This is a genomic window from Kistimonas scapharcae (assembly GCF_039540975.1).
GTDB lineage: Bacteria > Pseudomonadota > Gammaproteobacteria > Pseudomonadales > Endozoicomonadaceae > Kistimonas > Kistimonas scapharcae.
Genome location: NZ_BAABFL010000133.1, coordinates 1 through 42,692 on the forward strand (window position 1 = coordinate 1; position 42,692 = coordinate 42,692).

Consider the following 42,692-nt stretch of genomic DNA (forward strand, 5'->3'; position numbering starts at 1 on the left):
ATTCCGAGACTGGCAAATATTATCGAATACGCCTCATGCTGGCTGCCATGTGGTCTGCACAGGAGTTTTTGAGTACTTACGCCTCTGGCTATGCTTTACTTAATTACGATAACAATCTCCAGTAAGACCTCGTATCAGGGACGATAACGTATGGAATTCAAACAGATGCTCAAGATTCTGGCGAGCAAGGACGGCTCAGATCTGTATCTTTCCACTTATGCGCCGCCCTGTGCGAAATTCCAGGGCACCTTGAAGCCCCTGGCCAAGGAGCCGTTTCAATCCGGTGATATTGAAGCGATTGCCAACGACATTATGGATGAAGAGCAGCGCCAGGAGTTTGAGCGCGAGCTGGAAATGAACCTGGCGATATCCATCCCTAACTGTGGCCGATTCCGGATCAATATTTTCAAGCAACGCAATGAAATCTCCATCGTCGCCCGGAACATCAAAACCGATATCCCGAAATTCGACGACCTCAGGCTGCCCGAAGTCCTGAAAGACGTCATTATGACCAAGCGCGGGCTGATCCTGTTCGTTGGTGGTACAGGCTCGGGGAAATCGACCTCCCTTGCGGCGCTGATTGATTACCGGAACAGCAACTCCGGTGGCCATATCATCACCATTGAAGACCCGGTTGAATTTGTACACAAGCATAAGAAAAGCATCATCAACCAGCGCGAAGTGGGCGTGGATACCCGCAGCTTCCATGCCGCCCTCAAGAATACCCTGCGCCAGGCGCCGGATGTCATCCTGATCGGTGAAATCCGGGACCAGGAAACCATGGAATACGCCATGGCCTTTGCAGAAACGGGACACCTGGCAATCTCCACGCTACATGCCAACAACGCCAGCCAGGCACTGGACCGAATCATCAACTTCTTCCCGGAAGAGCGACGCAAACAGCTGCTGGGGGATCTCGGCAACAATCTCCGGGCTTTCATTTCCCAACGGCTGATTCCTACAGTAGATAAAAAACGCTGTGCAGCAATTGAGATCCTGCTCGGCACCCATACGATCAAGGAGCTGATTCAGAAAGGTGACCTGGCCTCCATCAAGGATGTCATGCTCAAATCCGAAGAGTTAGGCATGCAAACCTTTGACAGTGCACTTTTCAAACTCACCACAGAGGGAAAAATCACCGAAGAAGAAGCATTAAAAAATGCCGATTTTCCTAACAATCTCCGTCTGAAACTCAAACTGCATCACGAAAACGGCAGCAGTTCAAGCAGCGGCAGCCTGGATCTCAGCGTAGAGCCCATTAAAACAGAAGAGGACGAAAAGGAAGAGGAAGAACTCGCAGAACTTGAGGCATTGAAAAAACACAATCAGGCAGATGGTAAAAAGCCTGATTCTGAAAACTAACCTCGAACGGTGGCAGATAAGCCAACGATGCTCCTGCCAGCACCTGTTAAGTAAATTGACAATCAGCCCCCCCTAAGTCCGCATAGCGGAACTACAGCCACAAATACCAATCTATAAATCCACATGAACCACTGTAGTAAACGCTGCTATAGCGCTGAGGTATATTTTTATGGCCGCTCCCTCAACATCAACAAGTCATACCCATTACCAGACATTACCTTTGGGAGAAACAGCACACCCCACCCCATCAATCGGAAGGCGTATGTGGCGCGCTCTGTCATCTGCAATAATTTCATGCTGTCCAGAGCTCGCTGCGTACTTCAGCCGTAATACAAGTATCAAAGAGAGACGCATTCAGCATGAACGGTCAATGCAACAGGCTGATACTCCCACTGACCAACAAGCTTTAGAAGAAGAACGAAAGGTGTTTTGTGACTTCATCGACACTAGTATCCAATCAGATTCGGGGGAACAGCAAGATTTAGAGAGTGTACTGTTAATCTATCTTACCGGCAGATTACACGCTGCCGAACAAGATGGAAAAAACATCATTTTCAAAATACAACTCATTTGTATGATGGCGCAGGAGCTCCTTACAAACAAAAATATAAAACAGCCTCAGCCGCTACTTAATCTCCTCCGACTTAAATACAACGTATTTTTACTTGAACTACAGGGAATGAGCATTGACATTAGCGACAGAATTGAAAATTCAGGCATTATCCCCTGCCAAAAAGTACAAGAACTTCAAATGTCGTTTGAACATAGCATGAGATATTTCATCATGGATAATCCTGACAGTCATGATTCAATTGAATTCAACGAAAACTGTTCTATTCCGCTTTCCTGCATTCGTCATCTAAAAAGAAATATTATGAACAACAGCTATTATTTATATGATAGTAGAAATCCAGAATACACACACTTACTTCCATCATCACACACAATTGATGAAAGAAAAAATGCCATACCTGTTTTCTTTCTTCAATTTTCCTCACTACTAAACCAAAATAGAGATCTGACTTCTTTAATTTGCCAATATATTACTGAAGACATGGGTTTTTCATTAACATCAATACTTAGCAGTTTGTTACGTGTTTTATTAGGACCACAAATCCAGTTATGTGAGAGCACAATATCAATTAACACCGTCATAACCAGGGAACAGCCTGTTTCGTTGGATTCTGATGATTTTGTAGTAACGATGAAGTGTCTTGCTCATCCTGTCCTTGACAGCATTTATACCGATGCGTTCGGGAATCATGAAAATCTGAGTCAAATTCGTGAGGAATGGTCACAGACACAAATATGGGCAGAGGCATCACTTTCCTTCAGCTCCACAACACCAGATACCGTGCAGTTTGCACCATTAGAAATCCATCTGACTCTCCCCCGGTGAGGACAGAAGCATTTCCCCAGTTTGAGTCACTATCGCTAAGAGTGGCTACAAAAACCAGCAAAGAATGAGGACTAATGCATGCTTTCAAAGCCTATGCACATCAGTGAGAGCCCCTCTTATCCTACGGCTTCCGGGTATCATCAAAATGATTCTGACTCTGACCCGGAAGACGACAGTTACTCTATGCAGTTGCTACCCGCAAACTCTCTCGCCGACAGAATTTTTAGTGTTATTTGCTGTAGACGAGTACAACAGGTTACCCCGGAAACAATCCCTCTTCTGACAGAAGTCACAGAAACGTCAGTAACCCACGATGGTGACGATACTCTTCCATTCGTACTAGGTAATGATGACGATACGCTTCCGTTCGTACTAGGTAATTTTGAAAAATTTGCAACTCAACAAGAACTTTTTGCTTATGAAATTAAAAACTTATCACAACATATAGCGGGCACCTTAGCAGCTATAACAACGGACAGATATTTTTTGGAGTCTATATTTTCATATAGCAGCGATTTGCTCACCAAATACAACGGCCATATACTCAGCATGAGGCTATGCCTTATTGATGCACTTACCAGAAAACTTTATGAAATATACACTAACCCTGAAGATTATTTGACTGTGCAATATAACGCATCTCCACAAACAAACCTCATTAAAGAATCAGCGCGTATCATTAGAGACAATCATTTTGAAGCAGTCAATGCCTTGCGAAAACCTGTTTTATGTAATACATGGAAAACAGGTATCAACTCATTGACCATTGAAATAACATCGACACATACTCCCACCTCAGCAACATGTGCTACAGAGTTAGCATGCATCCATGAAAAAACAAAAAAACAATTACGAGAGAGGGCATTAATAAATGTACAACATGGAAGAAACGAATTATTAAAAAAAATAGCGATTCAGTTAAAGAGCAACATGCAGAAATACGCATACTCAATCAGAAAACAACACGACCGCAATACCACCATTGGTGCAAGCTTAAACAGCACAAGAGAATTTTCTAACATTGACATCAGAAGATTTGTATCCCGTTTACAAGCACTTTCACGACAAAACTTGAAAGCAGTCGACTTTATCCTTTGTTACCTTCTTGCAGATACAACGTATCTCATTAATGAGGCATTAACAAAAACCCTACCTCATTATTTAGGTTTTACTGTCAACATTTCACCTGGACACCAACAGACCACTTTCACCATAATGGAATCGAGCAACGACTCAAAAACGGAAAGCATCCGCTCAGAAAATTCATCTATAAGAATAGCGGTTTCTTTATTTCATCCTGACAAAGACATCGCCATTACCCCGTTCCCACAGCCATTAAATATGAAACAAATTAATCCGTCTCCTGACAGTGTCTCCCTGCGTTGTGATCTGATTGTATTAATCAACCCTCGCAAACCAGACAAGCCAAAGTTCAGTGGACTTAAAGTTCTGATGACACTAAAACAAAGAAGGCTCCATTCATCGGAACCTTCTTTTGGATTAAAACACTAAAGCTCTGATGCGAACCATCAAGAATTCAATGCAGGCTGAGGCTCAGCCGCCTTCATAGCACCACGCACTTTCAGGTGAATTTGGGTTCCGACAAAGCCCGCCACGGTACCACCAATCACCGCTACCACCAGCGCACCGATCACGTTCATCGGGTCATTGAAGGCAAACGGTGCCAGCAGGCCGGGAATCGGCGCCGCAGTACCGGGGGCATTGTTGATGATGCCGAAGTACACCGCGCCAAGGCCAGCCAATGCACCACCAAAGAAGTTGCAGGAGTAGAACTTCAGGGCGTTCGCGGTGACAATCGGCGCCTGGGTCAGCGGCTCGAGCATGATGGCTGCGACGTTACCGTTATTCCCGAGGTTCAGACGCTTGAGCACAATACCGTTGGTGAAGCTGCCACCCACACAGGCAATGGCGGCAATACCCATCGGCAGGCCGGTCAGGCCGAGGATGGCGGTCAGCGCCATGGAGCTCAGCGGTGAGGTGCAGACGATCTTGATGATGCCGCCCAGCACGATACCCATTACATAAGGTGACTGCTTGGTGGCTTCACTGATGGCAAGACCCACAACCCCCAATGTTTCATTCACCACCGGTGCAGACCACGAGGCCACCAGGTAAGCGATCGGCGCGGTAATCAGCGCACCGGCAATCACGTTAACACCTTCGGGCAGCTTGTCTTCCAAGGTTTTGGCGACGAAGAAGCAGGCATAACCGGCAATGAAGCCCGGCAGAATACCCTGACCCGCCACGGCAACTCCCGCCACGGCACCCATCACGGGGCTGGCGCCCATCCCGATGATAACAAGCATGGCAGCAGCCGGACCGCCCATGGAACCGGCGGCAAGACCGGTTTCCTTCAGGAAGGCAATACCCATGAAGTCACCGGTGATATAGGAGTGAACAGCCTCGACAAGAAAACTGGCGACCGCAGCGTTAGCCAATCCCCCCATGGCAGCGCGGCCTCTCGGCATGTAGGCACTGAACAGCGAAAACAGCGACAGCGTGATGAGCAGTAACGTGACACCCTTTAAGAGTTCCATACTCAGACCCTTTTTTGTTGAAAAAATCGGTTCGTACGTTACGTCGCAAAACCTGTTATCCACTGTTCCTGCAAACTCCCCCGGATGACAGGGGATATCTTCCCGTTTTGCGACGGCTTACAAATTCGTCAAACGCCTTTCACTCCATCCGGGCCGACGGTCGGTCTGCCCTATTCTGTCCCTTTCAGCTATTTATACGTCTATTGTCGCTTTATTGAGAAGTATTCAGCTGTTCAGGTTTCGTTGCTTTCAGTGATACGGATGGCGTCGTGCCAGACTCAGGCCTGCTGCCTCTTCAGCAGTCCGGGCGACAGCAGACGACATCCTGTCGTCTGCTGTGAACAATAATGATCAGCTCCAGTCCAGCACCACTTTGCCGGACTTGCCGCTGGCCATCACTTCAAAGGCTTCCGCGTAGTTATCCACGTGGTAGCGGTGAGTGATGATCGGTTCCATGTTCAGACCGCTCTGGATCATGCTGGTCATCTTGTACCAGGTCTCGAACATTTCACGGCCATAGATGCCCTTGATGAACAGGCCCTTAAAGATGACGTTGTTCCAGTCGATCACGGTGTCTTTGCCGGGAATACCCAGCAGAGCAACCTTGCCGCCGTTTTCCATGTTGGCCAGCATCTGGTTGAAAGCGACGCCGTTGCCAGACATTTCCAGACCAACGTCAAAACCTTCCTTCATGCCCAGCTCTTTCATGACGTCTTCCAGGGCTTCTTTGGACACGTCAACCACACGGTTGGCTGCGCCCATTTCGCGGGCCAGTGCCAGACGGTAGTCGTTCACATCAGTGATCACGACGTGGCGTGCGCCTGCATGACGGGCAATGGAAGCGGCCATGATGCCGATAGGACCGGCGCCGGTGATCAGTACGTCTTCACCCACCATGTCGAAAGACAGTGCGGTGTGAACGGCGTTACCCAGCGGATCGAAGATCGCGGCCAGGTCATCGGAAATATCATCAGGCAACGGGTAAACGTTGGCTGCAGGAATCGCCAGGTATTCCGCGAAAGCGCCCATACGGTTAACGCCCACACCGACAGTGTTCGGGCAGAGGTGATCGCGGCCGGCACGGCAGTTACGGCAGTGACCGCAAACGATGTGACCTTCACCGGAGACACGGTCGCCGATCTTCAGGCCTTTGACTTCCTTGCCGATTTCAACAATCTCACCGGCGTATTCGTGACCGACAGTCATACCCACGGGGATGGTCTTCTGCGCCCATTCGTCCCAGTTGTAAATATGGATATCGGTACCGCAGATGGCGGTCTTCTTGATCTTGATCAGGACGTCATTGTGACCGATTTCAGGAATCGGCTGCTCGTCCATCCAGATGCCTTTTTCAGCCTTGAGTTTGGCCAGCGTTTTCATGTGTGTACCTTACAACAATTACCTTGTGGGTATTCTGGCGACCATTGTGCAGTATCCGTGGAAATACAGTCTTGACCGCACCCCCTTGACCCGGACTGCACTTTTGGTGTCAGTCCCCGGACGCCGGCTTTTTGGGCCGACGCCGGTCATTCTATCGATCAGATGACGCCCAGTTCGCGGCCCACCTTGGTGAAGGCTGCGATGAGACGGTCAATGTGCTCACGGTCGTGGGCAGCGGACATCTGGGTACGGATCCGGGCCTGCCCCTGTGGTACCACGGGGAAGCAGAAACCAATCACGTAGATACCTTCTTCCAGCATCTTCTCAGCAAACTTCTGAGCCAGTGATGCATCAAACAGCATGACAGGAATGATCGCGTGATCCTTACCCGCCAAGGTGAAGCCCAGCTTTTCCATTTCAGTGCGGAAGTACTGGCTGTTGTCACGCAGCTTCTGACGCAGCTCGGCACCGTCTTCCAGCATGTCCAGTACCTTGACGGACGCGTTGGCAATCGCCGGGCACAGGGTGTTGGAGAACAGGTATGGACGAGAGCGGTTACGCAGCATCTCGATCACTTCACGGCGTGCAGAGGTATAGCCGCCGGAAGCGCCACCCAGGGCTTTGCCCAGGGTACCGGTGATGATGTCGACACGGCCCATCACATCGCAGTACTCGTGGCTGCCACGGCCGTTTTCGCCGATGAAACCAACGGCGTGGGAATCATCAACCATCACCATGGCGTTGTACTTGTCCGCCAGGTCGCACACACCTTTCAGGTTGGCAATGATGCCGTCCATAGAGAAAACGCCGTCGGTGACGATCAGCTTGTAGCGGGCCCCCGCTTCTTCCGCTTCCTTAAGGCGCGCTTCCAGTTCCGCCATGTCGTTGTTGGCGTAACGGAAACGCTTGGCCTTGCACAGGCGCACGCCGTCGATGATGCTGGCGTGGTTCAGGGCGTCACTGATGATCGCATCTTCCGGGCCCAGCAGGGTTTCGAACAGGCCGCCGTTGGCGTCAAAGCAGGAGGAGTACAGGATGGTGTCTTCCATGCCCAGGAAGTCGGAAATCCGCTTTTCCAGGGTCTTGTGGATTTCCTGGGTACCGCAGATGAAGCGTACGGACGCCATGCCGTAGCCCCACTTGTCCAGGCCTTCCTGACCGGCCTTGATCAGTTCAGGCGCATTCGCCAGACCGAGGTAGTTGTTCGCACAGAAGTTCAGCACTTCAGCGCCGGAACTCACGGTGATGTCAGCCTGCTGCTGCGAGGTGATCACACGCTCGCTCTTGTACAGACCCTGTTCTTTCATGTCGTTGAGCTGGCCTTGCAGGTGCTCGTAGAAAAATGCCTTGTTCATTCGCGTTCAGCTTATTTCTTCAGGAGTAACACAGTGGCCTGCCGGGATCACCGGCAAGCCGCATCGAGGACTATTTTGCTGCTGCATGATGTGCTGCAGCTTCCTGTTCATGGAGCTCTTTCATCGCGGCCTGGTCCTTCGCGGTCAGCTTGTCGACGATCATGGAGATCGCGCCATCACCGGCCACGTTGGAGGCAGTACTGAAGGCATCGTTGGTGATACCGAGGGTATACATGATGCCGGACATTTCCGGGGTGAAGCCCATGAAACTCTTCAGGACAGGGACAGTGGCCGCGGGCGCACCACCGGGAACACCGGGGGCTGCGATCAGGATGATGCCGAGGAAGATGACCAGCGGCAGCATCATGGCCAAGGTCGGAACTGTACCATGGAACAAGAAAAATACCGCCATGGAACCGAACGTTTGTGTCACGGCAGAACCGGTCAGATGGATGGTGGAGCACAGCGGAATGGTGAAGCCGCGGACATCCTCTGACACACCGTTCGCTTCGGCACACTTCAGGGTTACCGGAATGGTCGCAGTAGACGACTGGGTACCCAGTGCAGTGAAGTAAGACGGCAACATATTCTTGATAGCGGTGATCGGGTTACGGCCGGTCAGACTGCCTGCTGTGAAGTACAGCACCAGCAGGTAAGCAATCTGCAGCATGATAATCACGCCGATGATGCTGGCGAAGTTGACCAGGTTCTGCAGGATATTCCCCTGAGCCGACATCTTCGCGAAGATGATACCGATGTGGTAAGGCAGCAGCGGCACAATGAAACCGCCCAGAATCTTGATAACAATCTGCTTACCGTCGTCCAGGAACTTCGGCAGAGTGTCGCTCTTGATAAAGGCTGCGGCCAGGCCGATGGAGAATGCCAGCGCAATGGCGGTAATGATGCCCATGATCGGCTCGAAGGTGAAACTGGCCGGCAGGAAGGAGCCCACATTGATGGCATTGGCTTCTGCGGCGGAACCGGGCGTGACGATAGACGGAATAATGCTGGCGCCCAGCAGGTAGGCGATCAGGGAAACGCCGAAGGCGGAACCGTAGGCCAGTGCCACGGTGATCAATAATGCCTTGGAGGCTTTCACGCCCAGGTCAGCAATAGAGGGTGCGACCAGACCGACAATTAAAAGGGGTACAAAGAAACCGACATAGCGGTTGAAAATATCACTGAAGGTGGCACCGACCCGCAGGCCATAAGCCAGTACTGTGCCAAGACTGCCGCCGTCGGTAGCGGTGACGACCTGCCCGAAAAGAATACCAATGATGATTGCAATGATGACCTTCAGGAGCAAGGGCATCTGTTTCTTACCGTTTGTCATAACGACTTTCCCCCGGATGTTTCGTTGTTACTAGCGCATCAAAGTGGAACGGGTAGAACGATGGATGATCCGGAAAATCGTCAGGGGGGGAACCGAGGCATTGGTTGGTTTAAAACGCATTATCAAGTCCCAGAATCTGTGAGGGTTTGTTTCTTATTGTTCATTCATGCCTAAAAAAATCCCCCGGCACCGAAGTACCGGGGATATGCCTTAGAAGACGGTTTGGTCTTCGATCTCAGTGGCCAGCGCGGTCAGCGCTTTTTCCACCAGACCTCTTCTCAGAACCTTCTCTTCAGCTGCATCCATCTTGGGGTTGCCCAGCGGATGAGGAATCGCAACAGCAGGAACGATACGGTTAGCACCTACAGTCTGGGAGATCGGCACAACAGTGGCGATGTGGACGACAGGCATAACTTTTTCGATTTCTTTGACGAGCGTTGCACCGCAACGCGTGCAGGTTCCTCAGGTGGAGGTCAGAATGGCGGCGGAAACCCCCGCATTCTTCAGGTGCATCGCGATTTCAGCGCCGAACGCTTTGGAGTTGGAAACGGAAGTACCGTTACCGACCGTGGTGTAGAAGGTGTCGTGCAGCTTGCCGATCTTGCCTTCTTTTTCCATGTCGCGCAGTACGTCGACAGGCAGAACACGGTTGGAATCCTTGTTACAGGCAACCGGATCGTAACCACCGTGAGCGGTTTCGTGGGTTGCTTCGCACAGGCATTCCAGGCCGGCAATGCTGTAGGCGCCGTACTTGGAGGCACTGGAGGATTCGATGTGGTCAGGGTTGCCTTTCGGTACCACACCACCGGAAGTCACCAGGGCGATAGTCGCAGTGCTCAGGTCCTTGACGGCTGGCTGAGGTGCAACGCGGTCGAATACAGGCATTTCGTATTCGGTCGTGAAGGGCTGGCCTTCGATCTTGGCGATCAGCATGTCAACCGCACGCTTGGCGCCACGCTCTTCCGCGAAGAAGTTAACGCGCAGGCCGCGAGGCATGTAGCCTTCTTCTTCCGGAGAACCCAGCTTGCCTTCTTTCTCGATGTAAGCAGTGATCAGCCTGGTCATCGCAGGGATGGCGTCGCGCATGCCGGCAGCGCTGTTGGTGGTCTGCACCATGTAGGAGAAGTTCCGGTACAGTTCGTAGCCGGGGTTCTCGTTGTACATACCGGTGATCGCCGGGATGCCCAGGCCGTTAGCCACTTCACCGACCTTGCCGCAGGCCATGCCGTAACGGCCAGCGTTGAACGCAGGACCGGCAACGATCATGTCAGGCTTGATGTCTTCGAGAATTTCGCGGATGCCCATGCAGGCAACGCCTTCGTTCTCGTTGAAGTAGGAATCGCCGCAGATGATGGTCTTGACGATTTCCGCTTTGCCGCCCAGGGCAGCATTCAGCGCGGTACCGGGGCCGACGGGGCCGTCGACCAGTTCCATGGGCAGGTTGGCTGCTTCTTCGCCGCCTTTCTGACCGAAGAACTGGTTGATGTAATGAACAATCTTGATAGTCATGATCTGTTCTCTTCCTGTAATCCTTAACCTGCCATGGCAGTCAGGTTGTGGTAACCCAACTCGTTGGTAGCACCGGTGATCACCTGGATCTCGGCAGTGATGGAGCCGTCAGCGTGCAGGCTGCCGTCCCAACCACCGGCGATCATGTCGGCATAGGTGTCGTGGCCGATCAGACGATCCATGGCCGGCAGGTGAATAACCTGGTTGGCGTTACCATTGGTGACCACAGCGTCGCCCTTCGGTGTGGAGTCAGCCAGAGACTGGCTCTCACCGTTCTGGCCGGCGTATTCGTCGGTCAGCAGGACAGTCTTGATGCCGGCTTCTTCCAGCTTGCGGCAGTTCATCACCAGGTCAGCATCGGGGTTACCGAAACCTTCTTCACTGACGATGACCGCGTCCAGACCCATCTGTACCGCCAGCTTGGCGACGTAGTTGGAGGAACGCTCTTTGTCAGCCAGGGTCACGTTTTCGTTGGTCACGATCGCGCCCATGAAGTTGTACTTGGTGCCGTGGTGCTCATACAGCTCGTGGATAACCGGGCTGTTCTGGTGCACGATGCTGGGGTTCTTGTCACAGGCGGATACGCAGTTTCCGCTCATGATCGCACCGTCCATCACTTCTGTGGGGTACAGCAGTGTGGGCAGGATGGTCTTGACGTCAACACCGTACAGGTAGGTGTCGTGCATCAGGCCCTGGCTCTGCAGCATGTAGATGTAGCCGACCTTGGGCAGGTTCGGATACTGGGCAGCCTGCTCCAGCAGCGGCTTGGTTTCGTAGGTGCGGGTTTCGTCCGCAGCCGCGGTCTTCGCCAGCTGGCCAACACGGTTGGCCGTTTCGATGCCGACCTTGCGCAGGATGGCTTCGTGGTCGTACTGGTTGCAGCTGTCGTCTACTTCACAGGTGATCACCAGGTTCATGGTCTTGGAGAACGGCGTGTACTCCGCGCCAGGACCGCTCATGTCGATGATACCTTCCTGGAAGCCAACCACCTTACCGGTAGTGACGATGGCCATGCCTTTCAGCACGTGGGTACGGCCTTCACCGACCATGGACTCTTCGCCCGGGTTACGGCCGGGGAACATGGAACCCTTGCCTTCTACCTTGACGCGAGGCTCGATGACATCTTTCACCGGCATGATGCGGGTCTTTTCGCCTGGCAGGGCGATGTCCAGCTTCACTTCAGTGATGCGATGGTCGAGTTCACGGATGAAACCAGTCAGTTCTTCCTGGTTGATCTGCACCCGTCCGGAGGAAAGAGCGGTGTTCTCACCGAACGCCAGCTCCTTCACATGGATATTGCCAATCTCTAGTTTCATTACACTCTCCTGAATAGCCTGTTGATCGGGCGCCGATGGCGCCTGATCGATCAAGCGATAAACCCGGATTCCTTCAACACCTGGCGTGCCTGCTCCATGTCCCCAGTCGCCACCATGACAACAGGACCGGTGCAACCCATACCGGTGCGTGCAAAGATCTGTTTGGCCCACAGGGCGTCGCGAGCGGTTTCGATATCAAGGATATCGATGCCGTTGATATCACCGTCAGTGATCTTCTCCGGCGGCGCAGTCACGGCTTCGGTCTTCTCTACCGCAGCCTTTGGCTTCAGGCCCTGGAGTATGTCTTCCAGACCGGCTTCTTTGGCGGCCTTTAGTTCACGACGGTAGACGTCCAGCAGGTCACCCTGGGCACTGTCAGCCATCAGGCGCATGGCGCCGGCGATGACCGGTGCACCGGAGGCGCGGGAGATGATGCCCACCAGGCGGCTGGCGTCTTCACCCAGGCCAGGACCGTAGCCGTAACCCAGAGCTTCGTAGCTGCCACCGGTGTTGAAGGAAGAGAACACCTTCATCATCAGGTTGCCGGTCAGGCTGTCTGCGACCATCACGTCGGGCGCGCCCTGCAGCAGGTCGTTGCCGCGCATCAGGACACCACCGTCCGCACGGGCGGATTCGGTGAAGTTCATGCGGTAGCCGTTGTCGATCAGCTGACGCAGTGCACGTTCCACCTGTGCCGCACCTTCCACATTCAGGATGCCCACGGTGGGTTCCTGGATGCCGGTGGCCTTGGCCAGTGCGATGCCGGCGATGGCGTTCTTCACCATGGCGATATTGCGGATGGTGTCACTGGTGCCGGTGGTGGTGGCCAGAATCATCTCGCGGCCAATCGCTGGAGTGATCACCTTACCAACCGTGCTGACGCCAAGCGGGAAGCTGTAGTGCAGGGTGACGCAGGCGTCGATCTTGCCTTCGTCCAGCAGCGCTTCCATCACCTGGTGGCATTCGTGCAGATCAGAGGCCGGATGCAGTTCGAAAGGCGCTTCGGCCACGTCACCGATCAGGACCGGTTCGATATCTGCATACGTACGTGCCGCCAGTGTGGCCGCGCGCACCAGTTCCTCGGAACCGTGCTCGCTGCCGACCAGGGTCAGGCCGATACGCTTTTTGCGTCCGAAGCTGCCGCTGACCAGGCCGTCGGCCATGTCACTGAAAGCACTGGCCAGGGCTTCATTAAGATTTGCCATGACCGTCTCCTTATTGCTCACCGGCTTTTTCCAGTAGACGCTCAGCGACGTCTTTCATGGCTTCAGCCACCAGCTTGCGGGCTTCGCCGCCATCAAAGCTGCTGCCAGCAGAGATTCCGGTGTTCTTTTCAATCAGGGTAGAGATACCGTCGAACTGGTTGGTCATACGGCCCAGGAACAGGCTGCCCTTGCCCACTAGCATGAAGCTGTTGATCTCACCGTTCATGATCGCGTCGCGACCGTGCCCCAGGTAAGGAACACCAGATGGGATGTGACCCTGAGTCAGCGCGTAACCGGGGATACCGTGCTTGCCAACAAAGTTCATCAGTTCGCTGCGATCCAGCTGACCTTCTTTAACGGCCAGGGCGGCGATCATCTTGTAGTTGGCTTCCGGTACGTTACCCGCGCCGGCAGGCTTGGTGATCTCGGCGTTCTGCATTTCGGTGGAGAACTTGTCCACATCCGGAATGGTACGACCGGCGCGCTTAAGCGGCGCAGAGATCAGGCTGGTCATAACGGCCTGCGGTGCAGAACCGGTACCGATGGTGTGACGACCGATGATGTCGGTGTTCAGAATTGGGCTGACACCGTCGTTTTCGCTGATGATGGTGGCGAAACCGGCCAGTGCGTCTTCCAGAACCGGCAGACCTTTCTTGACGTGGTCACGGCCGTTCATGGCCAGTTTGGCGACAGCACCGCCAGCAACCACCATGACGTTCTTGAATACGCCGCCTTTGACCAGCGCTGCTGCGTGAATCAGGGCGTGAGCAGGCGCCGCGCAGAAACCCCGCAGGTCGCTGCCGGTTGCGCCGGTGCAGCCGACCAGTTCACCGATGGCCTTGGCAAAGTTGCCGCCGCCACGCTGGTTGATGTCACCGCAGGCTTCTTCGGAACATTCGATGATGTAATCCACCTGGGACAGGTCCATGCCCTGCTTCTTCAGGTGCAGCGCCGCCAGAACACCGGAGGCTTTCACACTCAGGTTTTCCAGGATGATGTGGGCGCTCAGGTTTTCGTCTTCGTCATGGGCACGCTTAACGCAGCCGATCAGCTCACCGTCAATGGTCAGCGGTTCAGCAATGTGCTCTTCCACCAGGGCGTGCATGTCGGTAGCAGACATCGCACACTTGTCGTCCAGCACGATGTGGCTGAGCAGCGGATGGGTACTCAGGCGCTGGTTAGCGCGCTCAATGAATTCGGGGGTCAATTTGACCAGGTCAAACACGTCAGAGTGCTTGATCAGGGCGAAGAATTCGTCCTGCGGCATGATTTCGCCGAAACGGCCCTGGCGCTCAGCACCGTCGATCTGGTTTTCATACCAGGGTGCAGTGATGCCTTCGAGGGCTTCTGGGGTGATATTACCGATAAAGCACTGGTTTGCCGGATAGGCGACAACGTCTTCAAAAGGACGCTGGTGCTTTTTCAGTGAAGACAGGTATTCCTGGTCATTCGACTTACGGGCAAATACCTGGGTAGACCCGAAAGGAATAAAATCCGGGGTATGAGCAAGTACGTAACTTGCGCCTTTAATAACGGGGTAGTCCACGGCACGAACTCCATCTGGTCAGCCGCAAAGGAAACAAACCAATGTTCCCGTTGGATCTATGTCTGATTACCGCGGCAATTAGAGGAGCTGTACTGCAGCTTATTTATATCGCCGAAATAATCGCCGGATACTGGTCTGGCAAATCACTGCCCACCGGCAGTCCTGCCATCACACATCTACCCCATCCGTTACACTGAACCGATGCCCCTGGGGACACCGGGTTCGAACACCGTCGTCTGCCTGGATCAACACAGGCTGGTCCCGGACAGACGACAGACGCACAAACCTTACGGTTCAGTGCAACATCCGGGTGAATGGTTAGCCGAGAAACTTACAGAATTTCTCGCGGTACTCCCTGACCTCACCGGTGATTTCATCAACCGGCATAACCATTTCCATCATTCCAACCTGCTCTTCGTAAACATCAGGATCCACTTCATCCTTGATCTCTGCGTCTACGATATGGTGTACACGAAGTCCCAACGGGACTCCGGCCAACGGACCTGCAAAAGTCGGGTCGCCGCTAGTTACGGTTTCAGCTGCCAGGCCGGAAGCTTCGGCCTCAGCGCCGCCGAGAACAACAACGATGTTCTCAGGGCCGTACTTTTCGGACAATTCCTTGACCCGCTTTTGATTTTCAAGATCCATTGCGCCTGCGCTAGTTCAGACGAAACACTCGGTGGTGCTGAATACAACCTCGGCACCTGCGGTCTTGACGCATTCTTCAATGGCAGGACCTGGGACGCCGTCGCGATCACCGAGTATTACGACTTTCTTGTCTTTCAGCATGGCTTTCTGACCTGAAAAATCGCAATAAAGCGAACTCGAAAAATCAATCCCCTGTAAAGGAGATCACCTTACAAAATGCTGTCATCGAATGAATCGAATCCAGCGTCGGAATAACAGTCTTTCAATCATTCATTAATAACGGCAACGATGATGTAAATTCTGTTATGCCTGTTTTAAAAATTTCAACAATGAAACTTTTAAAATTCCTTACTCAATTAAACGTATTGTTTAATTGCGTCTTCAATCTGCTGGGCGTCCAGTTCTTCACCGGACAGGTGCTCCTGCTTTTCACCGTCTTTGTAGAAGACCATGGAAGGCAGACCCATGACACCCTGGCCCATGGCAACACGACGGTTGCCAGCAATGTTCAGCTTGGTGAACTTGACCTTGTCACCGTATTTTTCGGACAGGGCAACCACATCGGGCATCAGCTCCATGCAGCGACCGCAGCTTTCACCCCAGAAGTCGACCATGACGATGCCCTGGTGCTGCTTCACTTCCTGTTCGAAATTGTCTTTGCCTACTTCGATCATCTCACTCACCTCAAACGAGCTTTTCAAGCTGGTCCGCTGCGGGGGCTTCGAGACGGCTCGCCGGCTCACCCTGACTGAAGCGGATCACTGTGGGAATCTGGCTGACTTCGTAGCGGTCAGCGATGTTGCGGCTCTTGTAGGTGTCCATGGTCACCAGGCGCAGGCCCTTGTCAGCTGCCAGCGCTTCCAGGTGAGGCATCAGTTCCAGACTCTTCGGATCAACCGGGCTCCAGAACGCCACCAAAACATCCTTCTCGGCATCCAGCACGGATTCGCTCCAGTGCTCTTCTTCCTGGACATAACGGTCTGCTGCGACTGCCGCTACCGCACCGTCACCTGCTGCGGTAACCACCTGGCGCAGGAACTTGTCGCAGACGTCACCGGCCGCGAAGACACCCGGCATGGAGGTTTCCTGCTTGTCGTCAACGACGATGTAACCGCCCTTGCTCAGCTCAATGGTGTCTTTCAGGAAGTCAGTCATCGGCACGGTGCCAACGAACATGAAGACGCCGTCGCAGGCTTCATCAGTGATTTCACCGGTCTTCAGGTTCTTGATCTTGACGCCGTTAACCAGCTCGTCACCGCAGATTTCGTCAACGCAGGAGTTCCAGATAAAGGAGATCTTGTCGTTGGCGAATGCCTGCTCCTGTGCAGTACGGTCAGCATCCAGGACACCTTCGTCGTGCAGTACGACCATGCGGACACTGTTAACGAACTTGGTAAGGAAAACGGATTCTTCTACCGCGGTATTTCCGCTGCCGACGACGATGATATCCAGATCTTCATAGAAGTCTGCGTCGCAGGTAGCACAGTAGGAAACGCCCTTGGCGGTGAATTCTCTTTCGCCCTTAATGCCCAGAACGCGTGGGTTGGCGCCGGTGCCGATGATGACGCTCTTGGCCATCAGGGTCTGACCGTCGCGGGTGGTGACGCGCTTGTGGAAGCCGTCACTGTCGAGCGCAAGGCCAGTCACTTGTGCACGCTGGAATTCAACACCAAACTTGTCACAGTGGGCCCGGAACATGTTCATCAGGCCAGGACCGGTGGATTCAACAATGCCCGGATAGTTTTCCAGCTCTGAGGTTTTGGCACACTGGCCACCGGTATTGCTGCTGGATTCCAATACCAGCGTCTTCATTTTACCGCGTGCACAATACACACCAGCAGACAAGCCGCCAGCGCCGCCACCAATAATGATGACGTCATAAACTTCTGACATTGTTGCGCTCCGATCCGTTAAACACGTGGTACAGGCTGGAACGCCTGATACGTACTTACACTTACGTAGCGAAGGCGCTATTTAGCCCGAAACCATCAGTTCCGACTTGCTGCGTATGGTGCTACTCCGAACGTCCGTATGTATTGATCTATAACAATATCTGTACCGATCACTGAAAGCGGTGGGGAATATGCACGACATATGATGCCTATTAGGTTTTTATGGTTAATATCGCTAGATTTCTTCAAAAAAGAAGGAATACTTTCTACAACACTCTATTTATTAGCATCAGAAAGGATTAACAAAGCCACTCGATATGCACATATACCTATGCGATAAGTGCTTTTCACTATGCAGCAAATGCTTTTTCTCTCAATCTTACTTACAGCTCTAAGCTTTTTCTTTACCTATCTATATACACAATGGAACAACACTTTCTGAACAAGCACCAAACGCAACATCTGAAATCCACACATAAAAGAACATTAATTATTTTATCTTTATTACAGACTTTCCATGCACGCTCTTAATCTAGGGTCTAACTTTGTTCACACTCTATTACCGCTTCAAATAGCTGTCACTATGATTCAGACAGAAGGAGTTGCACCATGCGTTGGTTATACCCTTTTTTACTAATATCCCTGTTTATAAACACTGTGTATGCTGTTTCTGATCGCCCTACGCCTACAAGCAATCTCGTTAATGAGGATATTAAAACGTTAAAAACACTGATTGAAAATCAGTTCTCTTTTCATCCTGTTCATACACATAACGAGTTGGAACAACAATTAAACAACCTTTCAAAGTACACACTGCCTGCAGACACTATTGCCTACCGGTTAACACTACAAAAACTGATCGCAGCTTTTGGCGATGCCCATGCAGGGGTTAGAGATTTATTTAATATCGATATTCCTGAAAACGAAGATAGTTACAAGCGTGTTATTGGTGGAATTCAGGCAATACCTGGAAAATATCCCAAGCTGGTTTTCATGCAGCAAGGTCAATTTGTCTATGAACACAATAAAACATACTGTGTACAGGAGACATATAATCGCGACTTCCCCTACCTTGTTGCCATTGATGATATTTCAATTGATGAATGGGTGAACTTACTGAAACCGGCAATATCCTCCTATAATCAGGCGCGTATCTATGATAAAGCTGCACGTTTTTTAAAATATCTGAATCAGGCGCGCGCATTAACTGGGCATCCAACCTCTAATCAGGCAAAACTGACACTGGCATCGGAAGATGGCCAGCAAATCAGTCAGAAGGTAAACCTGGAACGCTGGCATATTGACTGCCGCTTGACCACTAGCAGCGAACTTCACGCGATTGATCTCACACCGTCAAATCACCTGACAACCTCGGGTCAAAGCCGGATTATGTACCTGCGCTTATCTGAGATGTTTGATATCACTGATGCTCAGCAAGGACTTGAATTACTGAATACCTTGTCTCGCTTCAAGCAGGTATCAGGACAACGTGGACTTATTCTGGACATGCGCGATAATGGTGGCGGTAGTCGGACAGCGTTGATTGCTCTCTACCCATTCCTGGTACATAAAGACGCTTATCCACGTATCACCAACGTGGCAACTTATTTACTGCCCGAGAATGAAACAGCAATGCCATGGGGATCCCCAGATAGCGACAGACTATTTGGTCGATTTATTTTCCGACATGACAACGCCATCTGGTCACAAGAGGAACAACAGGCGATTGATGCCTTCCAGCTGACCCAATTCACACCGGACCTTAACCCGATATCAAGCCAGAAACCTAAGGATTGGTATAAAGAAAATCGCTACAGTGCCTGGCATTATCAAGTATTGTCACCTCAGCAGTCCTTCTTTCGTAAGCTAGTGCAAGACTTTACAGTCGAAGATGAGGATGACGCCACTATTCAAAAGAATTTGCTGGGACTGGTTGCTCTATGGGATCAATTGTTACCGGACTATAAACCACCCAAACAGATCGTTGTGCTCACCGATTCCGGCATATTCAGCGCAGCAGATATAATGGTTAGTGCGCTCAAGGGACTAGATGGCGTGACACTGATGGGTTCCCCCACTAGCGGGGGTAGTTCTATGGCCATTACCCATGAACTTCCCTCCGGCACGCAGATTAAACTGGGGAGTATGCTGTCATTCACACCCGATGGTCACTTATACGACAGCAATGGTGTCACACCGGATAAAACACTCCAAACCTCTCCCTCATCGTTTTATTTTAAAGGGATAGAAGATCAACTCTCGGCTCAAATCACACATCCTGAAGACGACTTGCTGAAAGCGGCCATACGCTTTATCAAAACACAAAAAACTGCCAGCCGAAGCTTTAAAGCAGGTCCCATCTGGGATCACGGTGATGCCAAACGAAAATGTCCACCGGTTTGTTTCAGCCATGATGGTCGCTGGAACAATGTATGGTGGACCGTCATCACTAATGAGATGTCAGTCTGTCAGTGTGAAGTGCCAGTAGATCCTGCACAATAACCATAGCCAGACTGAATGCTGGAATTCATAATTCATCGCTTGACGACTGTGAATTCCAGCATTATCAATTCCTAATAGTTCTTTATAGACTTGGGCATATTAACGATGCCCGTTATTTATAGAGCATTGCAATGATCGCTCAGCCAAAATAGTTTTTGCTCGAAAACCCATTAAAAAGAATGTACTAGAAGCCATCTCATAAAAGATTAATATGGTCGCCTATACTGCAAGTTCATTTGAGCTTGTATATTTATGTCTACTGATCTTACCGATAGCCAATGGGAATATATTGAGTCATTTATTCCACCACTACCTGTCAGTGCTGATGGAAGAGGTCGGCCATGGATAGCAGCCAGTGATGTATTGAATGGCATCCTTTGGGTTCTCAGGACAGGCTCACACTGGTACGAAATGCCTGACTGCTATCCTCACTATCAAACCTACCACCGTCGTTTTCAACAATGGGTAAAGCAAGGTGTCATGGATTGTCTTCTTGAAGCCCTGGCAGAAGATCTTGAAAGACGTGGGCAAATTGATCTCAATGAATGCTTTATCGATGGCTCTTTCTCCTCTGCTAAAAAAGGGGGACGAAGTGGGAGCAACCAAAAGAGGCAAGGGTACCAAGATCATGGCGACTGCAGACCATAATGGTCTTCTTGTCGCACTATGGGCAACAAGTGCTACGCCACATGAAACACAGTTAGTCGAAGAGCTGTTGCTGCAGAAATCCATGTCTACTTTGCCAAAAAAACTGATTGGTGACAGGGCTTATGATAGTGATCCGCTGGATTTCACGCTTGCAAAGCAAGCGTATTGAGCTTATAGCGCCGCATCGCAAAACAATAGTCAAACCTAAAACGCAGGATGGTCGGCCACTGAGAAGATACAAGCGCCGATGGAGAGTAGAGAGGCTATTTGCCTGGCTCTACAATTTTGGGCGTATCGTTACACGTTACGAGTATAAGCTAGCGAATTTTCTTGGTTTTTTAAGGCTTGCTGGTTTCATGATTCTTGCAAAGAAGTATTTATGAGATAGCGTCTAATAATAAGGAAAAGCGATTTCATTAACTCGTGAGCATCTATCAACAAGCGGAATAATAATGCTACGATTATTCCATTAATCATTAAACGGGCTACCGAGCACTGGTTCCCCACTCCTTCTACTCAAATACCCATCGCAATCGATCGCAATAGAAGCAGCAATTTTTTTTCAACTTACTCAATACAATGCCAATCCATTTCCAATCTAAGATCCAATTATCTGGCAATATATAATCAACTGTTTATGAACGGACAGGAACCTGACCAGAATCAGGCTCCTGTCAAAAATATTATTTAATAAACAGCTCCCGCGGATACTGGCAGAGCGTTTCACAGCCTGTTTCCGTGATCATGATACTTTCTGTAATTTCGAGTCCCCATTCATCCAGCCACAGACCTGGCATGAAGTGGAAGGTCATACCCGGTTTCAGCTCTGTGTCATCTGTAGGACGCAGGCTCATGGTGCGCTCGCCCCAATCAGGGGGATAGCTCAGACCGATCGGGTAGCCGCAGCGCGCACCGGCGCGATCATGGCCGAACTTCGCCAGAGTACTGTTCAACGCATTGGCAATATCCGCAGGCGTATTACCGGGTTTCGCTGCCGCTAATCCGGCTTCAATACCCGCTTGCAGTGCTTCCACACCTTTCAGCATGTCCGCCGGTGGCTCGCCAAGGAAGACGGTTCGGGATAGCGGACAGTGGTAACGCTTGTAGCAACCCGCAATCTCAAAGAAAGTGCCCTCACCTTTTCTAAATGGGCGAGAATCCCAGGTCAGGTGAGGAGCAGAAGCATCCTTACCCGTAGGCAGCAATGGAACGATAGCCGCATAATCACCACCCTTGCCATCGACACCTTCACAAGCTGCACGGTAGATTTCAGCCACCAGCAGGTTCTTGGGCAAACCGGCTTCCATTTTCTCCAGGATAGTGTTGTGCATATGCTCAACAATCCGAGCCGCCACCTCCATGTACTCGATTTCTTTGGGTGACTTGATCGCACGGCACCAGTTCACCAACCCGGTCGCATCCTTGAATTCCACCTGTGGCATATGGTTCTTCAATGACATGAAGGCCTGAGCGCTGAAATAATAGTTATCCATTTCCACGCCGATGACACCTTTATGCCAGCCACGCTCCGGCAAAACAGTATCACCCAGGTAATCCATGGGATGCACAGGAGGATTCATGACATAATTCTCAGGGTAATAGGTCAGGCTATCCGGGCTCAGCCAGGCTGTACGACGTGCGCCGTTGGTATCCTGAAGCCGGCCGAACCAGATGGGTTCACCGGTCATGGCCACTACGACACACTGGGGCACATAGAATGACCAGCCATCGTAGCCTGTCAGCCAGTTCATGTTGGATGGATCGGCGATGATCAAGGTATCCAGGCCGGCCTGCCGCATACGTTCGCGGGTTTTCTCCAGGCGCGCACCATACTCTTCACGAGTAAAATTCAACGCAATCTCAGACATGGTTGTTCTCACTTCTTGCGTTTTATCGGGCCGCCCCCTTTGCGGTGACGGCAGTCTGTATACGTGTTTCAATCATTCAGGACAAAGCGGAATACCAGGGTCTACACGGACTCTGCAGCCGGAAGCGCTTCCGTTGTCCCGGTCTTCCAATCAACCGGGCGGACGTTGTGAATCCACGCCCTATCCTCGTCCATCATCTTCTTCGCTGCATAAACAGTAATGAACTGCACGATCATGATCGGAAAGCCGAGCAAGCCGGACGTCACTTCCAGTGGCACCAGTCCGCCAACCCGCATCAACACCAACGCAAGAACCGCAATCAGCAGGGCCCAGATGATTCGGCTGTTGCGATCAGGATCTTCCTTGGTCATATCCCGGGTGCTGGCATAAGCAGCAATCGCAAAGGTGGTTGAGTTCAGGGTTGTGCCAAAGAAGACCATGGTCAGTAACCCGAAGACCACCAGCATGATGCCGGCAAACGGTAATGAGGCGATCACCTCGGCCGCAGCGACGACTTCCCCACCACCGCTCTGCATAATTTCCATCAGAGGAACTTCGCCGTTCAGATAGCGGCTGACACCCAGCCCCCCCATAAGACCGGTCGCCACCCAGGCCAGTGCTGGGGAAGCAAGGATGTAAGCCATCAGCACTTCGCGAACGGTACGACCTTCAGAGATTTTTGCGGCAAACACACCGTGCAGCAGTGACCAGGTCGCCACATAGGCCCACCAGAAGACGGAGTAGCGGTAGATGTGTGTTGCAGCCCCATCGGTCAGGGATTCTGTCTGGAATGACAGGGTGAGGTAATTACTGAACAGGAAGCCAATGGTATCCGTGAAGTAATTCATGATGAAAACGGTGGGCCCCAGGATCAGGACCAGAATCCCGAATACAGCTGCCAGGTACATATTGAAGCTACTGAGCTTCTGTATGCCTTTCTCCATGCCCAGATAAACCGTGAACATGAACAACATACACCAGGTCAGTGTCACGATAAACGACAGTTGGAAATTCCGCTCAACATCCAGAAGCTTGGCGACAACCGTCGTCACCATAGGCGTACCCAACCCCAGGAAGGTCGCGCTGCCAGCGACAATGGCGATCAGGAAGGTGATGTCCAAGATCCGGCCACCCATGCCATCAGTGAACCGGTCACCGAATACGCAACGGGTAATTTCTGACACCCGCATCATAGGCTTTTTGCGCACATACAGGACATACCCCATGGCCGGTGCCGTCATGGCGAACAGGGCAAAGTTCTGGAACCCCCAAAGGTACATGGAGAAAGAGTTCCCCCACATCAGCGCCTCATCGGAGAAAGGTGTGAGGCCGAAGGGCGGATCGGATGCAACAGACGCCCACTGAACGACAGCCGTACGCATAATGGTGGAACCGATGCCCATTGAAATAATAATGGCAAGATACTGGAAATTGCTGAACCGGGGCTTGGTGGACGGATCACCAAGCACCACGTTGCCATAGCGGGAAAACGAGAAGTACAGGGCGCAGACCGTAATCAGGATGGGGTACCAGATATACATCCAGCCGAGATTCCCCACTAACCCCTCGAAAATCGAATTCATCAGGGTAAGTGCCTGCTGCTCATAAAGAGCCAGCGGTATACACAAAGCCACAATGATGATGACGGACGGCAAGAACAATTTGTAGTCGACGGTTAATTTGCTGTTACTGACTGACATTACGCAGAGCCTCCTGCATGTTATTCGTCATTCACCGGCATACTGATTTCCAACCGGTTACTGCCTCTGTAAGGAGATACAGTTATGACATCGCCAGCTGTGCAAAAATGGCTGCGCCATACGCAATGCAGTCTTCGTCAACGTCAAAGGGGTTCGCATGGAGCGGTTGGTTTATGCCTTTTGACGCGTTACCACTCCCCAGCAGGAACAGTGCTCCCTGCTGTACAGCAGTAAAATCAGAGAAATCTTCGGAAGCCGGCCAAGGCTCAGGCATGGTGATGATATTTTCCGATGCCAATACCGCTCGGCCAGCCTTCATTACACGACTGACGGCATATTCACTGTTATGGATGGCAGGACAACCGCCAGTGGTGAATTCAATGCCGAAGCCCCGCTGTTCAGATTCCTGCAGTAAGCTGCGGATTTCACGCAACAGGGTTTCCTGAACCGTATTATCAAACGAGCGCACAGTGCCGGTCAGGTTGGCTTCAGGTGCGATGATGTTGCAGGCTTCACCCGCCTTAAGTTCACCAATCATCAATAGCGCCGGGGAAAAAGGCGAAATCTTGCGCATCCGGATGTGATCCAGCTGCTGGTAGATACGAACGGATTCGCTGAGTGCATCCAGCCCCTGGTGCGGCGTTGTGCCGTGGGCACTCTTACCGGTAATTTTCAGTTCAAACTGTGTCAGTGCCGCAGACATGATGCCGGTCTTCAGGCGAATCTGCCCCACTTCCAGGCTGGGATCGTTGTGAAGGGCATAAATTTCATCAACCCCGTCCATCACACCATCTGCGATCATGCCCTGTGCGCCGCCGACACCTTCTTCATCAGGCTGGAAGATAAAACGGATATTGCTGGTCAGTTGATCCCGCTTGCCGGCCAGGTAACAGGCGGCAGTAAGGGCGATGCTCATATGCACATCATGCCCGCACAAATGGGCGACACCGTCATGGCAGGATTTGTAGGTAGCATCACCCAGCTCCTGGGCTGGCAGGGCATCCATATCTGCACGGAAAGCAATCGTCCGGGTCGCACCTGGTACGGTGAGATCAGCCACAAGGCCGGTTTCGAATGAACTTCTGATGTCGTATCCCAGCGCGGCCATCTGCTCATGGCAGTAGGTGCTGGTCTTGAATTCCTGACGTCCCAGTTCCGGATAACGATGCAGGTGTCGCCGGTGTTCTATCCCCCAGGGCAGGAGGTCTCTTATTTCTGACAACATGGTTTGAGATCCTTCCTCGGTCTGTCCGAGATTTTTTAGCAATAAGCTGCCCACCCGCTGGAAAGTGGATCACCCGTTCCCAGCGGTTGTTCGTTTATGTCATGCATGTTGGCTGCCCCGGCAAGATGCGTTGCCGGGGGCTTGCCAGCTAACGGTTTTCGTACCAGACCGTTTTCAGCTCTGCATACTGGTCGTGGGCTGCGAGCGATTTGTCGCGCCCACCGAAGCCGGACAGTTTGTAACCGCCAAAGGGTGCAGTACTGTCACCTTCAGAGAAACAGTTGATGGACACAGTGCCCGCCTTGATCTGACGTGCCATGCGATTGGCGACGTGGATGTTATCGGTGTGCAAGGAGGAAGCTAGGCCATAGGGCGTCTCATTGGCCAGACGGATGGCTTCTTCTTCGTCGCGGAAAGTGATCACAGACAGTACCGGGCCGAAGATTTCTTCACGGGCAATCTTCATGTCGTTGGTCACACTGTCGAAGATGGTCGGCTCAACAAAGTAACCGCCGGTTTCCTTCAATACCTGACGACCGCCCATGCGCAGCTCGGCACCTTCTTCATGGGCAGACTGGATATACGACAGCACTTTCTCCATGTGCTTCTTCTCGATCATGGAGCCCAGTTTGACCTCCGGATCCAGCGGATCACCCAGCGGCCAGCCTTTCATCACGGCAGTCAGTTTTTCAACCAGTGCATCCTTGAGGTCTTCGTGCACCAGCAGGCGGGATCCGGCAGAGCAGTTTTCCCCCATGTTCCAGAAGGCGGCATTGGCCGCATGTTCCGCGACGGCATCCAGGTCAGACACATCCGGCATCACAATCTGCGGGCTCTTACCGCCCAGCTCCAGAACGATACGCTTCAGGTTGCTCTGTGCTGCATATTCCAGGAACTTCCTCCCTACTGCCGTTGAACCGGTAAAGGCACAGCAGTCGATATCACCGTGGCGACCCAGCGCCTGACCAACCACAGCGCCCATACCCGGTACCACGTTAAAGACACCCGCCGGAATGCCCGCCTCCAGCGCCAGTTCCGCCAGGCGGATCGTGCTCATGGAGGTCAGTTCCGCCGGCTTGATAATGATGCTGTTCCCCATAGACAACACCGGGCCCAGTTTCCAGGCGGCCATCTGTGCCGGGAAGTTCCAGGGCAATACCGCACCGACGACACCGATCGGTTCACGAATAATCATGCCCAGGTTGTCCGGACCAGTCGGACACACCTGATCGTAGATCTTGTCTGTCGCGTCCGCATGCCAGCGAATACATTCGGCCGTTTCATGGATATCGGTATTCAGGGTTTCAGACACCGGCTTGCCGGCTTCCAGTACTTCCAGCAACGCCAGTTCCATCGCATGGTCGTCAATCAGGTCGGCAAAACGATTCATGACACGACGGCGGTCTGCCGGATGCATACGGGACCAGTCGCCCCGCTCAAAGACTTCACGGGAGACTTTCACCGCCCGCTCAACATCCGCTTCATCGCAGCAGGTAATCTGGGCCAGTACCTGGCCAGTAGCCGGGTTTTCCGTATCAAAGGTGGCACCAGAGAGCGCGTTAACGGTTTGTCCGTTAATCACGGCATGTGTCGGCAGGCGCAGGCTGGCAGCCTGTTCGCGAATCGCTTTTTCGTTTAATTCGGTCATGATCACTTCATCCGTTACGTATTGGGTGATGATTACAGGCTGCGAATCACCTTCATCAATTGTTCGATATCCTGCTCACGGGTATTGAAAGCCGTGACAAAGCGCACTTCGCAACGACCGTTCTCCCAGAGCCAGTAATCAGGCTGGTAGCCAGTATCCTGGATGGCTTTCAGCATGGCCTGTGGCATGTCGGCAAAAATCAGGTTGGCCTGCACCGGATAGGAAAATTCCACATCCGGCACTTCGTTCAGTTCCACGGCCAGTTTCTCCGCCATACGGTTGGCATGCGTCGCGTATCCTAACCAGCGATCGTTTTCCAGGTAGGCATTGAACTGGGCAGCCATGAAACGCATCTTGGACGGCAGGTGTCCACCACGCTTACGCCGTGCACTGAAGTCCTGCGCCAGTGTCTGGTTGAAAAACACAACAGCTTCTGCGGCGATGGCGCCATTCTTGGTCGCGCCAAAACTCAGTACATCAACGCCGGCTTTCCAGGTGATATCTGCCGGATGACAACCAAGAGAGGCGACAGCGTTGGCAAACCGGGTGCCATCCATATGGACATGCATGCCCTTGTCTTTGGCCAGCCGGCACAGGTCGGTCACGTCTTCAGGGGTATAGACCGTGCCAGATTCAGTCACCTGAGTCAGGCTGAGTGCTGACGGTTTGATGTAATGCACATCATCCCGCTGCTCGCGCAGAACCACAGCCAAATCGTCAGCATGCAGCTTTCCATCGGCACCAGTCATAGGCAGAAGACGGGCGCCGCCGGTATAGAACTCGGGTCCACCGCATTCGTCGACCAGGATATGGGCTTTTTCATGGCAATAGATGCCGCCATAAGGCGGGGTCATAGTAGACAACGCCAATACGTTGGAGGCCGTTCCTGTCACCACCAGGAAAGCATTCACTTCAGTCCCGAAGAGCCGGGACAGGCTTTCGTTCAGGCTTGCAGTCAGCTGGTCGTTGCCATAAGGCATCACGGTACCGTCGTTGACGGCGGCGAGGGCCGCGAAAATCTCAGGCGCTACGCCTGTTTCGTTATCACTGTGAAATGACATTATTTTCTATCCGGGTTAACTCCGGTTTAGACCGGAATGACACAAAAGAAGACACTTCGTGAAATACAAGACGTGAAAAGCAGGAAGTAATGAAAAGGGCATGTGAAACGGTGTGGGTGTTGTGTGATAACAGGCCATTGCGTGGCTGATGACAGAAACGCTGTCGTTTTGTTAAAGGCGCCAACCACAGGGCTAGACCTGCACCTTTAACGAGTCTGTTGACCAACCATACCGCCGGCTTCGACATTCGAACCACCAACACCAGGAATCAATCGTGGCGCCATTCTGTCTGTCGGCTCTCACCCCCTTATTGACGTGTATCAACAAGCCTGTTTAACGCTGATGCACATCAAGCAACCCATCACAATTGTCATGATTTAATTGCGCCAATTGCGCTGACAGGGTTCAGCCACGCACAAACAACAGAGCCTATTGCGCAACAGCATCATGGATATCAATCTCCGCCCCTATCTCCGCCCCGACGGACGCGCACGATACTTGGCCATTGCTGAGGCGATTCAAAACGCCTTCATCGCCGGTCACCTGCAGCCCGGCATGCGCTTACCCACTCATCGTGAGCTGGCTGCCGACCTGCGTGTTAGCGTTCAAACCATCAGCCGAGCTTACAGCCAGGCGGAAAAACTTGGCGTCGTACACGGCGTGATTGGTAGTGGGACCTATGTCAGCAGCTATTCGCCCGATCAGGAGACCGAGTTTTTCCAGTCCGGCCATCCGGAAACGGCCAGTAACCCGATTGATCTGTCCATTGCCCACCCGGTCTGTACTAAACGACATCTGCAGATTGTTCGTGACGCGATGATCCGTCTCGCGCAGAGTGACAATGACCAGTACCTGCTGAAATTCCGCCCCGTGTCCGGGCTGGCTGAGCATGTTGCCGCAGGGCAGCACTGGCTCCAGGGACAGGGTTTACCCGCCCATCATGACAATATCGTGCTGTGTAATGGCACCGCACATGGCCTGATGCTGGCACTGGCCAGCATTGTGAATCCCGGGGAAACCATTGCCTGTGAGGAACTTGTTGACCACGGTTTTATCGCGCTGGCCCGTACCCTGAATTTCCGCCTGACCGGTCTTCCAATTGATGACGATGGCCTGATTCCGGAAGCACTGGAAGTCGCCTGTCGTGAAAGTCGATTGCGCATACTCTGCTGTACCCCCAGCCTGAACAATCCCACAGGCAGCCTGATGCCCAGGAAGCGACGGGAGCAGATTGCCGCCATTGCCCGGCGCTATGATCTGCTGGTAGTTGAGGATGATGTCTTCGGAGCACTGGAAGCCAACCGATGCCCGCCACTGGCAAGCCTGATTCCGGAACGCACCTTCTACGCCACCAGCTTCACCAAAACAGTCCTCCCGGGGCTAAGGGCGGGGTACCTGGTTATACCGGACTGTTTCAGAAAACAGGTCATTGCCCATCTGACGGCCAGTACCTGGATGGCAACCCCCATCACGTTTGAACTGGTTTCTGACCTGATCAGGGAAAACCTGCTGGACAGCATGATCTTTACCCAGCAGGACGAACTGGCCAGTCGCCAGTCTCTGGCCCGCAGCCTGCTACCCGAGGCATTGGTTGGCGGCAGCCCCTTTGGCATGCATATCTGGCTGGCGCTACCGGATGAGATGACATCTCAGGATATGATGGCGCGCTGCCGGGAACAGGGTGTGTTGGTAACACCCTGCCAGCAGTTCTGCCCCAACCCGAGGCTGGCGCCGCGCAGGGTCCGGGTCAGTCTCGGCGCGGAAGCCTTTCGTCCTCGCCTTCAGGAAGGTCTTCAGATCGTTCGAAACATTATCGAAGCTTGAACACTGTTTGAAAGAAACCTTCAGCGTTTGAATGGGCAGACAATAACATATATATTTTTTACACTTTTTACGTATACAAAAACCTGAAAACCTCCATAGAATACCCAACCGTATTTATCAGGTATAAACCCGAGTAATGCAGGAGGCTATTCAAAGATGGTAAAACCCGTCAGTTTCGCCGATCCGGATCGGTGTAGTGAAATTTTTGATTCAGACAATCGTGTTGAATGGCAGAACACGCCACATGTTTTGAACAGTCTGCCGCTGAAAGAAGACACCCGCATTGCCGATGTTGGCGCCGGTACCGGCTATTTCGCCCGTCAGTTTGCCAGGCTGGCTCCCCGGGGGCATGTCTACGCACTGGATACCGAACCGAATATGATCAGCTACATGGAGCGACGCTTCACGGCTGAACAGTTGACCAACATAGAAACACGACTCTGCCAACCTGCTGATCCCTGTCTGCCGGCACCGGTTGATATTGTGTTCCTCGCCAATGTCTACCGGTTCATTCAGGATCGTACGTCTTTTCTCGCCAGCCTCCACCGACAGATCGATCATAAAACGAATGTCGTTTTTGTTGATTTCCGGGGCAGTAACGCACGGGTACAGCCTGTTCAGGCATTGGATGAAGTTCGTCAGGCCGGTTTCCGTGTTGAGGCCATGGACACCAGCGGTTGTCCTGACCATTACATCATGACCTTTAAAAAAGCCGTTTCATTGTAAAAGCGAGTTATCACCATGAACTACAAAGTAACTATCGAAAAGAATACCCGCATTCCCTATGCCGATCTGCTGGCCTTTGCCGATAACGGTATCGCCAGCAGCACCCTGCTCAAAACCGATACCGCCGAAGTCTGTGTGATGACCCTGGATGAAGGGGAAGAAATCAGCGAACACGCCGTTCCCAAGGAAGTACTGATTCAGGTTTTCGAGGGACGGATTGAATTAACCATTGACGGTGAACTGCTGGACATTCGTCCCGGTGAAATTGTCCGTATGGCACCAAAGGCTCCCCACTCCCTGCGGGCACTTGAACCTTCCAGAATGATGCTGTCTCTGTTGACAGTCTGAAGTCGTAATTTTTTGACCATTAAAATGTATTTTATTTATATGTTATTGAGGTAACCATGAGCTTTCGTGTATCAGGCAATATTCACTGGGTTGGCAAGCAGGACTGGGAACTGCGGGAATTCCACGGCAGTGAATACTCAACCCACCGCGGCTCCAGTTATAACAGCTACCTGATCCGTGAAGAGAAGAATGTTCTGATTGATACGGTCTGGGCACCCTATGCCCAGGAGTATGTCGACAACCTGGCCAAAGAGATCGATCTGGACAAGATCGATTATATTGTCGCCAACCACGGAGAGATAGACCACACTGGCGCCTTGCCCACCCTGATGGCACGCATCCCGGACGCACCCATTTACTGTACGGCAAATGCCGTCAAATCCCTGAAGGGACATTATCACCAGGACTGGAATTTCCAGGTGGTCAAAACCGGCGACACACTGGACATTGGTAACGGCAAACAGCTGGTCTTTGTCGAAGCGCCGATGCTGCACTGGCCGGACAGTATGATGACCTACCTGACCGGTGACGCCGTACTGTTCAGTAATGATGCGTTTGGCCAGCACTACGCCAGCGAACTGATGTACAACGACCTGGTCGACCAGAATGAACTGGCCGAAGAATGTCTCAAGTATTACGCCAACATTCTTACTCCCTTCAGTCACTTGGTCACGGCCAAAATCCAGCAATTTCTGTCGCTGGAACTGCCATTGAACATGATCGCCACGTCCCACGGCATTATCTGGCGAGATGACCCGGCACAAATTGTCCGTCATTACCTGAACTGGGCTAACAACTACCAGGAAGACCAGATCACCCTGGTTTACGACACCATGTGGCATGGTACACGGCAGATGGCGGAGGCTATTACCCGGGGCATACGTGCTATCAGTCCGGCAACAAAGGTCAAACTGTACAACCTCGCAACATCTGACAAGAACGATGTCCTGACAGAAATTTTCAAATCCAAAGCGGTCCTGATCGGTTCACCAACCGTCAATAACAGCATGCTGCCCCATATCGCTGCACTACTTGAAGAGATGAAGGGGTTGCGATTCAAAAACAAAAAAGCCGCCGCCTTTGGCTCCTATGGCTGGAGTGGTGAAGCCGTTGATCGCATCACCGAACGACTGAAAGACAGCGGTTTTGAGACCTTTGAAGGTATTCGTGCCGAATGGAAGCCAACTGACGATGCGATTACAGAATGTATCGAATACGGCAAAACCTTCACCCACTGGCTGAACGAATCAAACGGAGACAACCACCATGAGTGAAAAGCAGACAGATGAGATGCAATCCATGCGTTGCCGAGTGTGCAGCTGGATTTACGATCCCAAGCTGGGTGAACCCAACCAGGGTGTAATGCCCCGTACGTCATGGGAAGCCGTGCCCGACACCTTCCTTTGTCCTGAGTGTTTCCTGGGCAAATCTGAATTCGACCCGGTCTGAAGGAGGCGCAGCAGATAGCATGCAGTTACCCGTCGTAATCATTGGCAGTGGCTTTGCCGGCTACCAGCTGGCCCGTGAGTTCAGGCAACTGGATAACCAGACGCCGGTGATCATCGTGACTGCTGACAATGGCGATGATTATTCCAAGCCGTTGATCAGCCATGGGTTCAGCCGTCGACTCAGTGCCGACGCCATGATTCAGAAGCGTTGCGATGCACTGGCGGAAGAGTTGGCGATCACTATTTTGCCTAACACTCGCATTACATCCCTTAACGCACAGAACAAAACCGTCAGTTATGGCGATGAAATCATCGCCTACCGGGACCTGGTTCTGGCAACCGGTGCAGAAGCCGCCATTCCCCCTGTGCGCGGGGATGGCACCACACAGATCCTGACGCTTAACAGCCTACAAGAATATCGTCACGCCAGTAAGACTATCGTGGATAAACAACGGGTTCTTGTTATCGGCACCGGGTTGATCGGTACCGAGATTGCCCTAGACCTGTCGCTTGCCAACAAAGAGGTCTGGCTGGTTGGTATGACGGAACAACTGATGGGGCACCTGCTGCCAGATTTTATCAGTCGAGAACTGCAACAACGCTTTCAATCATCAGGTTGTCAGGTGATGACCGGCCTAACGGTGGTTGAACTCACACAATCAGATTCAGGACTGCGGGTTACGTTGTCTGATGATCGCGTGATTGAAGTCGATGCCGCCATTGCCGCTACGGGTCTGAGGCCACGGACAGCACTGGCGAACGCCGCAGGCCTCCGCATCAATCGTGGCATCTGCGTCGATGCCTGCCTCCAAACCAGCAGCCCTCATATTTATGCTCTGGGGGATGGCGCTGAAATCAGCGGTACACTGTTGCCTTACCTTCAGCCCATCGCACTGTCAGCCAAGGCCCTGGCAAAAACATTAGCAGGTAACCGAACTGACGTCGTGATACCAGCCATGCCTGTCATCATCAAAACCCCCGTCATGCCGATCCAGTTGAGCGGTGAAACCAGTGGCGCACATCTGAGCTGGCTTGTTGAACACACTGACAACGGGATGATCGCCAAAGCGTATATTCATGAGGATAAAATGGTGGGATATGTTGTCACTGACAAACAGATTGCGCAGGGATTCTCACTACTCGCACAACTCAGAGCGACTGCTTAGTGGATAGAACCAGACACAATCTACCCTTTTTGATATGACACTCTGTCTTGCTGGTTTTCAATAAACGCTTTCAGAGCGACCGCATTGTTATAACGTGTTTCCCGCGATGAGTAGACAAACGTGACAGGTTCTTTTTTCAGATGTTCAAAAATAGGCTCCAGTGACGATACTCGTGCATGCAGTTCTGCAAAATAGCGCTGTTTGAATTCCTCCCACTTTTCAGGATCATGATTAAACCAGTGACGCAGTTCAGTGGATGGGGCTGCGTCTTTATCCCACAGGTCAATCTTCGCCTTTTCCTTTGAAATACCCCGCGGCCAAAGCCGTTCAACCAGAATGCGGAACCCATCCGCTGCAGAGGATTCCTCGTAGACACGTTTTAATGCAATGTTCATGGTTTGAGAGTACGTTGTGCATTCACTCTCTTTATAGTTGATTTAACAACGCCAGCGGATAGTGGGCAGGAATACGATTAATCCAAACATATGTATCCGGATTCCCATCACCCTTTAATTTATTCAACAGGATATTCGTAGCGGATATCAACTGTCTGGTAATCACCCTTTTTATCCGCAATATTACCTCGGCCTCTAAACCGTAACAGCTGCTTTGTCTCTTTCTCATAGGTAAGAAAAATCGGATCCAGCACTAAACCGAGCAGCCAGGAATCTGGCGCAATGTTAAAACAAACGTCACTGGATGATGAACATGGCACTTCGTTGATTCGCAGAGCCACGGTTTGTCGTCTGGATGGTGCCAGGTACGCAATAGTCAAAGATCGTCCCTTACGCAACGTCTCCCAGTGCTCCCGAACAAAGTGATCAAAGCCTGCATCCACGACCATCAATGATTCAATGGCTACCCGTTTCTGCTTTGGTTTTTGTTTATCGTTTGCCTGGTAAGTAACTTCCAGCTTGTCGCTGCCCATTCTGGCAACCTTAATTACTTCACCGTTGCGGGCATTTTCCTGTCTGAAATCCGGCACCGTAAAACTGTGGGTGTAATCCAGGCGTTTTTTCGCAAACACCTCACCCGACGCTTCCCGGTAAGTGACTGTGTGCCGATACGGTGAAGGGTAAAGATGTTCTTCGGTGTACAACAACACAGCCCCCTCAAGATCATAAGCTCGTCCTATCACGCTAGCGGGAAGCCCCGCATTGGCCTGCCAAGCCATCAACAGCGATAGCAGACAAAGTGATAAGACACTCAATCTAGTCATTGGTGTTCATCCTTGGACTGTTATTGTCCATAATCTTCCCTGCAACACGGAGACCTGAAGGCAACAGGATTGCCCAGATAGCGGCTTCAGCCAACAGCGGAATCACAACCGGTTGAGACAATACGGATCCCGACAAGTGCCCGCCTGCGTAATAACTCAATGGCACGGCTGAGCAGGCCAGTAAAACTGACACCCAGGGATAACGATTCAGCCATAACAGACTGTGGCACAGTGTTGTCGCGAACATCAACCAGAGACACAACAGCCACACGGGTGCAATAACCACAGGCACTGTACTATTTGTTACACGAAGGGAGCCGGAGAACAGTATCCATCCGGCAGTATTGATCAGGCTGTCGAACAGGAAGCCCATTACCGTAAATCCAGCGATCAACTGCCACTCGGCGTGCTTCGTCACCCAAAATCGGGCATGTATCAGTAATGCTAAAACGGTGGCAACCAACGCCAGCGCGTTGTGTCCCTGAACACAGACAAACCACATCAGTTGAAACAGCACTGCATTCGCCAGAGTACGCTTCATAAACAATGATCTACTGTATCAGGCAATAGCTCTTTGTAATCGTTATACGTCGTTTTTTTTATCCCAATCCACCGGAGATAACAATCATTCGATATAGGGTAATGCCATAATATTCAACACAAAAAAGAGTCCTTTAAAAACCTGACTCACGGTGTAACATGGCAACCACTTTTCGCCACCAACCAGTCACCAAGCTTTCTGAAGCAGCATTAATCACAATAGCACCGCGTAACACACGTTCCGGTAACACCGAATCGTCGGGCAAGTAAAAGAAAACCCGGTAAGTGCCTTTTACAGGAATCAATTCTCGATCTCGGGTTTCACGCACCGCCAGATCACCACCAAACAGTGACGCTGAATAGAGGCTGTCCAGCTCATGGATAGCTCGTGTTTCAACCTCCTCGACAGTAACAGGAATCGGTGACCAGCGTCCTTTTTCCGGATAGAAGAAACCTGTCATGCCAGATTGCACCCGCATCAATGCCGACTCATCCAGATAACCGATCAACTGAGGATGTGTTTGATCTAGCACCGATAACAACGGTTCACTTTCGGTCACCCACTGCCCTGTTCTGACCTCCGGCGATAAATCCGTTACAACACCCTCGTACGGCGCTTGTGCAATCAATCGTTGCTGACGAGCTTTCAAACTCCGGATATTCTGCAGTTGAGTGCTGAGTTCCGTTCGAATCACCAAGGCCTGCTCCCTCAACTTTGGATCAAATCCAATCGCACGGCTCTTCTGCGCCAGCTCCCTTAAACGTAATCGGGATTCTGAAACTTCTTGTTCAAGTTCCGGCGCTGAAACTTGAAACAACACCTCTCCTTTCGCCACGGCTTGCCCGGTTTCTGGCAGGGTTGTCGATAATCTGCCGGATACTGGCGCATAGATTGTCGTATATTGCCCTTGCAACCAGGCAGGCATAGTCACCGACTCATGCCATGGCACCAGACAAAGAAAGAGTAATGTGACCAAAAGACCTGTGGTACGAACCGTCGCACGGTTCCAGCGCATATGCCTTCGCCGGTCATGCCATTCACGGATTTCATTCCAGATCGGGCGGACAATGAAATACCCGATTTCAACCACAAACAGGAAAAGTCCCAGCACCTTGAAAAAGAAGTGGTAGACCAGCAACGCAATCCCCAGGAACAGCAGGAAGCGGTAGAACCAGACGGCTATGGCATAACCAATCAGCAAGGCTCTCGGTTGCTCCGGAGGCGCCTCACCAAGACCGAAAAGACGTTCCCTCAACCACCAGCGTGATAGTGCAAAAGAGCGAGACTCCAGGTTCGGTACCCGCAAGGTGTCTGATATCAGGTAATAGCCGTCAAAGCGCATAAGTGGGTTGAAGTTAACCAACACACTTAGTAGCCAGGTCGTGGTCGCCAGTAGAAAAAAAATACTCCGCCACACGCCTTCCGGTGTCAGACTCCAGGCCAGTAATGCGACAGCCGCGACACCCAGCTCAACAGCCACGCCAGCTGCACCAATGGCCAGACGATCCTTTCGTCGAGTCACCCGCCATGCATCACTGGTATCCGTGTACAGCACCGGCCATCCCACCAGCAAGGCTACCCCCATCACCGGTACACGACACCCTTTTGCTTTCGCTACCCAGGCATGCCCCAGCTCATGGAGCAGTTTGATCACAAACAGTGTCAGGCCATAAGCCGCGAGCCCCTGCACATTAAAAAAGTGTTGGAATGTTGTCAGGAACTGATCAAATTGACGCCCAACCATGATTAAGCCGACCACAGCACACACGGTCAGGGCCATCAGCACATAGCGGGAGCCCAGCCAACGCACCCAGGACAAGGTCCGGGTCAGGAAACAATCAGGCCTGACCAGCGGTATTCGCACAAACAGGTAGGTTTTCAGGAGCTTTTGGAAGAATGCCGGCTTTTGCGACAATTGACGCTCAAACCAGGTGTGCTGGGCACTGTCAGCCTCAACCAGGTGATTATTACGCAGAAAAGCAAAGACCGTTTCGACATCCTCTGATGACACCGTATGTCCCGAGCGTACTGTCGCCTTTTGAGCAACGGTTTCAGCATCACTGCCATCCAGGCAAGACAGGATATCGACCTCAGTCTCTCCCAGACGAAAGAACCGGTTGGACAGTGGATCATGCAGCAACCAGATAGGTGAACCATCGACGTCTGGTTCCCCGGGTAACAATTCCAGGTCCTGACGCAATGCAGGTACCGGCGGTTTGGGCATGCTCTCCATGGTTACAACCCCAACCACTGTCGTGCCGCAGCAAACGGACGCCTGAAGAGGTAATAGAACAGAGAAACATTTTCGCCACTGATTCGAGCAGTTCCGCGCCACCCCAACCGAGGCAGGTTTTCTTCAGGCTGAAGCAAAGCCCGCCCACGGAAGGCAAAGATACCTTCCGGCGACACTTCCGCCTGGTAATTGATATAACGAACATGACCACTTAATGCCTTGTCCGGCGCCACATTCAGGAACAGGGATACCGGTGCCTGATCTGGTAGCGGCAGGCTTTCCTCCACAGGCAACCAAAACTGAATTTCTGCCGATTCCGGCGCAGCCACGGCCAATAGACGCTCGCCCAGTCGTACCGGTTTGCCTTTCAACACATCCGGGTCATTCAGTACAACAACACCATCGTGTTTCGCACGAATATCCACCCGTGCAAGTTGAGACTCCAGATAAGCGACCTCTGCCGCATTCTGGGCAATACGCGCCTTGAGCACAGGCATGGGTGTTGTCACTTCCCGATACCCTGTCGCAGCCTGCTGTCCACGGCGATATTCGGCGCCTGCAATTTCCAGTGCCTGTTTAGCAACATCCAGCCGGGCTTTCAGGGAACGATCATCAAGCCTTGCCAACTGTTCACCCGCCGCGACTTTCTGGTTGGGTTTCACCAACAGTTCACCAATGACACCATCCAACGGGCTGCGAACCACTTCCATGTCGTAGGCAACAATCTCGGCGGGCGCCAGGGCACTCTCCGGCACCGGGATAAACATGGCTGCAGCGATCAGTACGGCGACAATTATCGAGAGTTTCTTTTTCTTAAGGTGGGTAAGAGGCACCTTGGGGCGAACCTGCAGCGCATGAATAGCATGAGCCGCCGCTTCAGCAAGGTGTGCCAGCACGCTGGTCTGTTCAGGTTTCCAGGGCTCAACTGCGGCCAGGAACAGGCCACCCTGCCACTCGCCGGTATTGGATTTCACCGGCAGCCACAAACCGGCTTCCGGTAAGAAGCTTGACCAGTCCTGCCGCAGAGATTGAGGAAGATCCTCTGCTGCTACCATTGCAGGCTCTTCTGACACCTGTTTTTCCAGGTGTCGGCAGACGGCTCTAAGCCATTGTGTGAATGGGGCTTCGGTAACAGGCTCAGGTAAACCAGAAACAGCCAGAATACGGCTCTGCCGATAAAAAGCTGCTACCCGGTATTCAAACAGATGCCGGGTGTCGTTAACCAGAATACGCGCAATGGCCGTCACGTCACTGGCTGCGCGTAACCGCTGCTGCAACGTCAGCAGGCTGGCCAGCCGTTGCATAACCAGCGTCTGGTGACTGTTGGATGTTGCCGTTGTCATGGTATTACGCTGGCACTGGCCGTACCGATATGAATCTGCCCACTCATGCCCGGCAGCAGGTTATCCGGCAGCGCGGTTGGTACACCGATGATTCTCACCGTTTGACTCACGGGATCAATATTGCTCACTAACCGATCAACAGTTGCGGCAAGCGTTGTACCGGTTTCATCCACGGTCAGATTAAAAGGTGTACCTGGAGGTAAACGGTGCAACCAGCGGGATTGCAGCACCATTTCGACTTCCATGTGGCTCGTGTCGACCAATTCAAACAGCGGGTCGCCCATACCCGCAAATTGCCATGACTGCACCTGTTTACTGACCATCTGACCACTGAAGGGTGCCCTGACTTCACAGTGGCTCAGGCGTACATCAATCAATTTCAGCTCGCTGTTAGCAATGGCCAGTTCTGCCTTGCTGAGACTTAATTCCAGTCCGCTGATATTGTCTAACTCGGCCAGACGACTGTTGACCCGGTAACGGGCTTCAGCCCCTTCTTTCTTCGCAGCAGCCACATCCCGCTCGGCCTGCTCAGCCCGGCAGTCAAAGCGGGCCAGAAGATCGCCTTCCTTGACGTAACGCCCTAGTGAACCTTTCACCTCAAGCAGGGTACCCGTCATACCTGCCGATAACGTCGTATACCGCACAGGGCGTAACTGACCACGAATCGTTTCTGCCACCGCCGTGTATTCGGCATAATCACCAACCTTAGCGGTTAACTCATTCAGTTCACTGATATCCGCATTGACGCGAATCGCCATGCCGAACAGCAACAGCAGGCCGGCCAGCCTGCTGTACGACATAGTGTGTTTAGCCATGATTGTCTACTTCACTCTCCTGCGCTTCGCCCGCCACCTGTTGTGAGACAGGCAGTCGACCGGAATCCCAGCGTGTATAGGTTTCATCAAGCTGATGGCTGATCTCTGTCACGGATAACTGCTGATAGTTATCCGGCACAGGATCCAGGTTCAGGCTGAGCAACATGGCGCCATAGGCATCCTGCGCTTCCGCATAAGCCAGCAACTGTGACATGGCCGAACGCAATGCCCGAGCTTCACTTTGAATTCGATCAGTATCGCTGGCCGCCTGGCTGAACATCGCCTGCTGTGTCAGCTCGGAGATAGCCTGGTCAAGATCACTGATATCATTGGCCCGCCTATGCCGTTTTACGGTGTTATGGTATTGCTGCCACGCCAGATGCACCTGCGCCACCACCGCCATATTGATAGCCATACGACGAGAGTCTGTCAGCTGCATACGGGCTTCGCCCTGGGCCTCAATTTCATCGTGCGCCAGCAGGCGGAAGATATTCCAGGATATCCGGACACCAGCCTCACCCCAGCCCTGATGGTAGAGATAGCTGTTACTGTCATAGTTGCCAGTGTAGGAGAACTCAATACCCGGCAGTAGTCGTAACATCTCTTTTCGGGTTTCCAGCTGATCAATGCGGGCATTATAGAGTTGGTTGGAGTAATCCATGGAGTTCGCCAGAGCGGTCAGTTCCAGTCCGTCCAGATTCTCTGGTGAGGCAGGTAATGACGGCAACACACTTGGGTAATCCAGCTTGATTGGTGTACCGGGTGGCACGTTGACCAGTATGGCCAGTTCCACCTGGGCGGCATTGACCGTCTGCTTCATCTGCTCCAGTTCGCTGACAATATCCAGCAAACCACGCAGTTCCTGCAGAGTATCAAGCGGAGTACGCAGATTCTCATTACGCACCTGTTGCAGATTAGCAACCGAGGTTTCGGCGCGAGCCAACAGGCTATCAATGTCATCGGCCATCTGTTGCATCACCGCGGCACGCCAGAAAGTGGCACGGGTCTGTTGCAATAACCGGAGCATGACCTTGCGACGTTCATTTTGGGCAATCAGGAACCGGTCGGCTTCCTGTTGGGCCTGAAGGTAACTGACTCCAAAGTCCAGTGCATTCCACGAGAACTTCAGATCCCCCATAGCACGTTCACGGTCCTGCGACGTCGATGGTTCCAATGACACATTACCGGTATCAATACTGACACTGGTTGATGCGTTCACATTGTCCCGCTTTGCATAACAGGCAGACGCCGCCAGCACCGGCAGCATATCCATCTTCAGCAGCTCGAAGTTACGGCGGGACAGCGCCTGCTCCATCAGCTGAACCCGGTTATCCAGGTTATATTTCAGTGCCCGGGCCATAGCCTCGGTCATGCTCATGCCTTCGTCCAGGTTCTCCTGTGAGGCATAAATGAGGTTACTGTCTGACGTCGCTTTTTGTGAACGCAGATCCTGAGTAATCGGGTCCGGTGTCACGGCGCATCCAGCCAGAATACTGGTGCTCAGCACCGCCCCCGCAAGCTTTTTTACCACAACCATGTATTGCCTATTTGTTAATATCGTTCGTGTCTGACAATGGTGTGCCTGGCTTACGCGCCAAGCGTTATCAGGTCTGTAATCAACTTATCCCGGGACTGAATAAAGCCCTGTGCACCAGCCCGTTCCAACTGTTCTTCCAAGCTTGCAGGCGCATTAAGCGACAGATCATCCCCCTTATCTGTCGCATGATCTGCAGCCGCCTCACCTTCAATCTCTTCACTGATTTTTTCAGGTTGGACCTCACCGGCTGCCGGTGCTTCAAGCTGATTCAACTGATCAACCACATCACTGGCGGCAATCACCGTACCCGCAAAGGTAATGTTGAAACTGGCACCGGCTTCATTACCGATCAGGTCGCGCCCGACGACCCGGATATCCACACTTTCAATACCCAGCGCGATGGCGGCATCGGCATCCACCATAAAAGCACCATTCTGGGTATCAAAGCGGATATAGTCCGGCAACTGGGAACCATCCGAGAGCATGGCTTCCATACGAATCAGCTGCGCCGGATCCGAGTGTTCAAAGGCATTACCCGGCAGTGAGAAGTTATAAACGCCCTCAGTAACGACCTGATCCTGCAACTGGACGGTCAGCCGCACCGGATTGATCCGGGCATCCAGGAAATCCAGCAGGGTGCTTTCACGGCCAGGATTAATGGAGGGAATCTCACCATCTGGACGTCCCGGAATATCAAATCCAGGCCGTTCTTCGGGTGGCGCTGGATCAGGGTCAAGCGGCACAAACGGTTCATCCAGTCCCTCAATGGTAATCACCAGTTCGGCCACCGAAGCACTGCCATTACGGTCAGTCACCGTATAAGTGAAGACATCCGTTACCGTCTGATTGGTGGTCAGGCGCTGAACCGCTGCACTGCTGTTATCCAGTTCATAGCGATAACTGCCATCACTGTTGATAATCAATCGACCATATTCGCCCTGCACAACGCTGCCAACGGCACTGTTATCGCCATTCACGCCGGCAATAAAGAGTTCATCACCATCCAGGTCTCTATCGGTACCGAAACCATCATCCTCCGTGATGACATTGCCGCTATCCGTCGTCGTCTGGTCTTCCGACACACTGCCGGTATTATCGGCAGCCAGAATGTCATCATTGGTGCCGAGAATCGTGATGCTCAGCTCAGCCGTCGCTGTACCGCCGTTACCATCAGAAATAGTGTAGGTGAAAGTGTCTGTCAGGGTTTCGTTGACGGATAGCGCCTGTATAACGTCGCTATCATTATCGAGGGTATAGCCTTAAATCCCGCTTAACCTTGGGAATGTGAGCAAGCTGGCCGTACTTTTGGCAACAGAGTACAGTTTTTGCACAAAACG

The 42,692-nt window shown here is 52.3% G+C and carries 35 protein-coding genes and 2 pseudogenes; 13 read left to right on the plus strand and 24 right to left on the minus strand.

The genetic code is table 11. The features are described 5' to 3' along the window. Positions 1 to 150: 150 nt before the first annotated feature. From ABD892_RS09110 to ABD892_RS09120, 3 genes are all read left to right on the plus strand, one after another. Positions 151 to 1,362: a PilT/PilU family type 4a pilus ATPase gene (locus ABD892_RS09110; protein WP_345195235.1), complete on the plus strand. Its 1,212-nt coding sequence runs from the start codon at positions 151 to 153 to the stop codon at positions 1,360 to 1,362. A 370-nt stretch (positions 1,363 to 1,732) separates the two neighbouring features. Beyond that, positions 1,733 to 2,761 carry a hypothetical protein gene (locus ABD892_RS09115; protein ID WP_345195237.1) on the plus strand — a complete coding sequence of 343 codons (1,029 nt, stop codon included), beginning with the start codon at positions 1,733 to 1,735 and terminating at the stop codon, positions 2,759 to 2,761. 78 nt (positions 2,762 to 2,839) lie between these two features. Beyond that, positions 2,840 to 4,273: a hypothetical protein gene (locus ABD892_RS09120; RefSeq protein ID WP_345195238.1), complete on the plus strand. Its 1,434-nt coding sequence runs from the start codon at positions 2,840 to 2,842 to the stop codon at positions 4,271 to 4,273. A 17-nt stretch (positions 4,274 to 4,290) separates the two neighbouring features. On the opposite strand, the gene ABD892_RS09125 is transcribed toward ABD892_RS09120, so the two are convergent. The 11 genes from ABD892_RS09125 to ABD892_RS09175 all read right to left on the minus strand — a co-directional run bounded on the left by ABD892_RS09125 (position 4,291) and on the right by ABD892_RS09175 (position 17,504). Further along, positions 4,291 to 5,319: a PTS sugar transporter subunit IIC gene (locus ABD892_RS09125; protein ID WP_345195240.1), complete on the minus strand. Its 1,029-nt coding sequence runs from the start codon at positions 5,317 to 5,319 to the stop codon at positions 4,291 to 4,293. A gap of 351 nt (positions 5,320 to 5,670) precedes the next feature. Beyond that, positions 5,671 to 6,699, minus strand: coding sequence for an L-threonine 3-dehydrogenase (gene tdh / locus ABD892_RS09130; RefSeq protein WP_345195241.1), 1,029 nt, complete (start codon positions 6,697 to 6,699; stop codon positions 5,671 to 5,673). A gap of 158 nt (positions 6,700 to 6,857) precedes the next feature. Further along, positions 6,858 to 8,054, minus strand: coding sequence for a glycine C-acetyltransferase (locus ABD892_RS09135; RefSeq protein ID WP_345195242.1), 1,197 nt, complete (start codon positions 8,052 to 8,054; stop codon positions 6,858 to 6,860). A 70-nt stretch (positions 8,055 to 8,124) separates the two neighbouring features. Then, on the minus strand, positions 8,125 to 9,387 hold the full coding sequence (locus ABD892_RS09140; RefSeq protein ID WP_345195243.1) for a cation:dicarboxylate symporter family transporter: 1,263 nt from the start codon (positions 9,385 to 9,387) through the stop codon (positions 8,125 to 8,127). Positions 9,388 to 9,597: 210 nt separating this feature from the next. Beyond that, the gene (gene grdB, locus ABD892_RS09145; RefSeq protein WP_345195245.1) at positions 9,598 to 10,896 is read right to left on the minus strand and encodes a glycine reductase complex selenoprotein B; all 1,299 of its coding nucleotides are present in this window, start codon (positions 10,894 to 10,896) and stop codon (positions 9,598 to 9,600) included. Positions 10,897 to 10,919: 23 nt separating this feature from the next. Next, a complete protein-coding gene (locus ABD892_RS09150) occupies positions 10,920 to 12,212 on the minus strand; it encodes a glycine/sarcosine/betaine reductase component B subunit (protein WP_345195246.1) in 1,293 nt (430 codons plus the stop codon). 50 nt (positions 12,213 to 12,262) lie between these two features. After that, the gene (gene grdD / locus ABD892_RS09155; RefSeq protein ID WP_345195248.1) at positions 12,263 to 13,417 is read right to left on the minus strand and encodes a glycine/sarcosine/betaine reductase complex component C subunit alpha; all 1,155 of its coding nucleotides are present in this window, start codon (positions 13,415 to 13,417) and stop codon (positions 12,263 to 12,265) included. Between the two features lie 10 nt (positions 13,418 to 13,427). Beyond that, positions 13,428 to 14,963: a glycine/sarcosine/betaine reductase complex component C subunit beta gene (gene grdC, locus ABD892_RS09160; RefSeq protein ID WP_345195249.1), complete on the minus strand. Its 1,536-nt coding sequence runs from the start codon at positions 14,961 to 14,963 to the stop codon at positions 13,428 to 13,430. A gap of 318 nt (positions 14,964 to 15,281) precedes the next feature. Next, positions 15,282 to 15,752 (minus strand): glycine/sarcosine/betaine reductase complex selenoprotein A, encoded by a 471-nt coding sequence (gene grdA, locus ABD892_RS09165; RefSeq protein WP_345195250.1) that lies wholly within the window; start codon positions 15,750 to 15,752, stop codon positions 15,282 to 15,284. Positions 15,753 to 15,967: 215 nt separating this feature from the next. Beyond that, the gene (trxA, locus tag ABD892_RS09170) at positions 15,968 to 16,285 is read right to left on the minus strand and encodes a thioredoxin TrxA (protein ID WP_345195251.1); all 318 of its coding nucleotides are present in this window, start codon (positions 16,283 to 16,285) and stop codon (positions 15,968 to 15,970) included. Between the two features lie 10 nt (positions 16,286 to 16,295). Beyond that, a complete protein-coding gene (locus tag ABD892_RS09175) occupies positions 16,296 to 17,504 on the minus strand; it encodes an FAD-dependent oxidoreductase (protein ID WP_345195253.1) in 1,209 nt (402 codons plus the stop codon). Positions 17,505 to 18,112: 608 nt separating this feature from the next. On the opposite strand from ABD892_RS09175, the gene ABD892_RS09180 reads away from it, so the two are divergent. The 4 genes and pseudogenes from ABD892_RS09180 to ABD892_RS27060 all read left to right on the plus strand — a co-directional run bounded on the left by ABD892_RS09180 (position 18,113) and on the right by ABD892_RS27060 (position 21,036). Next, complete coding sequence (locus tag ABD892_RS09180) at positions 18,113 to 20,005, plus strand: S41 family peptidase (protein WP_345195254.1); 1,893 nt, start codon at positions 18,113 to 18,115, stop codon at positions 20,003 to 20,005. A 252-nt stretch (positions 20,006 to 20,257) separates the two neighbouring features. Then, positions 20,258 to 20,482, plus strand: a pseudogene (locus ABD892_RS27055) (transposase); the annotation flags it as partial. Positions 20,483 to 20,498: 16 nt separating this feature from the next. Continuing rightward, a complete protein-coding gene (locus tag ABD892_RS09185) occupies positions 20,499 to 20,822 on the plus strand; it encodes a hypothetical protein (protein WP_345195255.1) in 324 nt (107 codons plus the stop codon). After that, entirely contained in the window at positions 20,776 to 21,036 is a 261-nt protein-coding gene (locus ABD892_RS27060) for a transposase (protein ID WP_425559210.1), read from the plus strand. The genes ABD892_RS09185 and ABD892_RS27060 overlap by 47 nt, the downstream gene beginning before the upstream one ends. 300 nt (positions 21,037 to 21,336) lie before the next feature. Here ABD892_RS27060 and doeA read toward each other — a convergent pair whose 3' ends face one another. From doeA to ABD892_RS09210, 5 genes are all read right to left on the minus strand, one after another. Next, positions 21,337 to 22,521, minus strand: a complete 1,185-nt coding sequence (doeA, locus tag ABD892_RS09190; RefSeq protein WP_345195257.1) for an ectoine hydrolase DoeA — start codon at positions 22,519 to 22,521, stop codon at positions 21,337 to 21,339. A gap of 101 nt (positions 22,522 to 22,622) precedes the next feature. Then, complete coding sequence (locus ABD892_RS09195) at positions 22,623 to 24,221, minus strand: BCCT family transporter (RefSeq protein WP_345195259.1); 1,599 nt, start codon at positions 24,219 to 24,221, stop codon at positions 22,623 to 22,625. A gap of 82 nt (positions 24,222 to 24,303) precedes the next feature. Further along, a complete protein-coding gene (locus tag ABD892_RS09200; RefSeq protein ID WP_345195261.1) occupies positions 24,304 to 25,446 on the minus strand; it encodes a M20 metallopeptidase family protein in 1,143 nt (380 codons plus the stop codon). 148 nt (positions 25,447 to 25,594) lie between these two features. Further along, on the minus strand, positions 25,595 to 27,094 hold the full coding sequence (locus ABD892_RS09205; RefSeq protein ID WP_345195262.1) for an aldehyde dehydrogenase: 1,500 nt from the start codon (positions 27,092 to 27,094) through the stop codon (positions 25,595 to 25,597). Between the two features lie 32 nt (positions 27,095 to 27,126). Then, positions 27,127 to 28,155 carry a threonine aldolase family protein gene (locus ABD892_RS09210; protein ID WP_345195264.1) on the minus strand — a complete coding sequence of 343 codons (1,029 nt, stop codon included), beginning with the start codon at positions 28,153 to 28,155 and terminating at the stop codon, positions 27,127 to 27,129. 447 nt (positions 28,156 to 28,602) lie between these two features. Between ABD892_RS09210 and ehuR the strand changes: the two genes are divergently transcribed. The 6 genes from ehuR (at position 28,603) to norW (ending at position 33,667) form a co-directional block, all read left to right on the plus strand. Then, the gene (ehuR, locus tag ABD892_RS09215) at positions 28,603 to 29,979 is read left to right on the plus strand and encodes a MocR-like ectoine utilization transcription factor EhuR (RefSeq protein ID WP_345195265.1); all 1,377 of its coding nucleotides are present in this window, start codon (positions 28,603 to 28,605) and stop codon (positions 29,977 to 29,979) included. Between the two features lie 156 nt (positions 29,980 to 30,135). Next, entirely contained in the window at positions 30,136 to 30,705 is a 570-nt protein-coding gene (locus tag ABD892_RS09220) for a class I SAM-dependent methyltransferase (RefSeq protein ID WP_345195267.1), read from the plus strand. 15 nt (positions 30,706 to 30,720) lie between these two features. Beyond that, entirely contained in the window at positions 30,721 to 31,053 is a 333-nt protein-coding gene (locus tag ABD892_RS09225) for a cupin domain-containing protein (RefSeq protein WP_345195268.1), read from the plus strand. A 56-nt stretch (positions 31,054 to 31,109) separates the two neighbouring features. After that, positions 31,110 to 32,327, plus strand: coding sequence for an anaerobic nitric oxide reductase flavorubredoxin (norV, locus tag ABD892_RS09230; RefSeq protein WP_345195270.1), 1,218 nt, complete (start codon positions 31,110 to 31,112; stop codon positions 32,325 to 32,327). Then, positions 32,320 to 32,502, plus strand: a complete 183-nt coding sequence (locus ABD892_RS09235; protein ID WP_345195271.1) for a rubredoxin — start codon at positions 32,320 to 32,322, stop codon at positions 32,500 to 32,502. Before norV ends, ABD892_RS09235 begins: the two co-directional genes overlap by 8 nt. Positions 32,503 to 32,521: 19 nt before the next feature. Further along, the gene (gene norW / locus ABD892_RS09240) at positions 32,522 to 33,667 is read left to right on the plus strand and encodes an NADH:flavorubredoxin reductase NorW (protein ID WP_345195272.1); all 1,146 of its coding nucleotides are present in this window, start codon (positions 32,522 to 32,524) and stop codon (positions 33,665 to 33,667) included. Between the two features lie 20 nt (positions 33,668 to 33,687). Here the strand turns inward: norW and ABD892_RS09245 are convergent, their stop codons facing one another. The 8 genes and pseudogenes from ABD892_RS09245 to ABD892_RS09280 all read right to left on the minus strand — a co-directional run. After that, positions 33,688 to 34,062 (minus strand): DUF488 domain-containing protein, encoded by a 375-nt coding sequence (locus tag ABD892_RS09245; protein ID WP_345195274.1) that lies wholly within the window; start codon positions 34,060 to 34,062, stop codon positions 33,688 to 33,690. A gap of 119 nt (positions 34,063 to 34,181) precedes the next feature. Then, a complete protein-coding gene (locus tag ABD892_RS09250; protein WP_345195275.1) occupies positions 34,182 to 34,886 on the minus strand; it encodes a hypothetical protein in 705 nt (234 codons plus the stop codon). Continuing rightward, positions 34,879 to 35,427 (minus strand): DUF2878 domain-containing protein, encoded by a 549-nt coding sequence (locus ABD892_RS09255; RefSeq protein ID WP_345195276.1) that lies wholly within the window; start codon positions 35,425 to 35,427, stop codon positions 34,879 to 34,881. Before ABD892_RS09255 ends, ABD892_RS09250 begins: the two co-directional genes overlap by 8 nt. Before the next feature lie 133 nt (positions 35,428 to 35,560). Further along, complete coding sequence (locus ABD892_RS09260) at positions 35,561 to 37,651, minus strand: HlyD family efflux transporter periplasmic adaptor subunit (protein ID WP_345195277.1); 2,091 nt, start codon at positions 37,649 to 37,651, stop codon at positions 35,561 to 35,563. A gap of 11 nt (positions 37,652 to 37,662) precedes the next feature. Beyond that, positions 37,663 to 39,003, minus strand: a complete 1,341-nt coding sequence (locus ABD892_RS09265) for an efflux RND transporter periplasmic adaptor subunit (RefSeq protein WP_345195278.1) — start codon at positions 39,001 to 39,003, stop codon at positions 37,663 to 37,665. After that, positions 39,000 to 39,818, minus strand: coding sequence for an efflux RND transporter periplasmic adaptor subunit (locus ABD892_RS09270; RefSeq protein ID WP_345195280.1), 819 nt, complete (start codon positions 39,816 to 39,818; stop codon positions 39,000 to 39,002). Before ABD892_RS09270 ends, ABD892_RS09265 begins: the two co-directional genes overlap by 4 nt. Then, positions 39,811 to 41,355: a TolC family protein gene (locus ABD892_RS09275; protein ID WP_345195281.1), complete on the minus strand. Its 1,545-nt coding sequence runs from the start codon at positions 41,353 to 41,355 to the stop codon at positions 39,811 to 39,813. The genes ABD892_RS09270 and ABD892_RS09275 overlap by 8 nt, the downstream gene beginning before the upstream one ends. A gap of 50 nt (positions 41,356 to 41,405) precedes the next feature. Next, positions 41,406 to 42,599: pseudogene (locus ABD892_RS09280) on the minus strand (VCBS domain-containing protein); the annotation flags it as partial. Positions 42,600 to 42,692: the final 93 nt, after the last annotated feature.

Bases quoted from the DNA above. Each gene is read 5' to 3' on its own strand.
- ABD892_RS09225 (WP_345195268.1), top strand. From the start codon at position 30,721: ATGAACTACAAAGTAACTATCGAAAAGAATACCCGCATTCCCTATGCC.
- norV (WP_345195270.1), top strand. From the start codon at position 31,110: ATGAGCTTTCGTGTATCAGGCAATATTCACTGGGTTGGCAAGCAGGAC.
- ehuR (WP_345195265.1), top strand. From the start codon at position 28,603: ATGGATATCAATCTCCGCCCCTATCTCCGCCCCGACGGACGCGCACGA.
- ABD892_RS09245 (WP_345195274.1), bottom strand. From the start codon at position 34,062: ATGAACATTGCATTAAAACGTGTCTACGAGGAATCCTCTGCAGCGGAT.
- ABD892_RS09115 (WP_345195237.1), top strand. From the start codon at position 1,733: ATGCAACAGGCTGATACTCCCACTGACCAACAAGCTTTAGAAGAAGAA.
- ABD892_RS27060 (WP_425559210.1), top strand. From the start codon at position 20,776: ATGATAGTGATCCGCTGGATTTCACGCTTGCAAAGCAAGCGTATTGAG.
- ABD892_RS09135 (WP_345195242.1), bottom strand. From the start codon at position 8,054: ATGAACAAGGCATTTTTCTACGAGCACCTGCAAGGCCAGCTCAACGAC.
- ABD892_RS09150 (WP_345195246.1), bottom strand. From the start codon at position 12,212: ATGAAACTAGAGATTGGCAATATCCATGTGAAGGAGCTGGCGTTCGGT.
- ABD892_RS09275 (WP_345195281.1), bottom strand. From the start codon at position 41,355: ATGGTTGTGGTAAAAAAGCTTGCGGGGGCGGTGCTGAGCACCAGTATT.
- ABD892_RS09140 (WP_345195243.1), bottom strand. From the start codon at position 9,387: ATGACAAACGGTAAGAAACAGATGCCCTTGCTCCTGAAGGTCATCATT.
- ABD892_RS09175 (WP_345195253.1), bottom strand. From the start codon at position 17,504: ATGTCAGAAGTTTATGACGTCATCATTATTGGTGGCGGCGCTGGCGGC.
- ABD892_RS09200 (WP_345195261.1), bottom strand. From the start codon at position 25,446: ATGTTGTCAGAAATAAGAGACCTCCTGCCCTGGGGGATAGAACACCGG.
- ABD892_RS09195 (WP_345195259.1), bottom strand. From the start codon at position 24,221: ATGTCAGTCAGTAACAGCAAATTAACCGTCGACTACAAATTGTTCTTG.
- ABD892_RS09120 (WP_345195238.1), top strand. From the start codon at position 2,840: ATGCTTTCAAAGCCTATGCACATCAGTGAGAGCCCCTCTTATCCTACG.
- ABD892_RS09220 (WP_345195267.1), top strand. From the start codon at position 30,136: ATGGTAAAACCCGTCAGTTTCGCCGATCCGGATCGGTGTAGTGAAATT.
- trxA (WP_345195251.1), bottom strand. From the start codon at position 16,285: ATGATCGAAGTAGGCAAAGACAATTTCGAACAGGAAGTGAAGCAGCAC.
- norW (WP_345195272.1), top strand. From the start codon at position 32,522: ATGCAGTTACCCGTCGTAATCATTGGCAGTGGCTTTGCCGGCTACCAG.
- ABD892_RS09255 (WP_345195276.1), bottom strand. From the start codon at position 35,427: ATGAAGCGTACTCTGGCGAATGCAGTGCTGTTTCAACTGATGTGGTTT.
- ABD892_RS09180 (WP_345195254.1), top strand. From the start codon at position 18,113: ATGCGTTGGTTATACCCTTTTTTACTAATATCCCTGTTTATAAACACT.
- doeA (WP_345195257.1), bottom strand. From the start codon at position 22,521: ATGTCTGAGATTGCGTTGAATTTTACTCGTGAAGAGTATGGTGCGCGC.
- ABD892_RS09110 (WP_345195235.1), top strand. From the start codon at position 151: ATGGAATTCAAACAGATGCTCAAGATTCTGGCGAGCAAGGACGGCTCA.
- ABD892_RS09265 (WP_345195278.1), bottom strand. From the start codon at position 39,003: ATGACAACGGCAACATCCAACAGTCACCAGACGCTGGTTATGCAACGG.
- ABD892_RS09125 (WP_345195240.1), bottom strand. From the start codon at position 5,319: ATGGAACTCTTAAAGGGTGTCACGTTACTGCTCATCACGCTGTCGCTG.
- ABD892_RS09270 (WP_345195280.1), bottom strand. From the start codon at position 39,818: ATGGCTAAACACACTATGTCGTACAGCAGGCTGGCCGGCCTGCTGTTG.
- ABD892_RS09235 (WP_345195271.1), top strand. From the start codon at position 32,320: ATGAGTGAAAAGCAGACAGATGAGATGCAATCCATGCGTTGCCGAGTG.
- ABD892_RS09260 (WP_345195277.1), bottom strand. From the start codon at position 37,651: ATGCCCAAACCGCCGGTACCTGCATTGCGTCAGGACCTGGAATTGTTA.
- grdD (WP_345195248.1), bottom strand. From the start codon at position 13,417: ATGGCAAATCTTAATGAAGCCCTGGCCAGTGCTTTCAGTGACATGGCC.
- ABD892_RS09210 (WP_345195264.1), bottom strand. From the start codon at position 28,155: ATGTCATTTCACAGTGATAACGAAACAGGCGTAGCGCCTGAGATTTTC.
- ABD892_RS09205 (WP_345195262.1), bottom strand. From the start codon at position 27,094: ATGACCGAATTAAACGAAAAAGCGATTCGCGAACAGGCTGCCAGCCTG.
- tdh (WP_345195241.1), bottom strand. From the start codon at position 6,699: ATGAAAACGCTGGCCAAACTCAAGGCTGAAAAAGGCATCTGGATGGAC.
- ABD892_RS09250 (WP_345195275.1), bottom strand. From the start codon at position 34,886: ATGACTAGATTGAGTGTCTTATCACTTTGTCTGCTATCGCTGTTGATG.